The sequence below is a fragment of the Escherichia sp. SCLE84 genome (genome assembly GCF_012584495.1).
Classification (GTDB): Bacteria; Pseudomonadota; Gammaproteobacteria; order Enterobacterales; family Enterobacteriaceae; genus ECMA0423.
Genome location: NZ_CP051430.1, coordinates 3,858,732 through 3,916,402, shown reverse-complemented (window position 1 = coordinate 3,916,402; position 57,671 = coordinate 3,858,732). Strand labels below are relative to the sequence as shown.

The window sequence follows — 57,671 nt, the reverse complement described above, 5'->3', positions numbered from 1 at the left end:
AACAATCAGCAGCCTGAGTGGCGCAGTGGAGAGTATGATGAAAAAATTAGAAGATGTTGGTGTACTGGTAGCGCGCATTTTAATGCCGATTCTGTTTATTACCGCAGGCTGGGGAAAAATCACCGCTTACTCTGGTACCCAACAATATATGGAAGCAATGGGTGTCCCGGGTTTTATGCTGCCGCTGGTGATTCTGCTTGAGTTCGGTGGTGGTCTGGCAATCCTGTTCGGTTTCCTGACTCGCACCACAGCCCTGTTTACTGCGGGCTTTACGCTGCTGACGGCATTTTTATTTCACAGCAACTTTGCTGAAGGCGTCAACTCGCTGATGTTCATGAAAAACCTGACAATTTCTGGCGGATTCCTGCTGCTGGCAATTACCGGTCCGGGCGCGTATAGCATCGACCGCCTGCTGAATAAAAAGTGGTAAGCACGCGCTATACTTAACGATAAAAAACGAGGAGGAAGCTCCTCGTTTTTGCTATTGGAGGAGAGAAAAATGGGTCAACTGATTGACGGCGTCTGGCATGACACCTGGTACGATACCAAATCTACCGGCGGTAAATTTCAACGTTCAGCTTCCGCATTTCGTAACTGGCTCACTGCCGATGGCGCACCTGGCCCCACTGGCACAGGCGGTTTTATCGCAGAGAAAGATCGTTATCATCTCTATGTTTCACTCGCCTGCCCGTGGGCGCACCGCACGCTGATCATGCGCAAACTCAAAGGACTGGAACCGTTTATTTCCGTTTCCGTAGTGAACCCGCTGATGCTGGAAAACGGCTGGACCTTTGATGACAGTTTTCCGGGAGCAACCGGAGATACGCTCTATCAACATGAATTTCTGTATCAGCTTTATCTCCACGCCGATCCACACTACAGCGGACGAGTTACTGTTCCCGTGCTGTGGGACAAAAAGAACCACACCATCGTCAGCAACGAATCAGCAGAAATCATCCGCATGTTTAATACCGCGTTTGATGCGCTGGGCGCGAAAGCGGGTGATTACTACCCACCAGCCCTGCAAACGAAAATTGACGAACTTAACGGCTGGATTTATGACACCGTTAACAACGGCGTGTATAAAGCTGGTTTTGCCACCAGCCAGCAAGCCTACGACGAGGCGGTGGCGAAAGTGTTTGAATCGCTGGCGCGACTGGAGCAGATTTTAGGCCAGCATCGTTACCTGACCGGCAACCAGCTAACCGAAGCCGATATTCGCCTGTGGACCACGCTGGTCCGTTTTGATCCAGTGTATGTGACCCACTTCAAGTGTGATAAGCACCGCATCAGCGATTACCTTAATCTGTATGGCTTCCTGCGTGATATCTACCAGATGCCGGGAATTGCCGAAACAGTCAATTTCGATCACATCCGTAATCATTACTTCCGCAGCCATAAGACCATCAACCCTACGGGGATTATTTCAATTGGTCCATGGCAGGATCTCGATGAACCGCATGGACGAGATGTTCGCTTCGGTTAAAAAAAGGCACCTTACGAGGTGCCTCTGATAATTAGCTAAGTGCATGTTGTTCATGTCGGATGCGGCGTGAACGCCTTATCAAACCTACAAAACATTTATATTCAATATGTTGCAATGACCGCGCAGGCCAGATAAGCGTAGCGCATCTGGCGATTTTGCGCTTGTCATCAGTCTTAGCGCGCCTTCACAGCACTTTATTAATTCCTTGAACGAATATTTACTGCCATTTCATTCACGTCTATTCTTAATTTGCTGCTTTAAAAACAAGTGATTGAGCAAAATTGAGGCAAAAATGGACTGGTATCTGAAAGTACTAAAAAATTATGTCGGTTTCCGGGGTCGTGCGCGGCGCAAAGAGTACTGGATGTTTATTCTGGTCAACATCATCTTTACGTTCGTGCTGGGGCTGCTGGATAAAATGTTAGGCTGGCAACGCGCTGGTGGCGAAGGCATCCTGACGACAATCTACGGTATTCTGGTGTTTTTACCGTGGTGGGCAGTTCAGTTCCGCCGCCTGCACGACACCGACCGCTCGGCGTGGTGGGCACTGTTGTTCTTAATCCCGTTTATCGGCTGGCTTATTATCATCGTCTTTAACTGCCAGGCGGGTACGCCAGGCGAAAACCGCTTTGGACCAGATCCGAAACTGGAACCTTAAAACAAATCTGCTCGCCGGATGTCTGACTCATCCGGCTTTTATCATCATGTTGATGAATGAATAATTTACTAATGTTTATTTAAAATATTTCAATGTCGTTATATAAATTACCTATAAAAAACAACCATGTATTTATCTTAAATATCAAAACCTTTATAACATCCGAAAAAGAAAGATACGAATAGCATTTACACAATACCCGGAATAGACTTTCGTCACTTTTAATTAAAGGGATGTTTTTATGCAGTGGTATTTAGCCGTATTAAAAAATTATGTTGGTTTCTCTGGTCGCGCACGTCGTAAAGAGTACTGGATGTTTACTCTGATTAACGCCATCGTCGGCGCTATTATCAATGTCATTCAATTGATTTTAGGTTTAGAGTTTCCATTCCTTTCTCTCATTTACCTGGCAGCAACAATCATTCCGGTCATTGCTCTGTGTGTTCGTCGTCTGCACGATACTGACCGTTCAGGTGCGTGGGCGCTTCTCTATCTGGTACCGATCATTGGCTGGTTAGTTCTGTTTGTATTTGCCTGTTTAGAAGGCAATTCTGGCAGCAATCGTTACGGAAACGATCCTAAGTTTGGTTCAAATTAATCTTAGAATTGGGGCGACATTTCGCCCCTTTTTATTAATAATAACAAATATTATTTTCCGCTAAAAAGTTTGGGAATTTCCCGCAGACACCAGGATTTCGCTTCCCCCATACTGTCACGACGCCAGGCCATAATAATATCGATCTCGCTGGTCGATTCCGGGCTGACGACACGCAACCGCCCTTCCGCAATATCTTTTTCGACCATCGGATACGGCATCGTCGCCACGCCAAGCCCCGCCAGTAATGCCTGACGTTTATCTTCAATCGTGCTCACCGTTAAGCGCGGCTGTTTGTCCAGCAGCTGTACGGTCAACACCGGGCGCTCACGAGCGGTATCCGCTACCGCAATTCCACGATATTTCACGCGCGTCACTTCAGATAACGGTTCCGGCTCCTGATGAATCGGGTGATCAGGCGCGGCAACGTAGACGTTCATTAAGGTATAGAGCTTGCGCGAGTTGATCTCCGACGAGGAACGAAAATGCATATCCGGCGCGATAACAATATCCGCCCGCCCCTGCTCCAGTCGTTCCCACGCCCCCGCCAGCACTTCGGTGATGATTGCCAGTTGGGTATTGGCTTTTGCCGCCAGTTTGTCGATTAACGGGAAAAAGGCAGGTGTCGGTACCAGCGCCTCGGTCACAATGGTGAGATGCGTTTCCCAACCGCGCGCGAGGGCTTCCGCATCGGTAGTCAGTTTATCTGCGGCTTCCAGCAAAACGCGCCCTCGCTCCAGCAACATCCTCCCGACATTGGTGAATTTGGTGCGATGGCCCGAGCGGTCAAACAGCACCACATCCAGCTCTTCTTCCAGTTTTTGCATGGTGTAGCTAAGTGCGGAAGGCACGCGTCCCAGCTCATCCGCCGCCGCCGCAAAACTGCCCCGGCGATCGATCGCATCCATAACCCGTAGTGCTTCCAGCGTTAATGCCCTTTCTTTGGCCATTTCGTTCTCATTCAGGAAATTTGAACATACCGGGCAGAATATCTGGCTAACAATGTAGCGTCCAGCCCCTTACCATAAAAGGAAGTAAAGAGAGGTCAAGAATTATGATTACTACCCGAACTGCCAGACAGTGTGGACAAGCAGACTACGGATGGTTGCAGGCCCGGTATACTTTTTCCTTTGGACACTACTTCGACCCGAAATTGTTAGGCTATGCCTCCCTGCGTGTGCTTAACCAGGAAGTGCTGGCCCCAGGTGCCGCCTTTCAGCCGCGAACCTATCCCAAAGTCGATATTTTAAATGTGATTCTGGATGGAGAAGCAGAGTATCGCGACAGCGAAGGCAATCATGTTCAGGCCAGCGCCGGTGAGGCGTTGCTGCTCTCTACCCAGCCGGGTGTCAGCTACAGCGAACACAATCTCAGCAAAGACAAACCGTTAACACGAATGCAGCTTTGGCTGGACGCCTGCCCGCAGCGAGAGAATCCGCTGATTCAAAAACTGGCGCTTAATATGGGCAAGCAGCAATTAATCGCCTCGCCAGAGGGTACGATGGGAAGCCTGCAATTACGCCAGCAAGTGTGGCTGCACCATATCGTGCTCGACAAAGGCGAAAGTGCGAATTTCCAGTTGCATGGGCCACGCGCGTATTTGCAATCGATTCACGGGAAATTTCATGCGCTTACGCATCATGAAGAGAAAGCGGCGCTGACCTGCGGTGATGGGGCGTTTATTCGTGACGAGGCTAACATTACGCTGGTTGCCGATTCCCCACTGCGCGCTTTGCTGATAGATTTGCCTGTCTAGTTGTTTTTACAGGGAGATGATGATGAGTAAAAAATCGGCCAAAAAGCGCCAGCCAGTGAAGCCCGTGGTGGCGAAAGAACCTGCTCGCACCGCCAAAAATTTTGGCTATGAAGAGATGTTGAGCGAGCTGGAAGCCATCGTCGCGGATGCTGAAACGCGTTTAGCCGAGGATGAAGCTACCGCGTAAAGACAGGTTGCCGGATGCGGCGAAAACGCCTTATCCGGCCTACAAAATCCAACAACATTAACGAATTAAACAACCCGTAGGCCGGATAAGATGCGCCAGCATCGCATCCGGCATCAGGTACAAAACACAACAACATCAACAAGTTGAGCACCCCGTAGGCCGGATAAGGTGCGCCAGCATCGCATCCGGCACAATACTCAAAACCTGGCGTTTATCTGGCCTTGCTCGCCATAATCTCGATAATCTGCCGATCCGTTTGCTGCATCGAATGGCTTGCTAACGCACACAGGTTGGCAATCGACTGCTCAACATCATGCGCCACGATCCCTTCATTGCCGGTCACGGCGGTATCATCCAGCGCCATTAACACCGCTTTCCACGCAGCCGAAGCACTGGTCGAAACCTTCATCGCGCAGCTGTTCGACGCACCATCGCAAATCATGCCGCTGACATCGCCGATCATACTGCTGATCGCCATCGAGATGGTTTCATAACGCCCATCCACCAGCCATGCCATCCCGGCGGCGGCCCCCATTGCTGCGGTCGTTGCGGCACAAAGTGCAGACAAACGCGGTAACTGGTTATGGATGTAAATTGCGCTCAAATGAGAAAGCATCAGCGCACGCGCCAGCCGTTCATCATCCGCTCCGAAGTGTTCTGCTACCACCACCACAGGCATTGTTGCGGTGATCCCCTGGTTACCCGAGCCGGAGTTACTCATAGCCGGAAGCGTAGCGCCGCCCATACGCGCATCGGATGCCGCGCTGGTACGAATCACAATGGATGAAGAGAGATCTTTCGCCAGCAAACCGCGCTCGCACTGTTTTTCCAGCGTCGCGCCAATATGCAGCCCCCACTTACCGCTCAAACCTTCCTGCGATAACGCACAATTTAGCTTCGCGGAATCGAGAATAAAGCGGATCGCCGCAAACGGGACTTCATTGACGAACTTCAGGATCTCAGCCAGCGTCGTTCTGGAAAGCACCGTCAGCGGAGACTCTTGCTCGCCCTCTGCCACACACGCCTGCTGGGTAAACACCACACCATTGTGCGTCTCAATATGCACAATGTTGGTATGCCCGCCGACGATGGTGACACACGCCCACTTCTCACCGTTCCAGACTTTGGCGCGTGAGAAGAGGATTTCATTGCAAGGTTCCTGGATCTTAACGGAGACTTTCCCCGCCGCCAGCAGTGCTTTGGCATCGGCAATTGCCTGCGCAGTTGCGTCTTTCAGCACTTCCAGCCCGGCGTTGGCATTTCCACCTAACGCCCCCAGCGCCGCCGCAATCGGCAGCCCCACCATTCCCGTGCCGGGAACGGTGACGCCCAGACCGTTCTTCATCAGATTTGGCGAAACCCAGGCTTCTACACGTTCAACCGGACCTTCCAGTTCTGCCGCAGCAACCGCCGCCGCCAGCGCCAGTGAAATCGGTTCAGTACATCCCAGCGCCGGTTTTACTTCCTCCTGAACGGCGAGGATGTAACGCTGCCATAACGGATTTAAAGTCGAATCAAACATATTAAAAACCTTAAAATTTCAGGTAAATCAAGAAAATGCCAGGAACGGAGAAACACAAAGCAACAAACCAGTGACGATAATCAGGTACAGAGACATCCCTTTGTATTTGTGCAATGCCGGTACTTTGTAAACCAGCCACGCCGGGATCAGGCACCCTACCATGCCGAAAATCGGGCTACAGATAGAGGTGAAGCTCAACACCGGTGCGTTCAGTACGATGGCGCTCCAGGCCAGCAAAATGGCGAAAATCATGATGCCGCGCTGAACAAGATTTTCGTTAATCTTCTCGGCAGGCATCTTGCGACGCAGGATGTTCATTACGATCCCTTGCGTTGCTTCGCGAAAGCCTAAATAGACGCCAAAGAATGCAGTCATGACAGCAAAGATATTGAGAATGACGCTGACCACTTTCACCCACGCTGCGCCGTCACCGCTAATAAACTGTGCGGCAATCGCCAGCGCGGAAATATTCTGCTCATAGGCTTTTACCGCTTCGTCATGTCCCATCGCCAGCGTGAACGACACGGCGTAGAAAAAGACGGTGACAAACAAAATGCCAAACGCGATATTCATTGCCCGCAATGCTTTATGCCGCGCCACTTCAATTGATTTTTCCCGCGAGCGATAAGAGATCACCATCGGGCTTAACGTCTGGATAAACAGAATCGACGTCAGGGTAAACGGCAGCGTAATAATGGCGTTTTTCACCAGCAGCCCCAGCGGCGGTAGCGAACCGACGTTATACAGATGCCACATTCCCACCATCGACACGCCCAGCGCCGCGACCACCAGCAGCTTGGTCAGCACCATGCCGGTCGAAATTTTGAATAACAATTTCTCGCCGCGTGAAGAGATCGCCACCAGAATGCAAATCAGTACCAGACCATAAAAGGGACTGTCTGACAGCAACCCTTCCGTCACGCCGAAGGTATGCAGATAGGAAGCACTATCGTTGGTGATGGCGGTGGAATAGACGAACATCCAAATCACCAGCATTACGAAATAGAGCGCACCTAACAGGATGCCCCAGTTTTTACCTAAATAACCGCTAATGACACTCGGGTAATCTTTACATTCTGGTGATTCTGCCAGCGTATTAATAAACAACCGCTGAAACAGATACATTGCCGGGTAACCAATCACCGATGAGAGCAAAAATACCCACAATCCCATCAAACCGACCTGCACCGGGAGAAAAACAATCCCCGCGCCAATCGCCATCCCGATACTCATAATCACCCAGCCGGTGTCAGTACTGTCGAATTTGATCGCTTCTCGCCACTCGCTCTCACTCATTCCAGCACGACCCGCCGGGGTCGAAGCGTCTGCAATGACGCCTTTATTCGATGCAATTTCCATAATTTCTCGCTCAATATTTTGTAGGGCTTATTATTTTTTTCCGAGCCGCATCAAGGCGATATGCGGTCTACGTTTTTGCAGGCGAGTTATTAGAATAAAGAAATGATACGCGCGAGGTCAGAGAAAATCTTCACAATCAAGACTTTGAAATAACGGAGATGGATAAGAATTTTCTACTAAATTAATCGCAAGAGAATATTCATTCTCTATTTGCGGCAGATCACAAAAAAAAGGTGCACATTTGTGCACCCAAGGATGAAAGCTGACAGCAATGTCAGCCGCAGACCACTTTAATGGCCAGTCCTCCGCGTGATGTTTCGCGGTATTTATCGTTCATATCTTTGCCGGTTTCATACATCGTCTCGATCACTTTATCGAGTGAAACACGCGGTGCCGAGGTGCGGCGCATCGCCATCCGCGCGGCGTTTACTGCTTTCACGGCATTAATGGCATTACGTTCAATGCACGGGATTTGTACCTGTCCGGCAACCGGATCGCAGGTCAGCCCAAGGTTATGCTCCATCGCGATTTCCGCCGCATTGCATACCTGCGCCGGACTGCCGCCCAGTAGTTCAGTTAACCCTGCCGCCGCCATTGAACAGGCCACGCCAATCTCCCCCTGACAGCCGACCTCCGCGCCAGAGATGGAGGCGTTCATTTTATACAGCGCGCCAATAGCCCCCGCTGCCAGAAAATAGCGGGCAATTGACCGCTCGTTTACCGGACGACGGAACTTATCGTAATAAGCCAGCACTGCCGGAATAATGCCGCACGCACCGTTAGTCGGTGCCGTTACCACGCGCCCGCCAGCTGCGTTTTCTTCACTAACCGCCAGCGCGTACATGTTGATCCAGTCGATGACATTCATCGGATCGTTAGAGATGTTATCGCTGGAAACCAGCTGACGACGCAGCGCTACGGCACGACGCGGCACATTGAGCGGACCAGGCAGCACGCCTTCAGTGTTCATCCCGCGTTCAATACCGTCATGCATCACTTGCCAGATACGGGCAAACCCTGCGTCAATTTCCGCTTTGCTGCGCAGCGCCAGCTCGTTGTGCATCATCAGGCCAGATATAGACAGGCCGTTGTAATCACACATTTTCAGCAGTTCACCTGCTGAGTGGAAATCGTAAGGTACGGACGTTTCGACATCGTGCGACAGGCCGAAGTGTTCTTCTTCGACAATAAACCCGCCGCCGACAGAGTAATAGGTTTTACTTAATAGCGCTTCCTGTCCCTTCCAGGCAGTGATCCGCATTCCGTTCTCATGGCGAGGCAACATTTCGGGATGGAAGATAATGTTCTTTGCTACAGGAAAATCAACAATATGCGCACCAGATGCCACTGGCAGCCGCCCGCTGCGCGTTACTAACTCTATAAATGCAGGGATCTCATCAATGACAACATCCTGCGGACTGTTTCCTGCCAGTCCCATGATAATGGCGACATCCGTGGCATGGCCTTTGCCCGTCAGTGACAACGACCCATACAGATCGACCACAATATGGCTCGTCGCGGTTAATAAGCCGCTACTTTCCAGCCGATCAATAAAACTTTTTCCGGCATTCATTGGCCCCACGGTATGCGAACTGGAGGGACCAATCCCAATTTTGAAAATATCGAATGCACTAATCATATCCACACCCTCGGATTGCCGTTCAGTGAAGTGGAGCGGAACGACCTTGCGACCGTCCCGCTCACGAGGCTTTACGCACTACGTACTGCGATAGCTTCAATTTCCAGCTTCACATCTTTCGGCAAACGCGCAACCTGCACACAGCTCCGGGTCGGGTAGGTCGCCTGATGCTCATCGAAGAACTGCTTATAGACTTCATTGATGGTGGCAAAATCATTCAGATCGGTGATGAACACGGTCATCTTGATGATATCGCCCACGCTCAGCCCGGCAGCAACCACGATCGCTTTGACGTTTTCGAGGCTTAAACGCGCCTGATCTTGCACATCAGCCGGGATCTCACCGGTCTGCGGGCAAACCGGAATTTGCCCGGAGGTGAAGACCATGCTGCCTAAATCAACGCCCTGAACATAAGGGCCGATTGCGCCTGGGGCACGTTGCGTTTCGATAATCTTTTTCATACATCCTCCGGCGTCAGAGCGCCTGGGTAAAAGTACGTGAAATAACATCCTGTTGCTGTTCACGGGTCAGTGCGTTGAAGCGCACGGCGTAGCCAGAGACACGGATTGTCAGGTTAGGATATTTTTCCGGGTGCTCGATGGCATCCAGCAGCATTTCCCGATTCATTACGTTGACGTTGAGGTGTTGACCGCCTTCGACATCCGCTTCGTGGTGGAAATACCCATCCAGCAGGCCGACAAGGTTGGTTTTACGTACTGGATCTTCTTTGCCCAGCGCCGCAGGAACGATTGAGAAGGTGTACGAGATCCCATCTTTGGCGTAGGTGAACGGCAGTTTCGCCACCGACGTCAATGAGGCCACGGCACCTTTGCGGTCACGACCATGCATCGGGTTAGCGCCCGGCGCGAACGGTGTTCCGGCGCGACGACCGTCCGGCGTATTACCGGTTTTCTGGCCGTACACCACGTTAGAAGTGATAGTCAGAATCGACTGGGTAGGGACGGCGTTGCGATAGGTTGGCAGCGCTTTAATTTTCTTCATAAAGCGTTCAACCAGGTCGCAGGCAATGCTGTCTACGCGCTCGTCGTTGTTGCCGTACTGCGGATATTCACCGTCGATTTCAAAGTCCACCGCCAGGCCGTTTTCGTCACGGATTGGTTTCACGCGGGCATATTTGATGGCAGACAGGGAGTCCGTCGCCACCGACAGGCCCGCGATGCCGCATGCCATAGTGCGATAGACATCACGATCGTGCAGCGCCATCAGCGAAGCTTCGTAGCTGTACTTGTCGTGCATGTAGTGAATGATATTCAGCGCGCTGATGTACTGCACCGCCAGCCAGTCCATGAAGTGATCGAGGCTGTCCATCACTTTGTCGTAATCCAGCACGTCGTCCATCAGCGGTGCTGTTTTCGGCCCGACCTGAATCTTCAGCTTCTCGTCCACCCCGCCGTTAATTGCGTAGAGCAGCGTTTTCGCCAGGTTAGCGCGTGCACCAAAGAACTGCATTTGCTTACCAATCACCATTGGGCTGACGCAGCAGGCAATCGCGTAATCGTCGCTGTTGAAGTCAGTACGCATCAGATCGTCATTTTCATACTGCAAGGAAGAGGTGACGATCGACACCTGCGCGGCATATTTTTTGAAGGCAATCGGTAATTCTTCCGACCAAAGAATGGTCAGGTTAGGTTCCGGTGCCGGCCCCATAGTGTGCAGGGTGTGCAAATAGCGGAAGGAGTTTTTGGTCACCAGCGTACGACCGTCCAGCCCCATCCCGCCGATCACTTCCGTCGCCCAAATTGGGTCGCCGGAGAACAGCGAATCAAATTCCGGTGTACGCAGGAAGCGTACCATACGGATCTTCATGATGAAGTGATCGATCAGTTCCTGTGCCTGCTGCTCATTGAGTACGCCAGCTTTAAAGTCGCGCTCAATGTAGATATCGAGGAACGATGCCGTGCGGCCCAGCGACATCGCGCCGCCATTTTGCGATTTCACTGCCGCCAGATAAGCGAAGTAGAGCCACTGCACCGCTTCCTGCGCATTCTGCGCCGGGCGAGAGATATCAAAGCCATATTTCGCCGCCATTTCCTGAATCTGCAACAGCGCATGACGATGCTCTGCCAGCTCCTCACGCAGACGGATGGTGGCTTCCAGATCCTCGCCTTTTTCCAGACGAGACTGGAGATCGGCAAATTGCAGTTCGCGTTCACGTACCAGATAACTGATGCCATACAGCGCTACGCGGCGATAGTCACCGATAATGCGCCCACGGCCATAGCCATCTGGTAAACCGGTCAGCACGCCAGATTTACGGCAGCGCAGCATATCCGGTGAGTAAACATCAAATACGCCCTGGTTATGGGTTTTACGCAGATCGGTAAACAGATATTCAAATTCACTGTCCATTTCACGGCCATAGGCGTGGAATGAACTTTTAATCATATTAATGCCACCGAACGGGTGTAGCGCACGTTTCAACGGCGCATCCGTTTGCAGGCCAACAATTTTTTCCAGCGGCTGGTTAATATATCCCGCATCATGAGCGGTAATTGTGGTGGCAATATTGGTATCGAAATCAACCGGCGCGTGGGTTGCATTTTCGATACGGATGCCTTCCATTACTTTTTCCCACAATTCCGTGGTGGCAGGCGTCGCTTCGGCGAGGAAAGATTCATCGCCTTCATACGGTGTATAGTTATGTTGAATAAAATCGCGGACATTAATTTCGTTTTTCCAGTCCGTACCTTTAAAGCCAAGCCATGCGTCGGCGTACAGCTTATCGCTGGTATCAATATCTACCTTCATGAAAAATAATCTCTCTACAATACTTCAACTAAATTATGCAAATTCTGCGGGCGCGTTAACTTTGCCTAAATGAATGGCATCCAAAGCAATCATTTTTTCTTCGTTAGTCGGAATAACGGCACAAATGACACGCGCATTTTCACTGGAAACAATTCGCTCACCACAGGAGTTAGAGCGATTATTCATTTCTGTATCAATCTCTACGCCTAATACAGCCAAATGTTCCATGACCAGACGACGAATTAAGCTTGAATTCTCTCCTATTCCGCCGGTGAATATAATTCCATCCAGGCGACGTAATGAAGCTGCGTGTCCGGCAATATGACGGGCAATTCGGTGAACAAAGGTTTTAATTGCCAGTTGCGCGCGTTCGTGACCTTCATGCCAGGCTTTTTCCAGAACACGTAAATCCGAAGAAAGACCGGAAATACCTAATAATCCCGACTCTTTATTCACTACGCGTTCCAGGTCACCCAGGCTCTGGTTGGTTTGGCTGGCGACCCAGGACATCGCACCAAAGTCGACATCGCCACTGCGGGTACCCATCATCAAGCCTTCCAGCGGCGTCATTCCCATTGAAGTATCAACACTCTGACCGTTGCGAACCGCGCAGATTGACGCGCCATTGCCAAGATGCGCCACAACCAGGCCGGAGTCATCTTCCGCCAGATTCAGCAGCGAATGTGCGCGCTGGGAAACATAGCGGTGCGACGTGCCGTGGAAACCATAACGGCGTACACCTAACTCTTCATAATATTTCCACGGCAGGCCGTATAAATAAGCTTCCGGAGCCATCGTCTGGTGGAAACTGGTATCAAATACCGCCACCTGAGTTACGCCCGGAAATAATTGCTGCGCCGATTCAATACCACTTAAATTGGCGTAATTATGCAGGGGTGCCAGTGGAGAAACGCGACGGATATTATCAATGACTTCATCGGTAATAATGGCGGACTCGGTAAAAATACTGCCGCCGTGAGCGATGCGGTGGCCAATTAAGGCCACACTGTCATTTAAATTCCGTTTTTCCAGTTCAAATGCAATTGCCTTCAATGCACCTTCGTAGCTGTGGTGAGCCAGCGGTGCTGGCTCTCCCCCATTTACGGATAAGAATGCATTTTCCGAGTTAATACCGTCGGCAATACCTGACATTAATACTTCACAGTCGCTGGCATCGAGTACGGAAAACTTAATCGAAGACGAACCACAGTTAATAACCAAAACAACCGGAAATTCATTCATCTCTTTTCTCATCCTGAGTTACGGATTAAAACAGTTTGTATACGATGTTCAGGATGGTCAGCAGACCAATCACGGTAACAAACACGTTATCCAGACGACCACGGTATTTCGCCAGAGACGGCGCTTTACGGATGGCATACATCGGCAACAGGCACAGCAGGGATGCGATAATCGGTGCGCCCATGGCTTCAATAAGGTCGAGGATGTTCGGGTTGGCGTAGGCAACAACCCAGGTGGAGCCCATGATGAAGATCATGCTGATAGTGTTCAGTTTACCCAGCGACACTTTAGTTTTGTTGCCTTTATAACCGAACTTCAGAATCAGACCATTCAAGCCTTCCAGCGTCCCCAGATAGTGACCGAAGAAAGATTTGAAGATAGCCACGAGTGCGATGATGGAAGCCGCATATTCCAGTGTAATCGCGAACGTTGTTTTGGTACCGGTCATGGACGCAAAGTGGTTAGCCAGATAAGAAAGCACTGGAATATTCTGCGCTTTGGCTTCCGCCATGTTGGCCGGAGACAGCGTAAACAGGCAGCTAAAGGCAAAGAACATCACCACTGCAACCATCAGCATGCTGGCACGAGAAATGATTTGGGAACATTTACGTTCGGTGAAGTCGCGACCGAAGTCTTTCTCATACTCTTCACGTTTAGAAACCACGAAGGAAGAGACGATTGGCGAGAAGTTAAAGGAGAAAACCATGATGGAAATCCCCAGCCAGACAGTGATCAGGATACCGTCATGACCGGTTAACGACAGCGAACCGAGGTCAACCTGGTCGATAACTGCAGAGTTCCAGTAAGGGATCAGCGACAGAGAAATCAGCACCAGGCTGGCGATAAACGGCCATACCAGGTAGCTCATCACTTTAACCATCAGATCCTTACCAAACCAGATGACGAAAGCCATCAGCAGCAACAGGAACAGCGCCACAAAGCCGCGATTCAGCGGTGCAAATCCGAGCTGGTTTTCCCAGAACGTCATAAAGGTATTGGTAATAGTAACGCCATAAATCCACAGCAGTGGGCAAATCGCGAAGAAGTACAGGAACGTGATAACCACGCCGCCAGTTTTACCAAAATGCTCTTCCACCGTTTCCGTAATGTTGCCGGAAGGGTTAGAGCCAGAAAGACACAGACGCGCCAGCGCCCGGTGGCAATAAAATGCGATGGGGTATGCCAATACCAACATCAGAAGAATCGGGATCAGTCCGCCAAAACCTGCGCGGATAGGGAAGAACAGCACCCCGGCGCCGATTGCCGTACCAAACAAGCCTAACGTCCATGTGGTATCTGATTTACGCCAGGACGATTGTTTTGTCTGGCTGGATACAATGCTATCTGAAGTACTCATATCCTATCCTCAACGAATTAATTAAGCGTCAACGAAACCGGTGATTTGAGAGACGCGAGAAAGATCGATATTGCCGCCGGAAATAATACTGACGGTTTTTCTGTTTTGAATATATTGGTCTAATTTACCGCTTAATAATGCAGCACATGCCAGAGCGCCTGCGCCTTCGGTGACGACTTTATTGCGCTGAATTAAGGCAATCATACTGTTTCTGATTTCGTCTTCGCTGACCAGCACGATGTCATCGACTAATTCACGAACGATTTCGTAAGTTAAATTACCCGGGCGGGAGACATCACAACCATCCGCCAGGGTGCCGGTAGTTCGGTGCGTGGTTATTTCTCCGGAGTGGAAAGAAGCCGCCATGCCGTGAACGTTTTCTGACTGTACGCCAATAACACGAATGGTCGGGTTAATAGATTTAATTGCCACCGCAATACCAGCAATTAAACCACCACCACCAATTGGCACAATCACGTTATCGACATCATAGAGATCTTCCATAATTTCCAGACCAATCGTTCCCTGGCCAGCAATCACTTTCGGATCATCGTAAGGTGGGATAAAAATACGACCTTCCATTTCGACAATTTCGCTCACTTTAGCGATAGTGTCGTTGAAATTATCACCATGCAGAACGACTTCTGCGGAGTAGTCGCACGTTGCCGCTACTTTGGATTTTGGCGCACCTTTTGGCATCACCACTTTACCGTCGATACCCAGCATCGCGCAGGAGAGCGAAACCCCTTGCGCATGGTTGCCCGCAGAACAGGCCACTACACCTTTACGTTTTTCCGCATCAGTCAGTGAACTTAATTTATTAAATGCGCCACGAATTTTAAATGAACCCGTACGCTGCATATTTTCAAACTTCAGGAATATTTCACCTTTGCAACGTTCACTAAAATAGTTTGAGCGAGGCATGCCTGTTTTATAAATTCGCCCAGCCAGTCGTTGTTTCGCTTCAATAATGTCATCAATAGCAACCGGCAGATCGTATGTAATATGCATTATAAAACCTCTTCGCCTGAATTAAATATGTAGGTAACCGTAACCGACACCTGCAAAACAGACAGGTGGATTATTTATGTTTAAATAAAAACAAATAACTAACCAACTTCTATTAATTGCCTTCGTCTACACCCATTATAAGATGAATACTCTTTGGCTAATTCCACCAAAACCGATGCTGCTTTTTTAATACGATAATTTTTCGACCATACCGCGGCATATTGTGCCACAGGTAATGTTTCTTCAACCGGAATAGTAATAAATTGATTTGAACCAAAAGGTGACGTCATATCACAAGGAATTACAGTTAAGAAATCAGCATTGAGAACAAGATTATAAATTGTCACGACTGAGTCGGTTTTAACGATGTTTTCAATACTGATGCCATTTCTTTGTAACGTAGTAAGAAGCTCGCTGTAGTACCCCATATTGGTTTGTGGCAACACCCACTGTTCGTTCTTCAACGACTCCAGCGTGGTGGTGCCGGTGCATGTTCGGGACTTACTGGCTACCAGCACAAACTCGGACTCGAACAGCGGCTCAACATGTAAATCCTGAAGCTTCATTTCTGCACTTAACGTACCAATCGCAAAATCCAGTCGACCGTCGCGGATTGCCGGTAAGAACGAAGACAGTTGCGCTTCATACATAGAAACCTGCGCTTTCGGGAACACCTCTTTGAACTTGTTGATCATCCCTGACATAAAAGTAAAACCAATCAATGAAGGAAAACCAAATGAGACTTCCACCACCGCCTCAGAAGACATACCGCTTATCTCATTAACCATATTTTTCATTTCACGGGTAATGGATTCGGAACGGGAGAGTAACAATTGACCGGCAGGTGTTAATGTTACACCGGTATTTTTCCGCACCACTAATTCCACACCAAAATAATCTTCAATATCGTTAATGATTTTACTGACGGCTGGTTGAGTTAACCCTAATTCTTTTGCAGCCGAGCCGATAGAGCCACTTCTAATGACTTCCTGAAAGACTACCAGGTGCTGCGTTTTCGGAAGAAGAATAGTGCTCATAACGACCTACGTTAATTACCTCATTGACGGCATGAAGTGTATCAAAATGAAATGAACAGGATATGTGCGACCACTCACAAATTAACTTTCAATACTTTCCAGGGTATCGTTATTACAATTAAATACCTTTAAATATCAACAAGTTAAAGCATAAAAATCAGCATAAACCCTGATTTTTGTCAAAAAAAATGACGGGGATAACCATATTTTATGGCGATAACATCATTCGTTATGTGGTTAATACAAAAAAGGGGCTGAGACCATATTTCAAGCAATTACCGGATAATTACCAGGCAAAATTTGAGTTAAATTTAATGAGCAAGTTCTCAAATTTTATTATAAATAAACCATTTTCAGCGATAAATACTGCGGCACGTCACATTTTTTCACGCTATTTGTTGGAGAACAAACATTTATTTTATCAATATTTTAAAATTTCGAATACAGGTATTGATCATCTCGAACAATTGATTAACGTCAACTTTTTCTCTTCTGACAGGACGTCATTTTGTGAATGCAATCGTTTTCCATAAATTCTTCTCCCCTCATAGGCGACGAATAGCATTTTGTGTTGAGGATCACAAAACGAATAATTGCTGATCGCCGCGATAAGGTCAGACAAAGACAACAAGGGAAATTTTCACAGAGCTTTTGATCGGCGTAGGCCACAGAATGTTGCTTCGTTTACTGTAACGCCGGGTAAATGAGCGTTTTTTGATAGTGCGAAAGAACCCTGCGAGGAAAATAAGCATCTATTATTGTTTGTCATGATGACAAGGCAGGCATCAATGAAAGGCTTCCCAATTGCACATATTTTTCACCCTTCAATCCCACCAATGCACGCAGTGGTTAACAATCACAATAGAAATATTGATTATTGGACGGTAAAAAGAAAGTTTGCAGAAATTGTCTCCACCAATGACGTTAATAAAATTTACAGTATAAGTAATGAACTGCGGAGAGTATTATCTGCAATTACTGCATTGAATTTCTATCAAGGCGATGTTCCTTCTGTAATGATCCGAATCCAACCGGAAAATATGAGTCCATTCATCATAGATATTTCTACAGGGGAACATGATGATTATATCATACAAACATTAGATGTAGGCACTTTTGCACCTTTTGGCGAACAATGTACTTGCTCAGCCGTCAATAAAAAAGAGCTGGAATGTATTAAGGAGACGATTTCTAAGTATTGTGCAAAATTCACCCGAAAAGAAGCCATCTTAACACCCCTTGTGCACTTTAATAAAACCAGCATTACTTCAGATTGTTGGCAAATTCTCTTTTTTTCACCCGATCATTTTAATAATGATTTTTATTGATTATTTATAAAGGATAAAATAATGTTCCCTGTTTCATCAATTGGTAATGATATTAGTAGTGATTTAGTCCGTCGAAAAATGAATGACATTCCTGAAAGCCCAACAGGAAATAACCTCGAAGCACTAGCACCAGGTATAGAAAAACTAAAACAGACCTCTATTGAAATGGTCACTTTACTTAACACGTTACAACCTGGTGGAAAATGCATTATCACTGGTGATTTTCAAAAAGAATTAGCGTACTTACAAAATGTAATTCTTTATAATGACTCGTCTCTTCGTCTGGATTTTTTAGGTTATAACGCCCAAATTATTCAACGATCGGACAATACCTGCGAACTTACCATTAATGAACCATTAAAGAACCAGAAAATATCCACAGGCAGTATCAATGTTAATTGTCCATTGAAATATATTTACAATGAAATCAGGAGGTTGAACGCAATCTTTAGTTGTGGAACTGGAGATATCGTTGATCTATCCTCTCTGGACTTACGTAATGTCGATTTAGATTATTATGATTTCACAGATAAACATATGGCTAATACTATTTTAAATCCTTTTAAATTGAACTCAACAAATTTTACTAATGCCAACATGTTTCAGGTTAATTTTGTTAGTTCAACACAAAACGCCACAATCTCCTGGGATTATTTACTAAAAATAACGCCTGTTTTAACAAGCATTAGCGATATGTATTCTGAAGAAAAAATTAAGTTTGTCGAAAGTTGTTTAAATGAGCTTGGAGATATTACCGAAGAACAATTAAAAACTATGAGATTTGCAATTATAAAATCTATACCAAGAGCAACTCTTACAGATAAATTAGAAAATGAATTAACAAAAGAAATATATAAAAGCTCATCGAAAATCAATAATTGCTTGAACAGAATTAAATTACCAGAGATGATAGATTTCTCATCAGAAAAAATACATGATTATATCGACATAATCATTGAAGATTATGAAAATATAAAAGAAAATGCTTATCTGGTAATTCCCCAAATTAATTATACTATGGATTTAAACATAGAAGACTCTAGCTCAGAAGAGTTACTTTCAGATAACACCCTCGAGAAAGACGAAAATTCTCCGGACAATGGTTTTGAGGTCGGGGAATATAACACATATGAAGCATATAACTCAGAGAATCAATATTTTACCAGAGAGGACTATACGTATAATTACGACCTTTTAAATGCAATATAGACTTAATAACTTCTTACAAAGTCTATTATTAATACCGTAGATATTTATTCATCTTACCCTGTGCACCAAAAGCAAAAACTCACTGACGCGGGTTTGAAACTGATGGCAACCGCAAAAATGCCTGATGCGCTACGCTTATCAGGCCTTGTATTATCCCTCCAGTGCAGAGAAAATCGGCCAGTTTTCTCTGCCTGCAGTCCGCATGCCGTATCGGGCCTTGGGTTCTAACCTGTTGCGTAGATTTATGCAGCGGACTGCCTTTCTCCCAAAGTGATAAACCGGACAGTATCATGGACCGGTTTTCCCGGTAATCCGTATTTGCAAGGTTGGTTTCACTATGGAACATGAACTTCATTATATCGGTATCGACACCGCTAAAGAGAAACTGGATGTCGATGTGTTGCGTCCTGATGGTCGTCATCGCACCAAAAAATTCGCTAACACCACTAAAGGGCACGATGAGCTGGTGAGCTGGCTGAAAGGTCACAAGATTGACCATGCGCATATCTGCATCGAAGCGACCGGCACCTATATGGAACCTGTCGCTGAGTGCCTTTACGATGCTGGCTACATAGTGTCAGTCATTAATCCTGCGCTGGGTAAAGCTTTCGCTCAGAGTGAAGGACTGCGTAACAAGACTGATACCGTGGATGCGCGCATGCTGGCAGAGTTCTGTCGTCAGAAGCGCCCTGCAGCCTGGGAAGCGCCTCACCCGCTTGAACGCGCGTTGCGTGCCCTGGTAGTCCGCCACCAGGCGCTGACAGATATGCACACGCAGGAACTGAATCGCACTGAAACGGCGCGGGAAGTCCAGAGACCGAGCATTGATGCTCACCTTCTGTGGCTTGAAGCAGAGCTGAAGCGTCTTGAGAAGCAGATAAAAGACCTGACAGACGATGATCCGGATATGAAACACCGCAGGAAACTGCTGGAAAGCATCCCGGGTATCGGAGAGAAAACATCTGCGGTATTGCTGGCTTATATCGGTCTGAAGGACCGCTTCGCCCATGCCAGACAGTTCGCCGCTTTTGCGGGTCTGACACCACGGCGTTATGAATCAGGTAGCAGTGTGAGAGGGGCGAGCCGGATGAGTAAGGCCGGACATGTGTCGCTTCGCAGGGCGTTGTATATGCCCGCAATGGTAGCCACCAGTAAGACTGAGTGGGGACGGGCGTTCCGCGACCGTCTGGCGGCTAATGGCAAGAAAGGAAAGGTGATTCTCGGCGCGATGATGCGCAAGCTGGCACAGGTGGCGTATGGAGTGCTGAAGTCAGGCGTGCCGTTCGATGCGTCACGGCATAATCCGGTAGCGGCGTAAAAATCGCGGAAGGGATGAAAAAAACAGCGCCTGACGGCGCTGTGTCTGGCATGCCTGCAATCCGGGAAACCGGACCAGGAAAAAACTTGCAGGCCATAACAGTATCTACGCCATCTCTGCAATATATTGAATTTGCGTGCTTTTGTAGGCAGGATAAGGCGTTCACGCCGCATCCGGCATGAATAAAGCGCACTCAACAATCTGAAACCCGCCGGAACGGTTTATTACGTACATCAGGTGAAACTGACCGATAAGCCGCTTTCTTTTGGGTATAGCGTCGTGGACAGTCATTCATCTTTCTGCCCCTCCAAAAGCAAAAACCCGCCGGTTTACGCTGGCGGGTTTTCGTTAAATCAGGTGAAACTGACCGATAAGCCGGGTTCTGTCGTGGACAGTCATTCATCTAGGCCAGCAATCGCTCACTGGCTCAAGCAGCCTACCCGGGTTCAGTACGGGCCGTACCTTATGAACCCCTATTTGGCCTTGCTCCGGGTGGAGTTTACCGTGCCACGGACTGTTACCAGCCGCGCGGTGCGCTCTTACCGCACCCTTTCACCCTTACCTGATCCCGCTTGCGCGGGCCATCGGCGGTTTGCTCTCTGTTGCACTGGTCGTGGGTTTCCCCCCCAGGCGTTACCTGGCACCCTGCCCTATGGAGCCCGGACTTTCCTCCCCTCCGCCCGTCTCCCCCGAAGAGGACGACGACGAAGCGGCGACTGTCTGGTCAGCTTCGGCGCGCAGTATAGAGGGTTTGCGCGCCCTTGTCACCCCGCGTTGCGCATTCCAATCGCCAGTGTCGCGGCGATATTACGTGAAGCACGGCAGATATTGTCATAAGCCCCGCGGAATGCTTCGTCCAACGTACCAATGCTGGTCAGTACGCTGAAGACAGCATCAATGCCATGCTGATGTACAACGCCAACATCATCGGTCAGGCTACCCGCAATGCCAATCACCGGTTTATGGTACTTCTTCGCCACGTTTGCGACGCCAATCGGTACCTTGCCGTGAATACTCTGGCTGTCAATACGCCCTTCACCGGTGATCACCAGCGTACAATCGTGAATATGCTCCTCCAGATTCAGCGCCGTAGTGACGATTTCAATACCACTTTTCAGTTCCGCACCAAGAAACGCCATTAGCGCCGCGCCCATACCACCCGCAGCTCCTGCGCCGGGGACATCTTTCACATCAACATGCAGCGCTTTTTTAATGACCTCGGCATAGTGAGAGAGGTTATTGTCCAGCTCAACAATCATCGCTTCACTGGCTCCCTTTTGTGGGCCAAAGATGCGCGATGCGCCGTTATCGCCCACCAGCGGATTGGTGACATCACAAGCGACGCGAATGACGCAATCTTTTAAGCGCGGATCGAGGCCGGAAATATCAATATCATTCAGAGTATTAAGACTACCGCCGCCAAAACCAATTTCATTGCCGTTGGCGTCGCATAATTTCGCCCCCAGCGCCTGTACCATGCCTGCGCCGCCATCATTTGTAGCGCTACCGCCAATGCCGATAATAATGTTTGTCGCGCCGCTCTCCAGCGCCTGCAGGATTAACTCGCCTGTGCCGCGTGAAGTGGTCACGAGTGGATCGCGTTTTTCCGCAGGTACCAGCTCCAGCCCACTGGCCGCCGCCATTTCAATAAACGCGGTTTTGCCATCGCCGGAGATCCCCCAACTGGCATTCACTTTCTCGCCCAGCGGCCCTGTAACCCAGGCGTGACGTTCAGAACCCTGGGTGGCTGCAATCATCGCTTCCACCGTTCCTTCGCCACCGTCGGCAACCGGAATAGAAACGTACTGTGCATCAGGAAAAATTTCCCGAAATCCTTTTTCTATCGCCTGCGCAACCTCGCTGGCAGATAAACTTTCTTTATAAGAGTCTGGGGCGATTACGATTTTCATACCTATGCCTGTTACCACATGACGCCGGAGGGCGTTTCTCTTATTCGGCCTGGATTCCAGGCCCGGATTGCAATACGCCATCCGGGCACGACGTCATTAACGAGTAACTTCGACTTTCGCCAGTTTTTCGTAGTAGCACGCCAGGGCGCTATGATCCGCCGTTCCTAAACCATCTGCTCGCAGTGCCTGCATCATCTCCATAACCGCAGCTGTGAGCGGCAGTTGCGCGCCGACGCCGTGGGAAGTATCCAGCGCATTTGCCAGATCCTTAATATGCAGATCAATACGGAAGCCCGGCTTGAAGTTGCGGTCCATCACCATCGGCGCTTTGGCATCCAGCACGGTACTGCCCGCCAGTCCACCGCGAATTGCCTGATACACCAGGTCCGGGTTAACGCCCGCTTTGGTTGCCAGCGTTAGCGCTTCTGACATCGCGGCAATATTCAGCGCCACAATGACCTGATTTGCCAGTTTGGTGACGTTACCTGCACCGATTTCCCCGGTATGCACCACGGAACCCGCCATCGCTTTCATCAAATCATAGTATTTGTCGAAAATAGCCTTGTCGCCGCCCACCATCACTGACAGCGTACCGTCGATGGCTTTCGGTTCACCGCCGCTCACCGGAGCATCCAGCATATCAATGCCTTTCGCTTTCAGCGCTTCGCTGATTTCACGGCTTGCCAGCGGTGCGATAGAACTCATATCGATCAATACCGTACCTGGCTTCGCGCCTTCAATAATGCCATTCTCACCCAGCGCCACCTCTTTCACATGAGGGGAGTTTGGCAGCATGGTTATGATGACGTCGCACTGTTCAGCGATCGCTTTAGCCGTAGACGCTGTTTCTGCACCTGCAGCAATCACGTCAGCAATAGCTTCTGGGTTACGGTCAGCAACCACCAGCGAGTAACCTGCTTTCAGAAGGTTTTTACTCATTGGTTTACCCATAATCCCCAGGCCAATAAAACCAACTTTCATAGTCATATCAATCATCTCTCTTGTTGCGGTGGTGGTTATTTTTTAAAGGTATCAGCCAGTTTCTGAGTGGCAGAGCGGAAGACGCCAAGATCGCTGCCGACAGCCACAAACGTCGCGCCCCATTCCAGATAACGACGCGCATCGGCTTCGACCGGCGCGAGAATACCGCTGGGTTTGCCGTGCGCACTGGCACGGTTAAAAATGTGCTGAATTGCTTTTTGTACATCCGGGTGCGAGGCATTGCCGAGATGGCCTAATGCCGCAGCCAGATCGCTGGGGCCGACGAAGATACCGTCTACACCTTCGGTAGCGGCAATGGCATCGACGTTATCTACGCCCTGCTGACTTTCTATCTGGACCAGAATGGTGATGTTCTTGTTCGACTGAGCGAAATAATCCGCCACGGTGCCAAACATATTGGCGCGGTGAGAAACGGAGACGCCGCGAATGCCTTCCGGTGGGTAACGGGTTGATGCCACCGCCTGCTCTGCTTCCTCTTTTGTTTCTACAAAAGGAATCAGGAAGTTATAGAAACCGATATCCAGAAGACGCTTAATAATTACCGGCTCGTTGGTCGGCACTCGCACTACTGGCGCGCTGGCGCTGCCTTTCAGGGCCATTAACTGCGGAATAAACGTGGAGATATCGTTTGGCGCATGTTCGCCATCCAGCACCAGCCAGTCAAACCCAGCCAAACCAAGAACTTCAGTGCTAATCGGGTTAGAGAGTGCTGACCAGCAACCAATTTGTACCTGTTTCGCAGCCAGTGCGGCTTTGAATTTATTCGGGAAAACATCGTTATTCATCGCTTATACCTTTGCTTATTTCTGCAATTCCATACGTTTAATGTCGCCAACTACGAAGAGGTAGCAGACCATCGCCATCAGCGCTGAACATCCCACGAAAACCAGTGCTGCATTGAAGGAGTGCAGTTCACTTACCAGGTAGCCAATCACCAGTGGAGTGACAATGGAGGCAACATTGCCAAAGACGTTAAAGACGCCGCCACAGAGGCCAACAATCTCTTTCGGCGCGGTGTCAGAAATCACCGGCCAGCCCAGAGCACCAAATCCTTTGCCAAAAAAAGCCAGCGCCATCAGCATGACCACCAGCGTGGTGTTGTTGGTGTAGTTACATAAGATGATGGTGGAAGCCAGCAACATTCCCAGCACAATCGGTAGCTTACGTGCCAGGGTCAGGGATAAACCGCGTTTGATCAGATAATCCGAGAAGACACCTCCCAGCACGCCGCCCGCAAAACCACACAGTGCCGGAATCGAGGCGACCAGACCCACTTTCAGAATCGACATGCCTTTTTCCTGCACCAGATAAATCGGGAACCAGGTGAGGAAGAACCAGGTGATGGTGTTGATAAAATATTGTCCGAAAAATACGCCCAACATCATGCGGTTAGAGAGCAATTGCTTGATGTAATGCAGTTTGGGACCGCTTGCTGCCGCGCTGCCCGGCTTTTTGTGGTCCATATCGACCACCGCGCCATTTTCAGAGATAAACTTCAGCTCTTCCGCAGACATACGTGGGTGATCTGTCGGGTTATGAATCAATTTGATCCACAGCGCCGTCAGCACAAAACCAATCACCCCCATAACGGTAAAGACGTGCTCCCAGCCCCAGGCGAAAGTCAGCCAGCCAAGCAGAGGCGAAAAGAGCGCCAGCGAGAAATATTGCGCCGAGTTAAAGATGGCGGAGGCAGTACCACGTTCTTTCGTCGGGAACCAGGCGGCGACAATACGGGCGTTCGCCGGGAATGATGGCGCTTCCGAGAAGCCGAGCATAAAGCGCATAAAGAACATGGAGATCCCTGCCCAGGCCAGCGGGAACATATCAACAAAGCCTTGCAGGAAAGTGAATAGCGACCAGAAAAAGAGGCTATAGGTATAAACTTTTTTCGAGCCAAACTTATCAAGCAGCCAGCCGCCGGGGATTTGCATCAGCAAGTAGGCCCAGCCAAAAGCAGAAAAGATGTAACCCATCGAAACCGCACTTAACTGCAACTCTTTTGCCACTTCGGTACCAGCAATAGACAGCGTTGCACGATCGGCGTAGTTAACGGCGGTAACAATAAAAATAATCAGTAATATTAAATAGCGGGTATGCACGCCTTTCTTTTTTTCGTCAACGGTGTCCAGAATCATTTTATTTACCTCGGGTACTTATGCTGATTTTTATTATTATGGGGAAGGTGTTATTTATGAGTTTCATTTATGCCGTAACGGCAATGAACTCGGGAATTAGTATAAGCAGCGCGAGAATAATAATCATTGTGCAAATGCTAATTTAATTAATGCTATTTAAATATTATTTTGAGCATATGCACATAAGGTTGCGCGCTAAAGCACAGATTTGCGCTTTACCTTGCCGGGCGGCACTGCAATCCCTGAAATGATTGACATTGATCACATTTCTGCGTTTAAACTCCTGACATTCTTATTTCACCCAATGAAGTCATTTATTTTTAAATGAGACCAGGTCCTCATTTTAATAACCCCTGGCTGGAGAATATAGTACAATGGCCAACATCGAAATCAGACAAGAAACGCCAACTGCGTTTTATATAAAAGTTCACGACACAGATAATGTGGCAATTATTGTTAATGATAATGGCCTGAAAGCAGGAACGCGTTTTCCGGATGGACTGGAATTAATTGAACATATTCCCCAGGGGCATAAAGTCGCATTGCTGGACATTCCGGCTAATGGTGAAATTATTCGTTATGGTGAAGTGATTGGTTACGCCGTGCGTGCAATCCCACGCGGAAGCTGGATCGACGAATCAATGGTTGTACTACCGGAAGCGCCGCCGTTACACACGCTGCCACTGGCAACCAAAGTCCCGGCCCCCTTACCGCCGCTGGAAGGATACACCTTTGAGGGCTATCGCAATGCCGATGGCAGCGTGGGCACCAAAAACCTGCTCGGCATCACCACCAGCGTCCACTGTGTGGCAGGCGTGGTGGACTATGTAGTAAAAATCATTGAACGCGATCTGCTACCGAAATACCCGAACGTCGATGGCGTGGTGGGGCTGAATCATTTGTACGGCTGTGGCGTGGCGATTAACGCACCGGCGGCAGTTGTGCCTATTCGTACCATCCACAATATTTCGCTGAACCCTAACTTTGGCGGCGAAGTAATGGTGATTGGTCTGGGTTGTGAAAAGTTGCAGCCTGAGCGCCTGCTGGTCGGCACGGATGATGTGCAAGCTATTCCAGTAGAAAGCGCCAGCATTGTCAGTTTGCAGGATGAAAAGCATGTCGGTTTTCAGTCCATGGTCGAGGATATTTTGCAGGTCGCCGAACGCCATCTACAAAAACTGAATCAACGTCAGCGAGAAACCTGTCCGGCTTCAGAACTGGTTGTCGGCATGCAGTGCGGTGGCAGCGATGCCTTTTCTGGCGTAACGGCAAACCCGGCGGTTGGCTATGCGTCTGATCTACTGGTGCGCTGCGGCGCAACGGTGATGTTCTCAGAAGTCACGGAAGTGCGTGACGCGATCCATCTGCTGACACCACGCGCAGTGAACGAAGAGGTCGGCAAACGGCTGCTGGAGGAGATGGAGTGGTACGATAACTATCTCAATATGGGAAAAACCGACCGCAGCGCCAACCCTTCGCCGGGCAACAAGAAAGGCGGTCTGGCAAACGTGGTAGAGAAGGCACTCGGCTCCATTGCTAAATCGGGTAAAAGCGCAATTGTTGAAGTGCTGTCGCCCGGTCAACGCCCGACTCAACGCGGATTAATTTACGCCGCGACGCCAGCCAGCGATTTTGTCTGTGGCACGCAACAGGTGGCTTCGGGTATCACCGTGCAAGTGTTTACGACCGGTCGTGGTACGCCGTACGGCCTGATGGCGGTACCCGTCATTAAAATGGCGACCCGCACCGAGCTGGCGAACCGCTGGTTTGATTTAATGGATATTAACGCGGGCACTATCGCCACCGGCGAAGAAACCATTGAAGAGGTGGGCTGGAAGTTGTTCCACTTTATTCTCGACGTCGCCAGCGGGAAGAAGAAAACCTTCTCGGATCAATGGGGGCTGCATAACCAGCTGGCAGTGTTTAACCCGGCACCGGTGACCTGATTTCTTTTGGAACGTCCCTCGCAAAACATGGCCTTAGTGCCATGTTTTTATTGTTTAAAGCCCCCACGTCCATTAATAATGCATTTGCATTACCTTAGTTCAAGCTTATAATTTGAGCAGAAAACAGGCTGTAAAAGGACAGTGAATCATGCCCGCTAATGCTCGCTCTCACGCTGTACTGACCACTGAATCAAAGGTCACGATACGCGGACAAACAACTATCCCCGCGCCAGTGCGTGAGGCCTTAAAACTGAAGCCAGGCCAGGACAGCATTCATTACGAAATTCTGCCTGGTGGGCAAGTCTTTATGTGCCGACTGGGAGATGAACAGGAGGATCATACTATGAATGCATTTTTGCGTTTTCTGGATGCAGATATCCAGAACAACCCGCAAAAAACTCGTCCATTCAACATTCAACAAGGAAAGAAACTTGTCGCTGGCATGGACGTCAACATTGATGATGAGATTGGCGACGACGAATAATGGATTTTCCACAAAGGGTTAATGGTTGGGTGCTATATGCTCATCCCTGTTTTCAGGAAACCTACGACGCTTTAGTTGCCGAAGTCGAGACATTAAAGGGAAAAGATCCTGAAAATTATCAGAGAAAAGCCGCCACAAAGTTATTGGCGGTAGTCCATAAAGTGATTGAGGAGCATATCACGGTCAATCCATCATCACCGGCATTCCGTCATGGCAAGTCGTTAGGCTCTGGGAAAAATAAAGACTGGTCACGGGTAAAATTTGGTGCTGGTCGTTATCGTCTCTTCTTTCGTTATAGTGAAAAAGAGAAAGTCATCATTCTGGGATGGATGAACGATGAAAACACTCTGCGCACCTACGGTAAAAAAACAGATGCCTATACCGTATTCAGCAAAATGTTAAAAAGAGGACATCCTCCTGCCGACTGGGAAAGCTTCACCCAAGAGACAGAAGAAAACCATTGATGGTGTTCACAATGCCCGCCGAACGTATTCGTGTTGACCAGCGGGCACCCTTTCTCACTCCCCGACCAGAATCACTTCAACCCCAGCCTTTCGCAGTCCTTCCAGACTATCCGCAGGAATGCCTTCATCAACAATGATCATGTCGATACGTTGAGTATCAATGATCTTATGTAAACTGGAACGATTGAATTTACTGGAATCGGTGACCACGATGATCCGTTCCGCAACTTCGCACATCCGACGGTTTAAACGGGCTTCATCTTCATTATGTGTGCTGACGCCGCGCTCCAGATCGATCGCATCTACACCAAGAAACAGCATATCGAAGTGGTAATTTTGCAGCGATTGCTCAGCCTGATCGCCGTAAAAAGATTGCGACTGACGGCGCAAATGCCCGCCGGTCATCAGCAGCTCAACGCCTTCCGCTTCCAGCAACGCATTAGCCACGTTCATACCGTTGGTCATCGCAATTACGTCAGTGTGCTTACGCATCAGACGAGCAATCTCAAAAGTGGTAGTCCCGGAATCGAGGATCACCCGATGACCAGGCTGAATCAACTCAACGGCAGCTTTCGCAACGCTGCGTTTCATCGCGGTGTTCAGCGCGCTTTTATCTTCCACTGATGGCTCGACTGACGGCGTCGTGCTATCGCAGATCAACGCGCCACCATAGGCACGCACAGCGATCCCCTGCTTTTCCAGAAACGCCAGATCATTGCGGATCGTCACAGTAGATACGCCATACAATGCCGACAGATCGTTAACCTGCACACTCCCTTGCTGTCGCAGACGCTGAATGATCTGTTCTCGTCGCTCGCTGGTGCCAGTCACTCGCTTCTCACCTGAAGCGTCGGTATTACTCATAGTAAGTCCTTTCGTAAAACTTTCGTTTCATTTCGTTTTGCCTATTAACGCCTTTCTATTAAGCAAATGCAAGCCCACCTTGCCCATTGACGCAAGCTACTCTCGTTTCAGTGACTTTCATTATGTTTCTTTTGTGAATCAGATCAGAAAACTATTATCTTTCGTTTTATTTTTATCTCACCATGACGCAGTATCAACTGAAACAAAACGAAAGATTAATATCGCAGTAATCTGAACTGGAGAGGAAAGTGAAACATCTGACAGAAATGGTGAGACAGCACAAAGCGGGCAAAACAAATGGAATTTATGCCGTTTGTTCCGCACATCCGCTGGTGCTGGAGGCTGCAATCCGCTACGCCAGTGCAAACCAAACGCCGTTACTGATTGAAGCAACCTCCAATCAGGTAGACCAGTTCGGCGGTTATACCGGAATGACGCCCGCCGATTTTCGCGGCTTTGTTTGTCAGCTCGCCGACTCGTTGAATTTCCCGCAGGATGCGTTGATTCTGGGTGGTGACCATCTGGGGCCAAACCGCTGGCAAAACCTGCCGGCCGCTCAGGCAATGGCCAATGCCGATGATTTGATTAAAAGCTACGTTGCGGCAGGATTCAAAAAAATCCACCTTGATTGCAGCATGTCCTGTCAGGACGATCCGATTCCCTTAACTGATGACATCGTGGCTGAACGCGCCGCCCGTCTGGCGAAAGTGGCGGAAGAAACCTGTCTTGAACACTTTGGCGAAGCCGATCTGGAGTATGTCATTGGTACCGAAGTGCCGGTACCTGGCGGCGCGCATGAAACCTTAAGCGAGCTGGCGGTCACCACGCCGGATGCCGCCCGCGCCACGCTGGAAGCCCATCGTCACGCCTTTGAAAAGCAAGGTTTGAATGCCATCTGGCCACGCATCATTGCCCTGGTGGTTCAACCCGGCGTCGAATTCGATCACACCAACGTTATTGATTATCAGCCCGCCAAAGCGAGCGCCTTAAGCCAGATGGTCGAAAACTACGAAACGCTGATTTTCGAAGCGCACTCTACCGATTATCAAACGCCGCAATCGCTGCGCCAGCTGGTGATTGACCACTTTGCCATTCTGAAAGTTGGCCCAGCGCTGACCTTCGCCCTGCGTGAAGCTCTGTTCTCTCTGGCGGCGATTGAAGAAGAACTGGTGCCAGCGAAAGCCTGTTCTGGTCTGCGTCAGGTGCTGGAAGACGTGATGCTCGACCGCCCGGAATACTGGCAAAGCCACTACCACGGTGACGGCAACGCGCGTCGTCTGGCGCGTGGTTATAGCTACTCGGATCGCGTGCGCTATTACTGGCCGGACAGCCAGATTGATGACGCTTTCGCTCATCTGGTTCGTAATCTGGCGGATTCACCAATTCCGCTACCGCTCATCAGCCAGTATCTGCCGCTGCAATACGTGAAAGTTCGCTCCGGCGAGCTGCAACCGACGCCACGGGAACTCATTATCAACCATATTCAGGACATCCTGGCGCAGTACTACACAGCCTGTGAAGGCCAATAAGCAAAACAAAGAGGAACACGCTATGCCAAATATTGTTTTAAGCCGGATTGATGAACGCTTGATTCACGGTCAGGTCGGCGTTCAGTGGGTCGGATTTGCGGGGGCAAATCTGGTGCTGGTAGCCAACGATGAGGTTGCCGAAGATCCGGTACAACAAAACCTGATGGAAATGGTACTGGCAGAAGGGATCGCCGTACGTTTCTGGACGCTGCAAAAAGTTATCGACAACATTCATCGCGCCGCCGATCGACAGAAAATCCTGCTGGTTTGTAAAACACCCGCCGATTTCCTGACGCTGGTGAAAGGTGGCGTTCCGGTGAATCGCATTAACGTTGGCAATATGCACTACGCCAATGGCAAACAACAAATCGCCAAAACGGTTTCTGTGGATGCGGGCGATATCGCAGCATTTAACGACCTGAAAGCCGCTGGGGTGGAATGCTTCGTTCAGGGCGTCCCGACAGAGCCTGCTGTGGACCTCTTTAAATTACTTTGAGGGATTCATCATGGAAATCAGCCTGTTGCAGGCATTTGCGTTGGGCATTATCGCCTTTATCGCTGGCCTGGATATGTTTAACGGCCTAACACATATGCACCGCCCGGTGGTCCTCGGCCCGTTGGTCGGGCTGGTACTTGGCGATCTGCATACCGGAATTTTAACCGGCGGTACGCTGGAACTGGTGTGGATGGGGCTGGCCCCGCTGGCGGGCGCACAGCCGCCTAACGTGATTATCGGTACTATCGTCGGCACGGCGTTTGCCATTACTACTGGCGTGAAACCCGATGTCGCGGTCGGTGTCGCCGTACCTTTCGCTGTCGCAGTACAGATGGGGATTACCTTCCTGTTCTCGGTGATGTCTGGCGTGATGTCTCGCTGCGACCGGATGGCGGAGAACGCCGATACTCGCGGCATTGAACGCGTGAACTATCTGGCACTGCTGGCACTCGGCACTTTCTATTTTCTCTGCGCTTTCCTGCCTATCTACTTCGGCGCGGAACATGCAAAAACCATCATTGATGTCCTGCCGCAACGATTAATCGACGGCCTCGGCGTCGCGGGCGGCATCATGCCAGCAATCGGTTTTGCCGTGCTGCTGAAAATCATGATGAAAAACGTCTACATCCCCTACTTCATCCTGGGCTTTGTTGCCGCAGCCTGGCTCAAGTTACCGGTGCTGGCTATTGCTGCCGCTGCGCTGGCGATGGCGCTGATCGACCTGCTGCGTAAATCTCCTGAACCGACTCAACCTGCGGCACAGAAAGAGGAATTTGAAGATGGCATCTAATCAAACCACCCTGCCGAACGTCAGTGAAAACGAAGAAACATTGCTGACTGGCGTCAATGAAAACGTGTATGAAGATCAGAGCATTGGCGCGGAGCTGACGAAAAAAGATATCAACCGCGTCGCCTGGCGTTCCATGCTGTTACAAGCGTCTTTTAACTACGAACGTATGCAGGCTTCTGGCTGGTTGTACGGTCTGCTGCCTGCTCTGAAAAAGATCCACACTAATAAACGCGACCTGGCGCGCGCCATGAAGGGGCATATGGGTTTCTTCAATACCCATCCGTTTCTGGTGACATTTGTTATCGGCATTATCCTTGCGATGGAGCGTTCTAAGCAGGACGTTAACAGTATTCAGAGCACCAAAATTGCCGTCGGTGCGCCGCTCGGCGGGATTGGCGATGCAATGTTCTGGCTAACGCTACTGCCGATTTGTGGCGGGATAGGCGCAAGCCTTGCGCTACAAGGCTCTATTCTTGGCGCAGTCGTATTTATTGTGCTGTTCAACGTGGTACACCTGGGGCTGCGTTTTGGTCTGGCGCATTATGCTTACCGCATGGGCGTGGCGGCGATTCCACTCATTAAAGCGAATACCAAAAAAGTCGGCCATGCTGCGTCTATCGTTGGGATGACGGTAATCGGCGCGCTGGTGGCAACCTATGTTCGTTTAAGCACCACGCTGGAAATCACAGCGGGCGACGCAGTGGTTAAGTTACAGACTGATGTTATTGACAAACTGATGCCTGCCTTCTTACCGCTGGTCTACACCTTGACCATGTTCTGGCTGGTACGCCGCGGCTGGAGTCCGCTGCGTCTGATTGCAGTTACCGTGGTTCTCGGCATCGTCGGTAAATTCTGCCATTTCCTTTAAATACAATGAGGTATTAGATGTTAAGTATTATTTTGACAGGGCATGGCGGGTTTGCCAGCGGCATGGAAAAAGCAATGAAGCAAATTCTCGGTGAGCAATCGCAGTTTATCGCCATCGATTTTCCGGAAACCTCAAGCACCGCGCTGCTTACATCGCAGCTTGAAGAGGCCATCGCCCAACTGGATTGTGAAGACGGCATTGTTTTTCTGACGGATTTGCTGGGCGGCACGCCGTTTCGCGTAGCTTCAACGCTGGCGATGCAAAAACCGGGCTGTGAAGTGATCACCGGCACCAATTTGCAACTGCTACTGGAGATGGTGCTGGAGCGCGAAGGATTAAGCGGTGAAGAATTCCGTGTACAGGCGCTGGAGTGTGGACACCGAGGGCTGACCAGTCTGGTGGACGAGTTAGGCCGCTGCCATGAAGAATGTCCGGTCGAGGAAGGAATATGACACACGTTCTGCGCGCCAGAAGGCTGCTGACTGAAGAGGGATGGCTCGATGACCATCAGTTGCGTATTGCTGACGGTGTCATCGCAGCAATCGAACCGATTCCAGTGGGCGTGACTGAACGCGATGCGGAACTGCTCTGCCCCGCTTACATCGACACCCATGTACACGGTGGTGCGGGCGTTGATGTAATGGATGACGCGCCGGATGTACTCGACAAGCTGGCAATGCACAAGGCACGCGAAGGTGTCGGCAGTTGGTTGCCGACTACCGTAACCGCGCCGCTTAACAGCATTCATGCGGCGCTGAAACGTATTGCTCAACGTTGCCAACGCGGCGGACCTGGTGCGCAAGTGCTGGGGAGTTATCTCGAAGGACCGTACTTCACGCCGCAGAATAAAGGCGCGCATCCGCCGGAATTGTTTCGCGAGCTTGAAATTGCCGAGCTGGATCAATTGATTGCCGTTTCTCAGCACACCTTACGCGTGGTAGCGCTGGCACCGGAAAAAGAGGGGGCATTGCAGGCCATCCGCCATCTTAAACAGCAAAATGTACGAGTGATGCTGGGGCATAGCGCGGCGACCTGGCAACAAACTCGCGCCGCGTTTGATGCTGGTGCCGACGGCCTGGTGCATTGCTATAACGGGATGACAGGTTTACATCACCGCGAACCGGGAATGGTTGGCGCGGGATTAACGGACAAGCGCGCCTGGCTGGAACTGATAGCCGATGGTCATCATGTGCATCCGGCGGCGATGTCGCTGTGTTGTTGCTGTGCAAAAGAGAGAATCGTGCTGATCACCGACGCGATGCAGGCAGCCGGGATGCCGGATGGTCGCTATACGTTATGTGGCGAAGAAGTGCAGATGCACGGTGGCGTTGTCCGTACCGCGTCCGGTGGGCTGGCGGGCAGTACGCTGTCTGTTGATGCGGCAGTGCGCAACATGGTCGAGTTGACGGGCGTAACGCCTGCGGAAGCCATTCATATGGCATCGCTGCATCCGGCGCGAATGCTGGGTGTTGATGGTGTTCTGGGATCGCTTAAACCGGGCAAACGCGCCAGCGTCGTTGCGCTGGATAGCGGGCTACATGTGCAACAAATCTGGATTCAGGGTCAATTAGCTTCGTTTTGATGGTTTGCTCCATTATTGGGCCTTCACTTCCCCCGTAAGGCCTTTCTTTTTCTTTCTTTTTGATCTGTGCAGCGGTGTCGGATGCGACGCTAACGCGTCTTATGCGACCTACGGTACGCCGCATCCGGCAATCGGTGAACATAGCGACGTCATTACGCAATTCTTAATCTTCCCTTGTCTTTTCTTTCAACGATCACAGATTTCGTTTTATTTCCTTTTTCTCCATTGAACTTTCAGTTTCTTTTCTATAGATTTTAATCAACGAAAGACATCACCAAGTGAAATGAAACGAAAGGCAAGTGAAAGCGACAACGCCCGACGTCAAGTTCATCAGACTAAGGATTGAGTTATGCCAGAAAATTACACCCCTGCTGCCGCCGCAACCGGTACATGGACTGAAGAAGAGATCCGCCATCAGCCTCGCGCATGGATCCGTTCACTCACCAACATCGACGCGCTACGTTCCGCGCTCAATAACTTCCTTGAACCGTTACTGCGCAAAGAGAATCTGCGGATCATCCTGACCGGAGCCGGAACGTCGGCATTTATCGGTGACATCATCGCGCCGTGGCTCGCCAGCCATACCGGTAAAAACTTCAGCGCCGTACCGACCACCGATCTGGTCACCAATCCGATGGACTACCTGAATCCAGCTCATCCGCTGCTGTTGATCTCCTTCGGTCGATCCGGCAACAGCCCGGAAAGCGTCGCTGCCGTGGAACTGGCAAATCAATTTGTACCGGAATGCTATCACCTGCCGATCACCTGCAACGAAGCGGGCGCTCTTTACCAAAACGCGATCAACAGCGATAACGCATTTGCCCTGCTGATGCCCGCAGAAACGCACGATCGCGGCTTTGCGATGACCAGCAGCATTACCACCATGATGGCCAGCTGCCTCGCGGTTTTCGCACCTGAGACGATCAACAGCCAAACCTTCCGCGACGTGGCGGATCGTTGCCAGGCGATCCTGACCTCACTGGGCGATTTCAGCGAAGGTGTGTTTGGTTACGCACCGTGGAAACGGATCGTTTATCTCGGCAGCGGTGGCTTACAGGGCGCAGCACGCGAGTCGGCGCTGAAAGTGCTGGAACTGACGGCGGGTAAACTGGCGGCCTTTTATGATTCTCCAACCGGATTCCGTCATGGACCAAAATCGCTGGTCGATAACGAAACACTGGTGGTGGTATTTGTCTCCAGCCACCCTTACACCCGTCAGTATGATCTTGATCTGCTGGCTGAACTCCGCCGTGACAACCAGGCAATGCGCGTAATCGCCATCGCCGCGGAAAGCACCGACATCGTCGCTGCCGGTCCACATATTATCCTGCCGCCGTCACGTCACTTTATCGACGTTGAGCAGGCATTTTGCTTCCTGATGTACGCCCAGACGTTTGCACTGATGCAGTCGCTGCACATGGGCAATACGCCAGATACCCCATCAGCCAGCGGCACCGTTAACCGCGTGGTGCAAGGCGTAATCATTCATCCGTGGCAGGCATAAGAGGATCGCATTATGAGCATTATCTCCACTAAATATCTGTTGCAGGACGCCCAGGCCAATGGCTACGCGGTGCCTGCTTTTAACATTCATAACGCCGAGACGATCCAGGCGATCCTCGAAGTGTGCAGTGAAATGCGATCGCCGGTGATCCTCGCCGGAACGCCGGGGACCTTTAAACATATCGCGCTGGAAGAGATCTACGCCCTGTGCAGCGCCTATTCCACAACCTACAACATGCCACTGGCGCTGCATCTCGACCACCACGAATCGCTGGATGATATTCGCCGTAAAGTCCACGCAGGTGTGCGCAGTGCAATGATCGACGGCAGCCACTTCCCGTTTGCCGAGAACGTGAAGCTGGTGAAATCGGTTGTTGACTTCTGCCACTCACAGGATTGCAGCGTGGAAGCAGAACTGGGCCGCCTGGGCGGTGTTGAAGATGACATGAGCGTTGACGCCGAAAGTGCATTCCTGACCGATCCACAAGAAGCTAAACGCTTTGTCGAACTGACTGGCGTCGACAGCCTGGCGGTAGCGATTGGTACGGCGCACGGCTTATACAGCAAAACGCCGAAGATTGATTTCCAGCGGCTGGCGGAAATTCGTGAAGTGGTGGATGTTCCTCTGGTGCTACATGGTGCCAGCGATGTTCCGGATGAATTTGTCCGTCGCACTATTGAACTTGGCGTCACAAAAGTGAACGTTGCCACAGAATTAAAAATAGCCTTCGCTGGCGCGGTTAAAGCCTGGTTTGCGGAAAATCCGCAGGGTAATGATCCTCGTTATTATATGCGCGTCGGAATGGATGCGATGAAAGAAGTTGTCAGAAATAAAATTAATGTCTGTGGTTCAGCGAATCGAATTTCAGCATAATCATTAGTTTTTTATGATTTATCCCAATGTACTTCCCGATTAATATCGGGGAGTGCCTTAATGGAAAAGGAGATGACTAAACCTTAATAAATACATCAGTACAATATCGCAACAATAATATATTAAAAAAAATTATATTATTCAACTTTATGGTGAGGATTACACAATGAGCAGTCCAAATATTCTCTTAACCCGTATTGATAACCGTCTGGTTCACGGTCAGGTTGGCGTGACCTGGAAATCCACCATCGGTGCGAATCTGCTGGTAGTCGTGGATGATGTTGTCGCTAACGATGATATTCAACAGAAATTAATGGGTATTACCGCAGAAACCTACGGCTTTGGCATTCGTTTCTTTACTATCGAAAAAACCATTAACGTCATCGGCAAAGCTGCACCGCATCAGAAGATCTTCCTGATTTGCCGTACGCCACAAACGGTACGTAAATTGGTAGAAGGTGGCATTGACCTGAAAGATATCAACGTCGGCAATATGCATTTCTCGGAAGGGAAAAAGCAAATCAGCAGTAAAGTTTATGTCGATGACCAGGATCTCGCGGACTTACGTTTTATTAAACAACGTGGCGTGAATGTTTTCATTCAGGACGTCCCTGGCGATCAAAAAGAACAAATCCCTGACTAAATCTAAAATCGCCTTAATATTGGTTTGAGGTAATAAAAATGCATGAAATAACCCTACTTCAGGGATTATCCCTGGCGGCGTTAGTTTTCGTTCTGGGGATTGATTTTTGGCTGGAAGCCTTATTTTTATTCCGCCCGATAATCGTTTGTACCCTAACTGGCGCTATTCTCGGTGATATTCAGACTGGCTTAATTACCGGTGGTCTGACAGAGTTGGCTTTCGCCGGATTAACCCCTGCAGGTGGTGTTCAGCCGCCCAACCCGATTATGGCGGGTCTGATGACCACCGTCATTGCATGGTCTACGGGCGTTGATGCCAAAACAGCAATTGGTCTTGGTCTGCCGTTTAGTTTGTTAATGCAGTACGTCATTCTGTTCTTCTATTCCGCTTTCTCATTATTTATGACCAAAGCCGATAAATGCGCGAAAGAGGCGGATACGGCAGCGTTTTCCCGGCTTAACTGGACAACGATGCTCATCGTCGCTTCAGCGTATGCGGTGATTGCTTTCCTCTGTACTTACCTGGCACAAGGGGCGATGCAGGCGCTGGTGAAAGCGATGCCCGCCTGGTTGACCCACGGCTTTGAAGTGGCTGGCGGTATTCTGCCTGCCGTTGGTTTTGGCTTGCTGCTGCGCGTAATGTTCAAAGCGCAATATATCCCTTACCTGATCGCCGGTTTCCTGTTTGTTTGCTACATCCAGGTCAGCAACCTGTTGCCGGTTGCCGTACTGGGCGCAGGCTTTGCGGTGTATGAGTTTTTCAATGCGAAATCCCGGCAGCAAGCGCAACCGCAGCCCGTTGCCAGTAAAAATGAAGAAGAGGACTACAGCAATGGGATCTGAAATCAGTAAAAAAGATATCACCCGTCTGGGCTTTCGTTCGTCGCTGCTGCAAGCGAGCTTTAACTACGAAAGGATGCAGGCGGGCGGTTTTACCTGGGCGATGTTGCCGATCCTGAAAAAGATTTATAAGGACGACAAACCGGGCTTAAGCGCGGCGATGAAAGATAACCTCGAATTTATTAATACCCACCCGAATCTGGTCGGATTCCTGATGGGGTTATTAATTTCGATGGAAGAAAAAGGAGAAAACCGCGACACCATTAAAGGCCTCAAAGTGGCACTGTTTGGCCCAATCGCCGGGATTGGCGATGCGATTTTCTGGTTTACTTTGTTGCCGATTATGGCGGGAATTTGCTCATCATTTGCCAGCCAGGGAAACCTGCTGGGGCCGATTCTATTTTTCGCCGTTTACCTGCTTATCTTTTTCCTGCGCGTCGGCTGGACCCACGTCGGTTATTCAGTCGGCGTGAAGGCGATCGATAAAGTGCGAGAGAACTCGCAGATGATTGCTCGCTCGGCAACCATCCTCGGGATCACGGTAATCGGCGGGCTGATCGCTTCGTATGTGCATATTAACGTGGTGACATCGTTTGCCATCGACAGTACCCACAGCGTCGCGCTGCAACAGGATTTCTTCGATAAAGTCTTCCCGAACATTTTACCGATGGCCTACACCCTGCTGATGTATTACTTCCTGCGGGTGAAAAAAGCGCATCCGGTGCTGTTAATCGGCGTGACTTTTGTGCTCTCTATTGTTTGTTCCGCATTCGGCATTTTGTAAATGGAACGAGGCACTGCTTCTGGCGGTGCCTCTTTACTTAAGGAATTTCATCCTGTGCAAACCCTTCAGCAAGTTGAAAACTATACGGCGTTAAGTGAACGAGCCAGCGAATATTTATTGGCTGTGATCCGTAGCAAACCGGATGCCGTGATTTGCCTGGCGACCGGAGCCACGCCATTACTGACGTATCATTATCTGGTAGAAAAAATCCACCAGCAGCAGGTTGATATCAGCCAGCTCACCTTCGTGAAGCTCGACGAATGGGTGGATCTGCCATTAACGATGCCTGGCACCTGCGAAACTTTCCTACAACAGCATATCGTGCAGCCGCTGGGGCTGCGTGAAGACCAGCTCATCAGCTTTCGCTCCGAAGAGATAAATGAGACAGAGTGCGAACGGGTAACGAACCTGATTGCGCGCAAAGGCGGTCTGGATTTATGCGTTCTAGGATTGGGGAAAAACGGTCATCTTGGGCTGAACGAACCGGGAGAAAGCCTACAACCGGCCTGCCATATCAGTCAACTTGATGCCAGAACACAGCAACATGAGATGTTAAAAACCACGGGTCGCCCCGTGACTCGTGGGATCACCTTAGGCCTGAAGGATATTCTCAATGCCCGCGAGGTTTTGTTATTGGTGACTGGCGAAGGAAAGCAGGATGCGACAGAACGTTTTCTCACGGCTAAAGTCTCCACCGCTATCCCGGCTTCGTTTTTATGGCTGCACAGTAACTTTATTTGTTTAATTAATACCTAACCAGATGAAAATTTGCTCAAAATTTTTAAATTAACTTATTCAACAGTCACGCATTATATTAAATAACATTTGACTGGGTTGAACATAACGCCAATAGCAAAAGGAGTTATGTTCAACAATTTAATTTTAGATATACATATAACTTGTTCTATTAATAAATCACCTCGTATTCTGACTCGGCCCCTGGCGCAGCAAAGTCAGGCATTTATACTCTTTTTAACACATAGAAAATTCATATCAATATAATAAAAACATAAAATATTTGCATATAAATATAATCTTAAAGTTTAGTCTATTTAATGTTCAATGAAATGTTTCTACCTGTATAATCTTTAAAGATGTTGAACATATATTCACATTAAATATGATTATGTACTTGTTACAAGGATAAGGTTATAAATGAATAAAGTTACAAAAACAGCTATTGTGGGCTTACTTGCGCTTTTCGCAGGTAATGCCGCTGCAACCGATGGTGAAATAGTTTTTGATGGCGAGATTTTAAAATCCGCTTGTGAAATCAATGACTCTGATAAGAAAATTGAAGTTGCTCTTGGTCACTATAATGCCGAACAGTTTCGTTCTGTTGGCGATCGTAGCCCAAAAATTCCATTCACTATTCCTTTAGTTAACTGCCCAGTGACTGGGTGGGAGCACGATAACGGCAACGTTGAAGCGTCTTTCCGTTTATGGCTGGAAACGCGGGATAATGGCACCGTCCCTAACTTCCCTAATCTGGCAAAAGTGGGCTCTTTTGCTGGCACAGCGGCAACAGGTGTGGGTATCCGTATTGACGATGCGGAAAGCGGAAACCTTATGCCACTGAATGCTATGGGGAATGATAACACGGTTTATCAGATCCCAGCGGACTCCAATGGTATTGTCAATGTTGACCTCATCGCTTACTACGTATCAACCGTTGAAGCATCAGAAATCACCCCAGGGGAAGCAGACGCTGTCGTTAACGTAACGCTGGATTACCGTTAATACGTTACGGCGTTATCTGACCTTTCAGATAACGCCCTTTTCCTTCCTCTTTCTCGTTGTATCAGGTTGAAAAATAACTATGTCAAAACGAACATTCGCGGTGATAATAACCTTGTTGTGTAGCTTCTGTATCGGCCAGGCGCTTGCAGGGGGTATCGTTTTACAGCGAACGCGAGTGATCTATGATGCCAGCCGCAAAGAGGCTGCGTTACCTGTCGCAAACAAAGGCGCAGAAACGCCTTATTTACTGCAATCATGGGTAGATAATATAGATGGTACAAGCCGTGCCCCATTTATTATAACCCCACCGCTATTTCGTCTTGAAGCTGGCGATGACTCATCACTGCGAATTATTAAAACAGCTGATAACCTGCCTGAAAATAAAGAGTCGCTGTTCTACATTAATGTTCGTGCCATTCCAGCAAAGAAAAAATCAGATGATGTTAATGCTAACGAGTTGACGCTGGTATTTAAAACACGGATCAAAATGTTTTATCGCCCCGCACACCTGAAGGGACGGGTAAACGATGCGTGGACATCACTGGAATTTAAACGTAGTGACCATTCACTCAATATATATAACCCAACTGAATATTACGTCGTATTTGCCGGACTGGCAGTCGATAAAACCGATCTCACAAGCAAAATTGAATATATCGCGCCCGGAGAACATAAACAGTTACCACTTCCTGCATCTGGCGGAAAGAACGTGAAATGGGCTGCAATCAATGATTATGGCGGCAGTTCCGGGACAGAAACTCGTCCACTGCAATAACAAATATAAAAAACACAGGTCATCAGGGAATGCCACAACGACACCACCAGGGACATAAACGCACACCGAAACAGTTGGCGCTCATCATCAAACGCTGTTTGCCGATGGTGCTCACTGGCAGCGGCATGCTTTGCACTACCGCTAACGCCGAAGAGTATTATTTCGACCCCATTATGCTGGAAACTACAAAAAGTGGTATGCAAACAACTGATCTGTCACGTTTTTCAAAAAAATACGCACAACTACCAGGAACTTATCAGGTTGATATCTGGCTGAATAAAAAGAAGGTTTCACAGAAAAAAATTACATTTACCGCCAATGCAGAGCAACTTCTGCAGCCACAGTTTACGGTAGAACAACTACGTGAGCTGGGTATTAAGGTGGATGAAATCCCGGCGCTGGCTGAAAAAGATGACGATAGCGTGATCAACTCGCTTGAACAAATCATTCCCGGTACAGCTGCTGAATTTGATTTCAATCATCAGCGACTTAATTTGAGCATTCCCCAAATTGCACTGTACCGTGATGCAAGAGGTTACGTCTCCCCTTCTCGTTGGGACGATGGTATACCAACGCTGTTTACCAACTACTCGTTTACAGGTTCTGATAACCGTTACCGCCAGGGCAATCGTAGCCAACGACAGTACCTGAATATGCAAAATGGTGCTAATTTTGGCCCCTGGCGATTACGTAACTATTCTACGTGGACACGCAACGATCAGGCGTCAAGCTGGAACACTATCAGTAGTTATTTACAACGTGATATCAAGGCGTTGAAGTCTCAGTTGCTTCTGGGAGAAAGCGCCACCAGCGGCAGTATTTTTTCCAGCTACACCTTTACTGGCGTGCAACTCGCTTCCGACGATAATATGTTGCCAAACAGCCAGCGCGGATTTGCCCCAACGGTACGCGGTATCGCAAACAGTAGTGCAATCGTGACTATCAGGCAAAATGGTTATGTGATCTATCAAAGCAACGTGCCAGCGGGTGCCTTTGAAATTAACGATCTCTACCCCTCTTCCAACAGCGGCGATTTAGAAGTCACGATTGAAGAAAGTGACGGTACACAACGTCGCTTTATCCAGCCTTATTCTTCATTACCCATGATGCAGCGACCTGGGCATCTAAAATATAGCGCGACCGCTGGACGCTATCGCGCTGATGCAAACAGTGATAGCAAGGAACCAGAATTTGCTGAAGCCACGGCAATATATGGTTTGAATAATACTTTTACGCTGTATGGCGGCCTGCTCGGTTCTGAAGATTATTATGCGCTGGGGATCGGTATCGGCGGCACACTTGGCGCACTGGGCGCGTTGTCGATGGATATCAACAGAGCTGACACCCAATTCGATAACCAGCACTCTTTTCATGGCTATCAATGGCGTACGCAGTACATCAAAGATATCCCGGAAACCAACACCAATATCGCTGTTAGCTACTATCGCTATACCAACGATGGCTATTTTAGTTTTGATGAAGCCAATACCCGCAATTGGGACTATAACAGTCGCCAAAAAAGTGAAATTCAATTCAACATCAGCCAGACAATATTTGATGGGGTAAGTCTGTATGCCTCCGGTTCGCAGCAAGACTATTGGGGCAATAACGAGAAAAACAGGAATATCTCTGTTGGGGTTTCCGGCCAGCAATGGGGAATTGGTTACAGCCTGAATTATCAATACAGCCGCTACACTGATGAAAATAATGACCGTGCACTCTCTTTGAATCTCAGTATTCCGTTAGAACGCTGGTTACCGCGTAGCCGGGTTTCCTATCAGATGACCAGCCAGAAAGATCGCCCAACCCAACATGAAATGCGTCTTGATGGCTCACTGCTGGATGATGGTCGCCTGAGCTATAGCCTGGAACAAAGTCTGGATGACGATAACAACCATAACAGTAGCCTGAACGCCAGTTACCGTTCACCTTATGGAACCTTCAGTGCCGGATACAGTTACGGTAATGACAGCAGCCAATACAATTACGGCGTTACCGGCGGCGTGGTTATCCATCCTCATGGCGTGACGCTCTCGCAATATCTGGGCAACGCTTTTGCGCTTATCGATGCTAACGGGGCTTCTGGCGTGAGGATACAAAACTATCCGGGGATTGCTACTGATCCCTTTGGCTATGCAGTGGTTCCTTATCTCACGACTTACCAGGAAAACCGTCTCTCGGTAGATACTACGCAGCTGCCCGATAACGTCGATCTTGAGCAAACAACACAGTTTGTGGTGCCCAACAGAGGTGCAATGGTAGCGGCGCGTTTCAACGCCAATATCGGTTATCGCGTACTTGTTACAGTCAGCGATCGCAACGGTAAACCGTTGCCCTTTGGCGCTCTTGCCAGCAACGATGATACGGGGCAACAAAGTATCGTCGATGAGGGCGGCATACTATATCTCTCTGGGATATCGAGTAAATCACAAAGCTGGACTGTACGCTGGGGAAATCAGGCAGATCAACAATGTCAGTTTGCTTTTAGTACACCGGATTCAGAACCAACAACCTCTGTATTACAAGGCACAGCGCAGTGCCATTAAGGATAAAAAAATGAAAAGAGCGCCTCTTATAACAGGACTTTTGTTGATATCCACATCCTGCGCTTATGCCTCCTCAGGAGGGTGTGGAGCTGACAGCACTAGCGGTGCGACAAATTACAGCAGTGTGGTTGATGATGTTACGGTGAACCAGACAGATAACGTGACAGGACGGGAGTTTACCTCTGCCACGCTAAGTAGCACTAACTGGCAATACGCCTGTACCTGCTCTGCGGGTAAGGCAGTTAAACTTGTCTATATGGTCAGCCCCGTACTTACCACCACTGGACATCAGACAGGATATTACAAACTCAATGACAGCCTGGATATTAAAACCACATTACAGGCAAACGACATTCCAGGACTCACAACCGACCAGGTTGTCTCTGTTAACACCCGATTCACACAGATAAAAAGCAGCACCGTATATTCTGCTGCAACCCAAACGGGTGTTTGCCAGGGTGACACGTCTCGTTATGGACCCGTTAATATTGGTGCAAATACCACCTTTACCCTGTATGTCACCAAGCCATTTCTCGGCTCGATGACCATTCCGAAAACGGATATTGCCGTCATTAAAGGCGCGTGGGTCGATGGAATGGGAAGCCCGTCTACAGGTGACTTCCATGATTTAGTCAAGTTATCGATTCAGGGAAATCTCACCGCCCCACAGTCGTGCAAAATTAATCAGGGCGATGTTATTAAGGTTAATTTTGGATTCATCAATGGTCAGAAGTTTACCACCCGCAATGCCATGCCAGACGGTTTTACTCCAGTAGACTTTGATATCACTTATGACTGTGGTGATACTTCAAAGATTAAAAACTCGTTGCAAATGCGCATCGACGGTACAACTGGGGTAGTAGACCAGTACAACCTGGTCGCCAGGCGAAGAAGTTCAGACAATGTGCCCGATGTCGGTATTCGTATTGAAAATCTCGGCGGCGGAGTTGCAAATATTCCTTTTCAGAACGGTATCCTTCCCGTTGATCCTTCCGGGCATGGCACCGTCAATATGCGCGCCTGGCCAGTTAATCTGGTCGGTGGTGAGCTGGAAACAGGAAAATTTCAGGGCACAGCCACCATTACCGTCATGGTGCGGTAAAAGAAGACGTTGCGTTTTGATTAACGCAACGCTTCGGCACTGTTACCCCTGCTGCTCCAGCGCATACTTATACAGCGCATTTTTCTTCACGCCATGAATTTCTGCGACCAGCGCCGCCGCTTTTTTCAGCGGCAGTTCTGCCTGTAGCAGCGCCAGCGTGCGCAGGGCATCGGCGGGTAAGTCTTCTTCCTGTGCTTTATGACCTTCGACAATCAGCACCATTTCGCCTTTGCGACGGTTTTCATCTTCCTTTACCCACGCCAGCAGTTCGCCAACGGGCGCGCCGTGAATGGTTTCCCAGGTTTTGGTCAGCTCACGCGCCAGAACCACGTAGCGGGATTCGCCTAATACCGCAACGATATCTTCCAGGCTATCTAACAGACGGTGGGTAGATTCATAAAAAATCAGCGTGCGCGGCTCCGCTTCAATGGCTTTTAGCGCATCACGGCGGCCTTTTGATTTGGCAGGTAAAAAGCCTTCGTAACAGAAACGGTCAGAGGGTAAACCCGCTGCGCTTAACGCAGTGATAGCAGCACACGGCCCGGGTAGCGGCACCACACGAATCCCCGCTTCACGGCAGGTACGCACCAGATGGTAGCCAGGATCGTTAATTAGCGGCGTTCCGGCATCGGAAACCAGCGCAATGTTTTGCCCCTCTTGCAGCTTCGCCAGCAGCGTTTCGGCTTTTTGTTGTTCGTTATGGTCGTGCAGCGCAAACAACCGGGCATTAATCCCAAAATGTTGCAGCAATAAACCGGTGTGACGAGTATCCTCGGCGGCAATCAGATCAACGGCCTGTAATACCTCTAACGCTCGCTGGGTGATATCCGCCAGATTGCCGATTGGCGTCGGTACAATGTAAAGCTGGCCCTGAGAATTATCCGCCGATTGGTGTTGTTTCATTGTGTCGTCCGTATTGCCGATTTAATATTGAGCATTGCGTAAAAAAATATCACTGGATACATTATGGTACCCTCAACATTTTCTCGTTTGAAAGCCGCGCGTTGTCTGCCTGTTGTTCTGGCAGCCCTGATTTTCGCCGGTTGTGGCACCCATACTCCCGATCAGTCCACTGCTTATATGCAGGGCACGGCGCAGGCTGATTCTGCCTTTTATCTTCAGCAGATGCAGCAAAGCTCTGATGATACCAGGATCAACTGGCAATTACTCGCCATTCGTGCACTGGTGAAAGAAGGTAAAACCGGGCAGGCGGTTGAGTTGTTTAACCAACTACCGCAAGAACTGAACGATTCTCAGCGTCGCGAGAAAACACTGCTGGCGGTAGAGATTAAACTGGCACAGAAAGATTTTGCTGGCGCGCAAAACTTGCTGGCGAAAATTACACCCGCCGATTTAGAACAAAACCAGCAAGCCCGTTACTGGCAGGCAAAAATCGATGCCAGCCAGGGGCGTCCTTCCATTGATTTACTGCGCGCGTTAATTGCTCAGGAACCGCTGCTTGGCGCGAAAGAAAAACAGCAGAATATTGATGCCACCTGGCAGGCGCTCTCCTCCATGACTCAGGAACAGGCGAATACGCTGGTGATCAACGCCGACGAAAATATTCTGCAAGGCTGGCTGGATCTGCAGCGCGTCTGGTTTGATAACCGTAACGATCCCGACATGATGAAAGCCGGGATCGTCGACTGGCAGAAACGTTATCCGAACAACCCGGGCGCGAAAATGCTGCCAACGCAGTTGGTTAACGTAAAAGCGTTTAAACCAGCCTCGACCAACAAAATCGCCCTGCTGTTGCCACTGAATGGCCAGGCAGCGGTATTTGGTCGCACTATTCAGCAAGGCTTTGAAGCGGCGAAAAATATCGGCACTCAGCCAGTGGCAGCTCAGGTAGCTGCCGCACCTGCCGCAGACGTAGCAGAACAACCTCAACCGCAAACCGTGGATGGCGTTGCCAGCCCGGCACAAGCCTCGGTTAGCGATCTGACCGGTGAACAGCCTGCAGCCCAGCCGGTGCCTGTAAGCGCCCCGGCGACAAGCACCGCAGCGGTAAGCGCACCCGCAAATCCATCCGCAGAGCTGAAAATCTACGATACCTCATCACAACCACTTAGCCAGATCTTAAGCCAGGTTCAGCAGGATGGCGCGAGTATTGTGGTTGGTCCGTTGCTGAAAAATAACGTTGAAGAGTTGCTTAAGAGCAACACCCCGCTGAACGTGCTGGCACTGAACCAGCCGGAGAATATCGAAAACCGCGTCAATATTTGTTACTTCGCGCTTTCACCGGAAGACGAAGCGCGCGATGCAGCGCGTCATATTCGTGACCAGGGTAAACAAGCGCCGCTGGTGCTGATCCCACGCAGTTCATTGGGCGATCGCGTAGCCAATGCGTTTGCGCAAGAGTGGCAGAAACTGGGCGGCGGCACCGTTCTGCAACAAAAATTTGGTTCCACCAGCGAATTACGCGCGGGTGTTAACGGCGGTTCTGGTATCGCTTTAACGGGTACCCCGATTACTCCCAGAGCGACAACCGACTCCGGCATGACGACCAACAATCCAACGCTGCAAACCACGCCAACCGATGACCAGTTCACCAATAATGGCGGTCGTGTCGATGCGGTGTACATTGTGGCAACGCCGGGTGAAATCGCTTTTATCAAACCGATGATCGCCATGCGTAACGGTAGCCAGAGCGGTGCAACGCTGTACGCCAGCTCCCGCAGTGCGCAAGGGACCGCTGGCCCGGATTTCCGACTGGAGATGGAAGGCTTGCAGTACAGCGAAATCCCGATGCTGGCAGGCGGTAATCTACCGTTAATGCAGCAGGCACTCAGCGCGGTGAATAACGATTATTCACTGGCTCGCATGTATGCGATGGGCGTCGATGCCTGGTCGCTGGCAAATCATTTCTCACAAATGCGCCAGGTTCAGGGTTTTGAAATCAACGGTAATACCGGAAGCCTGACGGCAAACCCGGATTGCGTGATTAACAGGAAGTTATCATGGCTACAGTACCAACAAGGTCAGGTAGTCCCCGCCAGTTAACCACCAAACAGACCGGCGATGCGTGGGAAGTACAAGCGCGTCGCTGGCTGGAAGGCAAAGGACTGCGATTTGTCGCCGCTAACGTGAACGAGCGTGGCGGCGAGATCGATCTGATAATGCGTGAAGGCCGGACCACCGTTTTTGTCGAGGTACGCTATCGCCGCTCTGCGCTTTATGGCGGCGCGGCAGCCAGTGTGACCCGCAGCAAACAACACAAATTATTACAGACTGCCCGCTTGTGGCTCGCGCGTCATAATGGGAGTTTTGATACTGTGGATTGCCGGTTCGATGTGGTAGCCTTCACCGGGAATGAGGTTGAGTGGATTAAGGATGCCTTTAATGACCACTCATAATTAAGGTTTAAGGATTAGCGTGCAAGAAAGAATTAAAGCTTGCTTCACTGAAAGCATTCAAACTCAAATTGCGGCGGCAGAGGCGCTTCCGGATGCCATCTCCCGTGCAGCCATGACGCTGGTTCAGTCTCTGCTCAATGGCAACAAAATCCTCTGTTGTGGTAATGGAACTTCCGCTGCCAATGCACAGCATTTTGCTGCCAGCATGATCAACCGTTTCGAAACGGAGCGGCCCAGCTTACCTGCCATTGCACTAAATACTGATAATGTTGTCTTAACGGCGATTGCCAACGATCGCTTACATGATGAAGTGTATGCAAAACAGGTGCGGGCGCTGGGTCATGCGGGAGATGTATTGTTAGCCATTTCCACCCGTGGCAACAGCCGCGATATTGTAAAAGCGGTAGAAGCTGCCGTTACGCGTGATATGACCATTGTGGCATTGACCGGCTATGACGGCGGCGAACTTGCAGGTTTGTTAGGGCCACAAGATGTGGAGATCCGCATTCCTTCGCATCGTAGTGCTCGCATTCAGGAAATGCATATGCTGACGGTAAATTGCCTGTGCGATCTGATCGATAACACGCTTTTCCCTCACCAGGATGATTAAGGAGAATACATGAAGGCATTATCGCCAATCGCAGTCCTTATTTCCGCGCTGCTGTTGCAAGGTTGTGTTGCCGCTGCCGTAGTGGGTACCGCTGCTGTGGGTACCAAAGCCGCAACTGACCCACGCAGTGTCGGCACCCAGGTGGACGATGGTACCCTGGAAGTGCGCGTGAACAGCGCATTGTCGAAAGACGAACAGATTAAGAAAGAAGCGCGCATTAATGTAACGGCCTATCAGGGCAAAGTGCTGCTGGTTGGGCAGTCACCAAACGCTGAACTTTCGGCTCGCGCCAAACAGATTGCTATGGGCGTAGACGGTGCCAACGAAGTGTATAACGAGATTCGTCAGGGCCAGCCGATTGGTCTGGGCGAAGCGTCTAACGATACGTGGATCACCACCAAAGTGCGTTCGCAGCTCTTAACCAGCGACCTGGTGAAATCGTCCAACGTGAAAGTGACCACCGAAAACGGTGAAGTGTTCCTGATGGGGCTGGTGACTGAACGTGAAGCGAAAGCGGCGGCAGATATTGCCAGCCGGGTGAGCGGCGTGAAGCGGGTAACTACGGCGTTTACGTTTATTAAATAGCAGCCCCTTGTAATGCCTGATGCGACGCTTGCCGCGTCTTATCAGGCCTACAACGACACAAAACGTAGGTCAGATAAGGTGTTTACGCCGCATCCGACTGCTGTTGCCTGATGCGACGCTTGCCGCGTCTTATCAGGCCTACAACGATACAAACCGTAGGTCAGATAAGGCGTTTACGCCGCATCCGACATGTTTTCCCTCAAATCAGAACAACAGCGCCAGCCCGCCGACAATCACACCAGACACTGCCACCATCGCCCCCGTCAGCCATAAGGCTTTCGCCGGGAACGCTTTGCGCAGCATAATCAGTGACGGCAAACTCACCGCCGGGAGCGTCATCAACAATGCCAGCGCCGGAGCGGTTCCCATACCTGCCAGCATCATCGTTTGTACAATCGGAATTTCTGCTGCCGTGGGAATGACAAACAAGCATCCTGCTACCGCCATCGCCACCACCCACATCAGGCTGTTATCGACAGCACCATCGGCATGGGGGAATAACCAGACGCGAGCGGCACCCAACACCAGTACTGCAAGGATGTAAACCGGGATCGTACTCCAGAAAAGCGTCCATAGCGCCCTGCCCCAGCGGCTAAAAAACCCGCCCTGTGCTTCCGGTATGTCAATTTCGACCGGTGCCTGCGTTTGCGGTGTTTCACGCACCCATTTTTGCACCAGCGTCGCAATCAGCAACACCATCACCAGCCCCGCCACCAGACGAATCGCCGCAAAACCCCAGCCGAGGACGAACCCCATAAACACCAGCGTCGCCGGGTTTAACAACGGATTCCCCATCCAGAATGCCAGCGCACCGCCCATCGACACCTGTTGGCGACGCATTCCCGCCGCGACCGGAGCCGCACAGCAGGTACACATCATGCCCGGCAGCGAAAACAGCGTTCCCAGCAGCGTGCCGCGAAAGCGCGATTGCCCAAGCGTACGCAACAACCAGTCACGCGGGATCAGCACCTGAATCAACGAACCGAGGATCACCCCCAGCACCGCCGCTTTCCATACTGCGAGGAAATAGATCATCGCGTAATCCAACGCCGCTTGCCACGGATTAGCATCCGCCTGCGCAAGGATAGATTTACCGATACTGTGGGTTTCGGCTGCAGTAAACGCTTTGCCGTAGTAAGGTTGCCATTTCACATACCAGAGACCGGCAATGACAACGAGAAAGAAAAGCGCGGGTTTCCACCACTGAATGGGCGTTGCCGCCTGAGATGAAGACTGACCAGTCATAGCATTCCCCAGGAATAAGTTATGATAATTGAGCGCGTGAATATTACGCTCACTATCAATCCTTGGGAATAATTATTCAGCTCTTTTGCGTAATTCTGAAGAGCTTAAAATCGTCACGCCTTCATGCTCAGGCCGCATCGCCTCTGCCAGCATGACCCGCGCCACGTCTCTCGCATCAATGGATTTCCAGTTACCGGGTAACAAACGGAACAGCGGCGCAAAAAGCGTTTCGTTCATCCGCTGTTTGCTACGATCGCCCAGTAACATCGACGGGCGAGCAATGGTCAATTTCGGCCAGTTCTGGGCGATTAATGCTTCTTCCATCTCCCCTTTGACGCGGTTATAGAAAAACGGCGAGTGGGCATTGGCACCCATAGCACTGACCACCAGCATATGCTGCGCGCCCAGTCGCCGCCCGGTTAATGCGGTATCCACTACCAGCGTGTAATCGGCATGAATAAACGCCTCTTTGCTCCCCGCTTCTCGCCGCGTGGTACCGAGACAACAAAACACAATGTCGATGGGATCGGTGACCTGCGCCAGCGCGTCAGTCAGTTGCGGATCATGGGGATTAAACACCCCGGGCATATCGCCCAACGGACGTCGCGTCGGCGCGGCTATGGCGTTAACTTTCGGTTCGTTAATCAACATCCGCAGCAGGTGACCGCCCACCAGCCCCGTTGCGCCTGTAATCAGTACCTGACTCATCTTCGCTCCTTTACAGAATTGTCTGCCTTGCGCTCCACGGCTCATGCACCAGGCTTAATAGACCATGAGGTAATTATCCCCGATTGTGGGAAATTCGCCTCATCCAATGCAACAACGCGGAGGAAGCATGAGTAAGAAAATTGCCGTTTTAATCAGTGATGAATTTGAAGATTCAGAATTTACTTCACCCGCAGACGAGTTCCGTAAAGCCGGACACGAAGTGATTACCATTGAAAAACAAGCGGGTAAAACGGTGAAAGGCAAAAAAGGAGAAGCCAGCGTGACCATCGATAAATCCATCGATGAAGTGACGCCTGCGGAGTTTGATGCCCTGCTGCTACCGGGCGGCCATTCACCGGATTATCTGCGTGGGGACAACCGTTTTGTCACCTTTACCCGTGATTTTGTGAATAGTGGCAAACCGGTGTTTGCCATCTGTCACGGCCCGCAGTTGCTGATCAGCGCCGATGTGATTCGGGGGCGCAAACTGACCGCAGTTAAACCGATCATTATTGATGTTAAAAATGCGGGCGCGGAATTTTACGATCAGGAAGTCGTGGTTGATAAAGATCAGCTGGTTACCAGCCGGACACCGGACGATCTGCCAGCGTTTAACCGCGAGGCGTTACGCCTGCTCGGTGCCTGAGTCGCGTAGCCAAATCATTTTTTTACCAAAGCCCAGCGTGTTGTCGGTGAATTTGATTTCATCGAGCCGGATTTCCCACACCGGGGCCGACAGCATTCTGGCAACCGGAAAGCGACGATTGTACGCATTGCGCGCGAGGTCGCTTTCCTCACCTTCCAGCCTGCGGATCTCACCTTTAAACTGCACACCGCGAATTAACGCTACCGTTTTCGGCTGACCGTTTACCGTTCCGGCAACTGCCGCCTGCGGCCCGCTCATCTGCGCGTGGCGCGTTTTTTCTTCCGTCAAAATGTAGAAGGCGACTTTCTGCGCATCAAAAAGATAAAAGGCATTAGCGCACCAGAGTTCCCCTTCCTGCTGCACACACCAGGTGACAACATGTTGTTTTGCCAGCCAACGGCTGATGGCGATGAGTGTTTCCATTGCTGTTCTCTTTTATACTGTGGGCCTGACCTTAACATGCGATGCAGACGATGACACCCTGGTTTCTTTACTTGATCCGTACCGCCGACAATAAGCTTTATACCGGGATCACCACGGATGTCGAACGCCGCTATCAGCAGCACCAAAGCGGCAAAGGGGCGAAAGCACTGCGCGGGAAAGGAGAACTGACGCTGGCGTTTTCTGCTCCAGTGGGCGATCGTTCGCTGGCGTTACGGGCGGAATATCGCGTTAAGCAACTGACCAAACGGCAAAAAGAGCGTCTGGTAGCGGAAGGCGCAGGGTTTGCAGAGCTGTTAAGCAGTCTGCAAACCCCGGAGATTAAAAGCGATTGAAATGCTCGTGATACTCAACCAGGCCGGTAACGCCATTCAGCGCGTCATCCGCTAAACGATGTACCTGGAAGGCGCTTTCAGTGCCCGGCCAGCGGCAACGCAGATCGTGATGCGCCGCCAGTTCAAAGCCGAAACGACTGTACAGCGCCGGATCGCCCAGCGTCACCACTGCGGCATAGCCGAACTCATTAAGCGAATCGAGTCCTTCATAGACCAGTTGGCGTGCCAGCCCCTGTCCACGGTATTTTTCATCAACCGCCAACGGTGCCATGCCGACCCATTGCAGGTCTTCGCCCTGCACATCAACCGGACTAAATGCCACATAGCCAATGACCTGACCTTCGTCATCTGTCGCCACCAGCCCCAGCGTCAGAAAGCCATCTTCACGCAGATCGTGAACCAGCTTCGCTTCCGCATCACTTTCGAATGAGCGACGCAGCAGGGCATCAATACCCGGCGCATCAATGGGAATTTCTACTCGAATTAGCATGGTTCACCTACCGATGTCTGTTTGGTTTCAAGCGCGGTTTTCATTCCCGCCTCAACAAAATCCGCCAGTTGCAGCAGCATCATGCGTAAGGCTTTCGGCATTTGCTCCAGTTCAATGGCGTCCATCAGGTTTTTCACATACAGCCCCAGCTCCGTATCGCCTTCAATCACCAGCCGACGCTGGAAGAAGAGCGTATCCGGATCTTGTTTACGCGCCGCAATCATCAGCAGATCGCTGGCGTCGGCACTAAAACTCACATCAGCTTGCGCGTTCTGGCTGACCACCAGTTTGCCATTCACCACCGAGGTAAACCATTGCAGGTCAATATCACGCACATGAATACTTAACCAGCGGCCTTCAAGAAACTCCAGCTCGCCATCATCCAGCGCCTGACGGAATTGCCAGCTTAAGACCTGCTCAAGAACCTGGCGTTTTAGCGCAAATGGCGTCAGTTTTACCGGTACACTCAACAGAGATGGCCCCAAATGCACAATACGGGAACGCAGTTTATCCAACACGAGTTTTACTCCCTGTTTCAACAATCATCCTATTTTGCCATATCAGAAAAATAACATAGCGGTATAAATCAACAATTCCATATGAAATTGCTGCTACCACCAATACAACTTTAACTGCCTTAAATCAAAAATTGTCGCAGCAAGGTTAACTAAAATCCCAGTTCGTTAACATTTTTGCGTTTTGATAGCGCAACCTTCAGGAAAAATTATGGAGCTGCTCTGCCCTGCCGGAAATCTCCCGGCGCTTAAGGCGGCCATCGAAAACGGCGCAGATGCTGTTTATATCGGGCTAAAAGATGATACTAATGCCCGTCACTTCGCCGGCCTTAACTTTACCGAGAAAAAATTGCAGGAAGCGGTGAGTTTTGTCCATCAACATCGCCGCAAACTTCACATCGCGATTAACACTTTTGCGCATCCGGACGGTTACGCCCGTTGGCAGCGCGCCGTGGATATGGCGGCGCAGCTGGGTGCCGACGCGCTGATCCTCGCCGACCTCGCCATGCTGGAGTACGCCGCCGAGCGTTACCCGCATATTGAGCGTCATGTGTCAGTGCAGGCTTCGGCGACCAATGAAGAGGCGATTAACTTTTATCATCGCCATTTTGACGTTGCTCGCGTGGTGCTGCCGCGCGTGTTGTCGATTCATCAGGTGAAACAGCTGGCACGGGTTACTCCTGTCCCGCTGGAAGTGTTTGCTTTCGGCAGCCTGTGCATTATGTCGGAAGGTCGTTGCTATCTGTCGTCGTATCTGACGGGTGAGTCGCCCAACACCGTGGGAGCGTGTTCTCCGGCCCGTTTCGTGCGCTGGCAACAAACGCCGCAGGGGCTGGAATCCCGCCTGAACGAAGTGCTGATCGACCGTTATCAGGACGGCGAAAACGCAGGTTATCCGACGCTGTGTAAAGGGCGTTATCTGGTGGACGGCGAGCGCTATCACGCGCTGGAAGAACCAACCAGTCTCAATACCCTGGAACTGCTGCCGGAGTTAATGGCTGCGAATATTGCTTCGGTGAAAATTGAAGGCCGCCAGCGTAGCCCGGCGTATGTCAGCCAGGTGGCGAAAGTCTGGCGTCAGGCTATCGACCGTTGTAAGGCCGATCCGCAAAACTTTGTACCGCAAAGCGCGTGGATGGAGACGCTCGGGTCGATGTCCGAAGGCACGCAAACCACTCTTGGCGCATATCACCGTAAATGGCAGTGAGAAAAGCAATGAAATATTCCTTAGGGCCAGTGCTGTGGTACTGGCCAAAAGAGACGCTGGAAGAATTTTATCAGCAGGCCGCCACCAGCAGCGCCGACGTGATTTATCTTGGTGAAGCGGTATGCAGCAAGCGTCGGGCAACCAAAGTTGGCGACTGGCTGGAGATGGCAAAATCGCTCGCCGGGAGTGGTAAGCAGATTGTGCTCTCCACGCTGGCGCTGGTGCAGGCATCATCTGAACTGGGCGAACTGAAACGCTATGTTGAGAACGGTGAGTTTCTGATTGAAGCCAGCGATCTCGGCGTGGTGAATATGTGCGCTGAACGCAAACTGCCGTTCGTCGCCGGGCACGCGCTGAACTGCTACAACGCGGTGACACTGAAAATATTGCTCAAACAGGGCATGATGCGCTGGTGTATGCCAGTGGAGCTTTCCCGCGACTGGCTGGTGAATCTGCTTAATCAGTGCGATGAGCTGGGCATTCGTAACCAGTTTGAAGTGGAAGTCCTGAGCTACGGTCATCTGCCGCTGGCCTACTCCGCCCGCTGCTTTACCGCGCGTTCGGAAGACCGCCCGAAAGATGAGTGTGAAACCTGCTGCATTAAGTATCCGAACGGGCGCAACGTGCTGTCGCAGGAAAACCAACAAGTGTTTGTACTCAATGGCATTCAGACCATGAGCGGCTACGTTTACAACCTCGGTAACGAGCTGGCATCCATGCAGGGCCTGGTTGATGTGGTCCGCCTGTCACCGCAGGGTACTGACACTTTCGCGATGCTCGACGCCTTCCGCGCTAATGAAAATGGCGCTGCGCCACTACCGTTGACGGCAAACAGCGACTGTAACGGCTACTGGCGGCGGCTGGCAGGACTGGAGCTGCAAGCCTAAGTAAATATGCTCGTCATACTTCAAGTTGCATGTGCTGCATCTGCATTCGTTCACCCCAGTCACTTACTTATGTAAGCTCCTGGGGATTCACTCTCTTGTCGCCTTCCTGCAACTCGAATTATTTAGAGCACAGCTCACTTTGTTAACAACTTTAACTACTCTTTAATGCAGTATTAAAGATTAATCGGTAACAAAGTGAGCTGTTATGACTGATAAAACCATTGCGTTTTCGCTACTCGATCTGGCCCCCATTCCCGAAGGTTCTTCAGCGCGAGAAGCATTCTCCCACTCTCTCGATCTCGCCCGTCTGGCTGAAAAGCGCGGCTATCATCGCTACTGGCTGGCAGAACACCACAATATGACTGGCATTGCCAGTGCTGCCACGTCGGTATTGATTGGCTATCTGGCGGCGAATACCACCACGCTGCATCTGGGGTCTGGCGGCGTGATGTTGCCTAACCACTCACCGTTGGTCATTGCCGAACAGTTCGGCACGCTCAATACACTCTATCCGGGGCGAATCGATTTGGGGCTGGGTCGTGCGCCAGGTAGTGACCAACGGACAATGATGGCGCTGCGTCGCCATATGAGCGGCGATATTGATAATTTCCCCCGCGATGTCGCGGAGCTGGTGGACTGGTTTGACGCCCGCGATCCCAATCCGCATGTGCGCCCGGTACCAGGCTATGGCGAGAAAATCCCCGTGTGGTTGTTAGGCTCCAGCCTTTACAGCGCGCAACTGGCGGCGCAGCTTGGTCTGCCGTTCGCGTTTGCCTCACACTTCGCGCCGGATATGTTGTTCCAGGCGCTGCATCTTTATCGCAGCAACTTCAAACCGTCGGCACGACTGGAAAAACCATACGCGATGGTGTGCATCAATATTATCGCCGCCGATAGCAACCGCGACGCTGAGTTTCTGTTTACCTCAATGCAGCAAGCCTTTGTGAAGTTGCGCCGTGGCGAAACCGGGCAACTGCCGCCACCGATTCAAAATATGGATCAGTTCTGGTCGCCGTCCGAACAGTATGGTGTGCAGCAGGCGCTGAGTATGTCGTTGGTAGGTGATAAAGCGAAAGTGCGTCATGGCTTGCAGTCGATCCTGCGCGAAACCGACGCCGATGAGATTATGGTCAACGGGCAGATTTTCGACCACCAGGCGCGGCTGCATTCGTTTGAGCTGGCGATGGATGTTAAGGAAGAGTTGTTGGGATAGTGTGTCTTAACGCGGGAAGCCTTATCCGAGCTGGCAACGCTGTCCTACGTAGACCTGATAAGCGAAGCGCATCAGGCATTGTGT

The 57,671-nt window shown here is 50.2% G+C and carries 59 protein-coding genes and 1 other RNA gene; 38 read left to right on the top strand and 22 right to left on the bottom strand.

What is annotated here, in order from left to right; genetic code table 11:
* The first annotated feature begins 37 nt into the window (after positions 1–37).
* From HGD79_RS19010 to HGD79_RS18995, 4 genes are all read left to right on the top strand, one after another.
* A complete protein-coding gene (locus HGD79_RS19010; protein WP_000732233.1) occupies positions 38–430 on the top strand; it encodes a DoxX family protein in 393 nt (130 codons plus the stop codon).
* Between the two features lie 69 nt (positions 431–499).
* The gene (gene yqjG / locus HGD79_RS19005) at positions 500–1,486 is read left to right on the top strand and encodes a glutathionyl-hydroquinone reductase YqjG (RefSeq protein WP_000531201.1); all 987 of its coding nucleotides are present in this window, start codon (positions 500–502) and stop codon (positions 1,484–1,486) included.
* Positions 1,487–1,778: 292 nt separating this feature from the next.
* The gene (locus tag HGD79_RS19000; protein WP_000384145.1) at positions 1,779–2,144 is read left to right on the top strand and encodes a DUF805 domain-containing protein; all 366 of its coding nucleotides are present in this window, start codon (positions 1,779–1,781) and stop codon (positions 2,142–2,144) included.
* Between the two features lie 241 nt (positions 2,145–2,385).
* Positions 2,386–2,742 carry a DUF805 domain-containing protein gene (locus HGD79_RS18995; RefSeq protein WP_001198780.1) on the top strand — a complete coding sequence of 119 codons (357 nt, stop codon included), beginning with the start codon at positions 2,386–2,388 and terminating at the stop codon, positions 2,740–2,742.
* A gap of 50 nt (positions 2,743–2,792) precedes the next feature.
* Here the strand turns inward: HGD79_RS18995 and yhaJ are convergent, their stop codons facing one another.
* Positions 2,793–3,689, bottom strand: coding sequence for a DNA-binding transcriptional regulator YhaJ (gene yhaJ / locus HGD79_RS18990; protein ID WP_001041010.1), 897 nt, complete (start codon positions 3,687–3,689; stop codon positions 2,793–2,795).
* A 104-nt stretch (positions 3,690–3,793) separates the two neighbouring features.
* Here yhaJ and HGD79_RS18985 point away from each other — a divergent pair, with 104 nt between their 5' ends.
* Both HGD79_RS18985 and yhaL read left to right on the top strand, forming a co-directional pair.
* A complete protein-coding gene (locus HGD79_RS18985) occupies positions 3,794–4,495 on the top strand; it encodes a pirin family protein (protein WP_000633577.1) in 702 nt (233 codons plus the stop codon).
* Between the two features lie 22 nt (positions 4,496–4,517).
* Positions 4,518–4,682: a protein YhaL gene (yhaL, locus tag HGD79_RS18980; protein WP_001295544.1), complete on the top strand. Its 165-nt coding sequence runs from the start codon at positions 4,518–4,520 to the stop codon at positions 4,680–4,682.
* Between the two features lie 211 nt (positions 4,683–4,893).
* Here yhaL and cyuA read toward each other — a convergent pair whose 3' ends face one another.
* The 9 genes from cyuA to tdcA form a co-directional block, all read right to left on the bottom strand.
* Positions 4,894–6,204 (bottom strand): cysteine desulfidase, encoded by a 1,311-nt coding sequence (gene cyuA / locus HGD79_RS18975; RefSeq protein ID WP_000460519.1) that lies wholly within the window; start codon positions 6,202–6,204, stop codon positions 4,894–4,896.
* Between the two features lie 27 nt (positions 6,205–6,231).
* On the bottom strand, positions 6,232–7,563 hold the full coding sequence (locus tag HGD79_RS18970; RefSeq protein ID WP_000401598.1) for an amino acid permease: 1,332 nt from the start codon (positions 7,561–7,563) through the stop codon (positions 6,232–6,234).
* A 274-nt stretch (positions 7,564–7,837) separates the two neighbouring features.
* Positions 7,838–9,202, bottom strand: a complete 1,365-nt coding sequence (gene tdcG / locus HGD79_RS18965) for an L-serine ammonia-lyase (RefSeq protein WP_000622115.1) — start codon at positions 9,200–9,202, stop codon at positions 7,838–7,840.
* 71 nt (positions 9,203–9,273) lie between these two features.
* Positions 9,274–9,663: an enamine/imine deaminase gene (locus tag HGD79_RS18960; RefSeq protein WP_000719990.1), complete on the bottom strand. Its 390-nt coding sequence runs from the start codon at positions 9,661–9,663 to the stop codon at positions 9,274–9,276.
* Positions 9,664–9,676: 13 nt separating this feature from the next.
* A complete protein-coding gene (tdcE, locus tag HGD79_RS18955) occupies positions 9,677–11,971 on the bottom strand; it encodes a 2-ketobutyrate formate-lyase/pyruvate formate-lyase (RefSeq protein WP_000861734.1) in 2,295 nt (764 codons plus the stop codon).
* Positions 11,972–12,004: 33 nt separating this feature from the next.
* Positions 12,005–13,213 carry a propionate kinase gene (gene tdcD, locus HGD79_RS18950; protein ID WP_001297162.1) on the bottom strand — a complete coding sequence of 403 codons (1,209 nt, stop codon included), beginning with the start codon at positions 13,211–13,213 and terminating at the stop codon, positions 12,005–12,007.
* Positions 13,214–13,238: 25 nt separating this feature from the next.
* Positions 13,239–14,570, bottom strand: coding sequence for a threonine/serine transporter TdcC (gene tdcC / locus HGD79_RS18945; RefSeq protein ID WP_168848472.1), 1,332 nt, complete (start codon positions 14,568–14,570; stop codon positions 13,239–13,241).
* 21 nt (positions 14,571–14,591) lie between these two features.
* A complete protein-coding gene (gene tdcB, locus HGD79_RS18940) occupies positions 14,592–15,581 on the bottom strand; it encodes a bifunctional threonine ammonia-lyase/L-serine ammonia-lyase TdcB (protein ID WP_000548347.1) in 990 nt (329 codons plus the stop codon).
* A 98-nt stretch (positions 15,582–15,679) separates the two neighbouring features.
* Positions 15,680–16,618 (bottom strand): transcriptional regulator TdcA, encoded by a 939-nt coding sequence (gene tdcA, locus HGD79_RS18935; protein ID WP_000104211.1) that lies wholly within the window; start codon positions 16,616–16,618, stop codon positions 15,680–15,682.
* Between the two features lie 314 nt (positions 16,619–16,932).
* Here tdcA and tdcR point away from each other — a divergent pair, with 314 nt between their 5' ends.
* The 4 genes from tdcR (at position 16,933) to HGD79_RS18915 (ending at position 20,473) form a co-directional block, all read left to right on the top strand.
* Complete coding sequence (gene tdcR / locus HGD79_RS26725; RefSeq protein ID WP_001390702.1) at positions 16,933–17,151, top strand: transcriptional activator TdcR; 219 nt, start codon at positions 16,933–16,935, stop codon at positions 17,149–17,151.
* Between the two features lie 255 nt (positions 17,152–17,406).
* Entirely contained in the window at positions 17,407–17,946 is a 540-nt protein-coding gene (gene yhaB, locus HGD79_RS18925; protein WP_000675745.1) for a protein YhaB, read from the top strand.
* Between the two features lie 21 nt (positions 17,947–17,967).
* On the top strand, positions 17,968–19,155 hold the full coding sequence (locus HGD79_RS18920) for a YhaC family protein (protein ID WP_000484546.1): 1,188 nt from the start codon (positions 17,968–17,970) through the stop codon (positions 19,153–19,155).
* Between the two features lie 337 nt (positions 19,156–19,492).
* Complete coding sequence (locus HGD79_RS18915) at positions 19,493–20,473, top strand: IS110-like element IS621 family transposase (protein ID WP_000399648.1); 981 nt, start codon at positions 19,493–19,495, stop codon at positions 20,471–20,473.
* Between the two features lie 355 nt (positions 20,474–20,828).
* On the opposite strand, the gene rnpB is transcribed toward HGD79_RS18915, so the two are convergent.
* From rnpB to garP, 5 genes are all read right to left on the bottom strand, one after another.
* Positions 20,829–21,205, bottom strand: an RNA gene (rnpB, locus tag HGD79_RS18910) — RNase P RNA component class A.
* A 32-nt stretch (positions 21,206–21,237) separates the two neighbouring features.
* Complete coding sequence (gene garK / locus HGD79_RS18905) at positions 21,238–22,383, bottom strand: glycerate 2-kinase (RefSeq protein WP_001297158.1); 1,146 nt, start codon at positions 22,381–22,383, stop codon at positions 21,238–21,240.
* A gap of 96 nt (positions 22,384–22,479) precedes the next feature.
* Complete coding sequence (gene garR / locus HGD79_RS18900) at positions 22,480–23,370, bottom strand: 2-hydroxy-3-oxopropionate reductase (RefSeq protein WP_001303675.1); 891 nt, start codon at positions 23,368–23,370, stop codon at positions 22,480–22,482.
* A 29-nt stretch (positions 23,371–23,399) separates the two neighbouring features.
* Entirely contained in the window at positions 23,400–24,170 is a 771-nt protein-coding gene (gene garL, locus HGD79_RS18895; protein ID WP_001058227.1) for a 2-dehydro-3-deoxyglucarate aldolase, read from the bottom strand.
* 15 nt (positions 24,171–24,185) lie between these two features.
* The gene (gene garP / locus HGD79_RS18890) at positions 24,186–25,520 is read right to left on the bottom strand and encodes a galactarate/glucarate/glycerate transporter GarP (RefSeq protein ID WP_000599636.1); all 1,335 of its coding nucleotides are present in this window, start codon (positions 25,518–25,520) and stop codon (positions 24,186–24,188) included.
* Between the two features lie 374 nt (positions 25,521–25,894).
* Between garP and garD the strand changes: the two genes are divergently transcribed.
* The 3 genes from garD to yhaV all read left to right on the top strand — a co-directional run bounded on the left by garD (position 25,895) and on the right by yhaV (position 28,414).
* The gene (gene garD / locus HGD79_RS18885; protein ID WP_024243610.1) at positions 25,895–27,466 is read left to right on the top strand and encodes a galactarate dehydratase; all 1,572 of its coding nucleotides are present in this window, start codon (positions 25,895–25,897) and stop codon (positions 27,464–27,466) included.
* 148 nt (positions 27,467–27,614) lie between these two features.
* Positions 27,615–27,950, top strand: coding sequence for a type II toxin-antitoxin system antitoxin PrlF (prlF, locus tag HGD79_RS18880; protein ID WP_001307405.1), 336 nt, complete (start codon positions 27,615–27,617; stop codon positions 27,948–27,950).
* Positions 27,950–28,414, top strand: coding sequence for a type II toxin-antitoxin system ribonuclease toxin YhaV (gene yhaV / locus HGD79_RS18875; RefSeq protein ID WP_000347279.1), 465 nt, complete (start codon positions 27,950–27,952; stop codon positions 28,412–28,414). Before prlF ends, yhaV begins: the two co-directional genes overlap by 1 nt.
* 54 nt (positions 28,415–28,468) lie before the next feature.
* On the opposite strand, the gene agaR is transcribed toward yhaV, so the two are convergent.
* Entirely contained in the window at positions 28,469–29,278 is an 810-nt protein-coding gene (gene agaR / locus HGD79_RS18870; protein WP_000072187.1) for an aga operon transcriptional regulator AgaR, read from the bottom strand.
* Between the two features lie 248 nt (positions 29,279–29,526).
* Between agaR and kbaZ the strand changes: the two genes are divergently transcribed.
* From kbaZ to HGD79_RS18790, 16 genes are all read left to right on the top strand, one after another.
* Entirely contained in the window at positions 29,527–30,807 is a 1,281-nt protein-coding gene (gene kbaZ, locus HGD79_RS18865; RefSeq protein WP_000681921.1) for a tagatose-bisphosphate aldolase subunit KbaZ, read from the top strand.
* A 22-nt stretch (positions 30,808–30,829) separates the two neighbouring features.
* A complete protein-coding gene (gene agaV / locus HGD79_RS18860; protein WP_001295547.1) occupies positions 30,830–31,303 on the top strand; it encodes a PTS N-acetylgalactosamine transporter subunit IIB in 474 nt (157 codons plus the stop codon).
* 10 nt (positions 31,304–31,313) lie between these two features.
* Entirely contained in the window at positions 31,314–32,093 is a 780-nt protein-coding gene (gene agaW / locus HGD79_RS18855) for a PTS N-acetylgalactosamine transporter subunit IIC (protein ID WP_000406214.1), read from the top strand.
* Positions 32,083–32,961, top strand: a complete 879-nt coding sequence (gene agaE, locus HGD79_RS18850; RefSeq protein ID WP_001298758.1) for a PTS N-acetylgalactosamine transporter subunit IID — start codon at positions 32,083–32,085, stop codon at positions 32,959–32,961. The genes agaW and agaE overlap by 11 nt, the downstream gene beginning before the upstream one ends.
* Positions 32,962–32,978: 17 nt before the next feature.
* Entirely contained in the window at positions 32,979–33,413 is a 435-nt protein-coding gene (agaF, locus tag HGD79_RS18845; RefSeq protein WP_000948824.1) for a PTS galactosamine/N-acetylgalactosamine transporter subunit IIA, read from the top strand.
* Entirely contained in the window at positions 33,410–34,543 is a 1,134-nt protein-coding gene (gene nagA, locus HGD79_RS18840; RefSeq protein WP_001349995.1) for an N-acetylglucosamine-6-phosphate deacetylase, read from the top strand. The genes agaF and nagA overlap by 4 nt, the downstream gene beginning before the upstream one ends.
* A 349-nt stretch (positions 34,544–34,892) precedes the next feature.
* On the top strand, positions 34,893–36,047 hold the full coding sequence (locus HGD79_RS18835) for an AgaS family sugar isomerase (RefSeq protein WP_001114873.1): 1,155 nt from the start codon (positions 34,893–34,895) through the stop codon (positions 36,045–36,047).
* Positions 36,048–36,059: 12 nt separating this feature from the next.
* Positions 36,060–36,920, top strand: a complete 861-nt coding sequence (gene kbaY, locus HGD79_RS18830; protein ID WP_000022766.1) for a tagatose-bisphosphate aldolase subunit KbaY — start codon at positions 36,060–36,062, stop codon at positions 36,918–36,920.
* A 166-nt stretch (positions 36,921–37,086) separates the two neighbouring features.
* The gene (gene agaB / locus HGD79_RS18825; RefSeq protein WP_139496492.1) at positions 37,087–37,563 is read left to right on the top strand and encodes a PTS galactosamine transporter subunit IIB; all 477 of its coding nucleotides are present in this window, start codon (positions 37,087–37,089) and stop codon (positions 37,561–37,563) included.
* Positions 37,564–37,601: 38 nt separating this feature from the next.
* Positions 37,602–38,405 (top strand): PTS galactosamine transporter subunit IIC, encoded by an 804-nt coding sequence (agaC, locus tag HGD79_RS18820; protein ID WP_000544489.1) that lies wholly within the window; start codon positions 37,602–37,604, stop codon positions 38,403–38,405.
* Positions 38,395–39,186 carry a PTS galactosamine transporter subunit IID gene (gene agaD, locus HGD79_RS18815; protein ID WP_000534351.1) on the top strand — a complete coding sequence of 264 codons (792 nt, stop codon included), beginning with the start codon at positions 38,395–38,397 and terminating at the stop codon, positions 39,184–39,186. Before agaC ends, agaD begins: the two co-directional genes overlap by 11 nt.
* Positions 39,187–39,942 (top strand): galactosamine-6-phosphate isomerase, encoded by a 756-nt coding sequence (locus HGD79_RS18810; RefSeq protein ID WP_001307409.1) that lies wholly within the window; start codon positions 39,187–39,189, stop codon positions 39,940–39,942.
* Positions 39,943–40,341: 399 nt separating this feature from the next.
* Complete coding sequence (locus tag HGD79_RS18805; protein WP_001045442.1) at positions 40,342–40,926, top strand: fimbrial protein; 585 nt, start codon at positions 40,342–40,344, stop codon at positions 40,924–40,926.
* Positions 40,927–41,005: 79 nt separating this feature from the next.
* A complete protein-coding gene (locus HGD79_RS18800; RefSeq protein WP_000044768.1) occupies positions 41,006–41,701 on the top strand; it encodes a molecular chaperone in 696 nt (231 codons plus the stop codon).
* A gap of 29 nt (positions 41,702–41,730) precedes the next feature.
* On the top strand, positions 41,731–44,247 hold the full coding sequence (locus HGD79_RS18795) for a fimbria/pilus outer membrane usher protein (protein ID WP_001136465.1): 2,517 nt from the start codon (positions 41,731–41,733) through the stop codon (positions 44,245–44,247).
* 10 nt (positions 44,248–44,257) lie between these two features.
* Positions 44,258–45,349 (top strand): fimbrial protein, encoded by a 1,092-nt coding sequence (locus HGD79_RS18790; protein ID WP_001461612.1) that lies wholly within the window; start codon positions 44,258–44,260, stop codon positions 45,347–45,349.
* Between the two features lie 42 nt (positions 45,350–45,391).
* On the opposite strand, the gene rsmI is transcribed toward HGD79_RS18790, so the two are convergent.
* Positions 45,392–46,252 (bottom strand): 16S rRNA (cytidine(1402)-2'-O)-methyltransferase, encoded by an 861-nt coding sequence (gene rsmI / locus HGD79_RS18785; RefSeq protein WP_000809264.1) that lies wholly within the window; start codon positions 46,250–46,252, stop codon positions 45,392–45,394.
* Positions 46,253–46,315: 63 nt separating this feature from the next.
* On the opposite strand from rsmI, the gene lpoA reads away from it, so the two are divergent.
* Genes lpoA through dolP form a run of 4 tightly spaced genes read left to right on the top strand, consistent with a single transcriptional unit; the run spans position 46,316 to position 49,900 of the window.
* Positions 46,316–48,352 (top strand): penicillin-binding protein activator LpoA, encoded by a 2,037-nt coding sequence (gene lpoA, locus HGD79_RS18780; RefSeq protein WP_096147528.1) that lies wholly within the window; start codon positions 46,316–46,318, stop codon positions 48,350–48,352.
* Positions 48,310–48,705, top strand: coding sequence for a YraN family protein (locus HGD79_RS18775; RefSeq protein WP_000246855.1), 396 nt, complete (start codon positions 48,310–48,312; stop codon positions 48,703–48,705). The genes lpoA and HGD79_RS18775 overlap by 43 nt, the downstream gene beginning before the upstream one ends.
* 19 nt (positions 48,706–48,724) lie before the next feature.
* On the top strand, positions 48,725–49,315 hold the full coding sequence (diaA, locus tag HGD79_RS18770) for a DnaA initiator-associating protein DiaA (RefSeq protein WP_001158034.1): 591 nt from the start codon (positions 48,725–48,727) through the stop codon (positions 49,313–49,315).
* A 9-nt stretch (positions 49,316–49,324) separates the two neighbouring features.
* Positions 49,325–49,900 carry a division/outer membrane stress-associated lipid-binding lipoprotein gene (gene dolP / locus HGD79_RS18765; protein WP_000646033.1) on the top strand — a complete coding sequence of 192 codons (576 nt, stop codon included), beginning with the start codon at positions 49,325–49,327 and terminating at the stop codon, positions 49,898–49,900.
* 204 nt (positions 49,901–50,104) lie between these two features.
* Here the strand turns inward: dolP and HGD79_RS18760 are convergent, their stop codons facing one another.
* Positions 50,105–51,145 (bottom strand): permease, encoded by a 1,041-nt coding sequence (locus HGD79_RS18760; RefSeq protein WP_032222356.1) that lies wholly within the window; start codon positions 51,143–51,145, stop codon positions 50,105–50,107.
* Positions 51,146–51,217: 72 nt separating this feature from the next.
* The gene (locus HGD79_RS18755) at positions 51,218–51,853 is read right to left on the bottom strand and encodes an NAD(P)H-binding protein (protein ID WP_000084526.1); all 636 of its coding nucleotides are present in this window, start codon (positions 51,851–51,853) and stop codon (positions 51,218–51,220) included.
* A gap of 127 nt (positions 51,854–51,980) precedes the next feature.
* On the opposite strand from HGD79_RS18755, the gene yhbO reads away from it, so the two are divergent.
* On the top strand, positions 51,981–52,499 hold the full coding sequence (gene yhbO / locus HGD79_RS18750) for a protein/nucleic acid deglycase (RefSeq protein WP_000037593.1): 519 nt from the start codon (positions 51,981–51,983) through the stop codon (positions 52,497–52,499).
* Here yhbO and HGD79_RS18745 read toward each other — a convergent pair.
* Complete coding sequence (locus tag HGD79_RS18745) at positions 52,479–52,922, bottom strand: YhbP family protein (RefSeq protein WP_050938906.1); 444 nt, start codon at positions 52,920–52,922, stop codon at positions 52,479–52,481. The genes yhbO and HGD79_RS18745 overlap by 21 nt on opposite strands.
* Positions 52,923–52,972: 50 nt before the next feature.
* Between HGD79_RS18745 and yhbQ the strand changes: the two genes are divergently transcribed.
* Positions 52,973–53,275: a DNA damage response exodeoxyribonuclease YhbQ gene (gene yhbQ / locus HGD79_RS18740; RefSeq protein WP_000189314.1), complete on the top strand. Its 303-nt coding sequence runs from the start codon at positions 52,973–52,975 to the stop codon at positions 53,273–53,275.
* Here the strand turns inward: yhbQ and HGD79_RS18735 are convergent.
* Entirely contained in the window at positions 53,262–53,765 is a 504-nt protein-coding gene (locus HGD79_RS18735) for an N-acetyltransferase (RefSeq protein WP_000908554.1), read from the bottom strand. The genes yhbQ and HGD79_RS18735 overlap by 14 nt on opposite strands.
* Complete coding sequence (locus HGD79_RS18730) at positions 53,759–54,283, bottom strand: SCP2 domain-containing protein (protein WP_112921149.1); 525 nt, start codon at positions 54,281–54,283, stop codon at positions 53,759–53,761. Before HGD79_RS18730 ends, HGD79_RS18735 begins: the two co-directional genes overlap by 7 nt.
* A gap of 208 nt (positions 54,284–54,491) precedes the next feature.
* Between HGD79_RS18730 and HGD79_RS18725 the strand changes: the two genes are divergently transcribed.
* The 3 genes from HGD79_RS18725 to HGD79_RS18715 all read left to right on the top strand — a co-directional run bounded on the left by HGD79_RS18725 (position 54,492) and on the right by HGD79_RS18715 (position 57,587).
* On the top strand, positions 54,492–55,487 hold the full coding sequence (locus HGD79_RS18725) for a peptidase U32 family protein (RefSeq protein WP_000421305.1): 996 nt from the start codon (positions 54,492–54,494) through the stop codon (positions 55,485–55,487).
* A gap of 8 nt (positions 55,488–55,495) precedes the next feature.
* Positions 55,496–56,374, top strand: coding sequence for a U32 family peptidase (locus HGD79_RS18720; protein WP_001301318.1), 879 nt, complete (start codon positions 55,496–55,498; stop codon positions 56,372–56,374).
* A gap of 205 nt (positions 56,375–56,579) precedes the next feature.
* Positions 56,580–57,587, top strand: a complete 1,008-nt coding sequence (locus HGD79_RS18715) for a luciferase-like monooxygenase (protein WP_000130380.1) — start codon at positions 56,580–56,582, stop codon at positions 57,585–57,587.
* Positions 57,588–57,671 lie beyond the last annotated feature (84 nt).

Bases quoted from the DNA above. Each gene is read 5' to 3' on its own strand.
- HGD79_RS19010 (WP_000732233.1), top strand. From the start codon at position 38: ATGAAAAAATTAGAAGATGTTGGTGTACTGGTAGCGCGCATTTTAATG.
- yqjG (WP_000531201.1), top strand. From the start codon at position 500: ATGGGTCAACTGATTGACGGCGTCTGGCATGACACCTGGTACGATACC.
- HGD79_RS19000 (WP_000384145.1), top strand. From the start codon at position 1,779: ATGGACTGGTATCTGAAAGTACTAAAAAATTATGTCGGTTTCCGGGGT.
- HGD79_RS18995 (WP_001198780.1), top strand. From the start codon at position 2,386: ATGCAGTGGTATTTAGCCGTATTAAAAAATTATGTTGGTTTCTCTGGT.
- yhaJ (WP_001041010.1), bottom strand. From the start codon at position 3,689: ATGGCCAAAGAAAGGGCATTAACGCTGGAAGCACTACGGGTTATGGAT.
- HGD79_RS18985 (WP_000633577.1), top strand. From the start codon at position 3,794: ATGATTACTACCCGAACTGCCAGACAGTGTGGACAAGCAGACTACGGA.
- yhaL (WP_001295544.1), top strand. From the start codon at position 4,518: ATGAGTAAAAAATCGGCCAAAAAGCGCCAGCCAGTGAAGCCCGTGGTG.
- cyuA (WP_000460519.1), bottom strand. From the start codon at position 6,204: ATGTTTGATTCGACTTTAAATCCGTTATGGCAGCGTTACATCCTCGCC.
- HGD79_RS18970 (WP_000401598.1), bottom strand. From the start codon at position 7,563: ATGGAAATTGCATCGAATAAAGGCGTCATTGCAGACGCTTCGACCCCG.
- tdcG (WP_000622115.1), bottom strand. From the start codon at position 9,202: ATGATTAGTGCATTCGATATTTTCAAAATTGGGATTGGTCCCTCCAGT.
- HGD79_RS18960 (WP_000719990.1), bottom strand. From the start codon at position 9,663: ATGAAAAAGATTATCGAAACGCAACGTGCCCCAGGCGCAATCGGCCCT.
- tdcE (WP_000861734.1), bottom strand. From the start codon at position 11,971: ATGAAGGTAGATATTGATACCAGCGATAAGCTGTACGCCGACGCATGG.
- tdcD (WP_001297162.1), bottom strand. From the start codon at position 13,213: ATGAATGAATTTCCGGTTGTTTTGGTTATTAACTGTGGTTCGTCTTCG.
- tdcC (WP_168848472.1), bottom strand. From the start codon at position 14,570: ATGAGTACTTCAGATAGCATTGTATCCAGCCAGACAAAACAATCGTCC.
- tdcB (WP_000548347.1), bottom strand. From the start codon at position 15,581: ATGCATATTACATACGATCTGCCGGTTGCTATTGATGACATTATTGAA.
- tdcA (WP_000104211.1), bottom strand. From the start codon at position 16,618: ATGAGCACTATTCTTCTTCCGAAAACGCAGCACCTGGTAGTCTTTCAG.
- tdcR (WP_001390702.1), top strand. From the start codon at position 16,933: ATGAGCAAGTTCTCAAATTTTATTATAAATAAACCATTTTCAGCGATA.
- yhaB (WP_000675745.1), top strand. From the start codon at position 17,407: ATGAAAGGCTTCCCAATTGCACATATTTTTCACCCTTCAATCCCACCA.
- HGD79_RS18920 (WP_000484546.1), top strand. From the start codon at position 17,968: ATGTTCCCTGTTTCATCAATTGGTAATGATATTAGTAGTGATTTAGTC.
- HGD79_RS18915 (WP_000399648.1), top strand. From the start codon at position 19,493: ATGGAACATGAACTTCATTATATCGGTATCGACACCGCTAAAGAGAAA.
- garK (WP_001297158.1), bottom strand. From the start codon at position 22,383: ATGAAAATCGTAATCGCCCCAGACTCTTATAAAGAAAGTTTATCTGCC.
- garR (WP_001303675.1), bottom strand. From the start codon at position 23,370: ATGACTATGAAAGTTGGTTTTATTGGCCTGGGGATTATGGGTAAACCA.
- garL (WP_001058227.1), bottom strand. From the start codon at position 24,170: ATGAATAACGATGTTTTCCCGAATAAATTCAAAGCCGCACTGGCTGCG.
- garP (WP_000599636.1), bottom strand. From the start codon at position 25,520: ATGATTCTGGACACCGTTGACGAAAAAAAGAAAGGCGTGCATACCCGC.
- garD (WP_024243610.1), top strand. From the start codon at position 25,895: ATGGCCAACATCGAAATCAGACAAGAAACGCCAACTGCGTTTTATATA.
- prlF (WP_001307405.1), top strand. From the start codon at position 27,615: ATGCCCGCTAATGCTCGCTCTCACGCTGTACTGACCACTGAATCAAAG.
- yhaV (WP_000347279.1), top strand. From the start codon at position 27,950: ATGGATTTTCCACAAAGGGTTAATGGTTGGGTGCTATATGCTCATCCC.
- agaR (WP_000072187.1), bottom strand. From the start codon at position 29,278: ATGAGTAATACCGACGCTTCAGGTGAGAAGCGAGTGACTGGCACCAGC.
- agaV (WP_001295547.1), top strand. From the start codon at position 30,830: ATGCCAAATATTGTTTTAAGCCGGATTGATGAACGCTTGATTCACGGT.
- agaW (WP_000406214.1), top strand. From the start codon at position 31,314: ATGGAAATCAGCCTGTTGCAGGCATTTGCGTTGGGCATTATCGCCTTT.
- agaE (WP_001298758.1), top strand. From the start codon at position 32,083: ATGGCATCTAATCAAACCACCCTGCCGAACGTCAGTGAAAACGAAGAA.
- agaF (WP_000948824.1), top strand. From the start codon at position 32,979: ATGTTAAGTATTATTTTGACAGGGCATGGCGGGTTTGCCAGCGGCATG.
- nagA (WP_001349995.1), top strand. From the start codon at position 33,410: ATGACACACGTTCTGCGCGCCAGAAGGCTGCTGACTGAAGAGGGATGG.
- HGD79_RS18835 (WP_001114873.1), top strand. From the start codon at position 34,893: ATGCCAGAAAATTACACCCCTGCTGCCGCCGCAACCGGTACATGGACT.
- kbaY (WP_000022766.1), top strand. From the start codon at position 36,060: ATGAGCATTATCTCCACTAAATATCTGTTGCAGGACGCCCAGGCCAAT.
- agaB (WP_139496492.1), top strand. From the start codon at position 37,087: ATGAGCAGTCCAAATATTCTCTTAACCCGTATTGATAACCGTCTGGTT.
- agaC (WP_000544489.1), top strand. From the start codon at position 37,602: ATGCATGAAATAACCCTACTTCAGGGATTATCCCTGGCGGCGTTAGTT.
- agaD (WP_000534351.1), top strand. From the start codon at position 38,395: ATGGGATCTGAAATCAGTAAAAAAGATATCACCCGTCTGGGCTTTCGT.
- HGD79_RS18810 (WP_001307409.1), top strand. From the start codon at position 39,187: ATGGAACGAGGCACTGCTTCTGGCGGTGCCTCTTTACTTAAGGAATTT.
- HGD79_RS18805 (WP_001045442.1), top strand. From the start codon at position 40,342: ATGAATAAAGTTACAAAAACAGCTATTGTGGGCTTACTTGCGCTTTTC.
- HGD79_RS18800 (WP_000044768.1), top strand. From the start codon at position 41,006: ATGTCAAAACGAACATTCGCGGTGATAATAACCTTGTTGTGTAGCTTC.
- HGD79_RS18795 (WP_001136465.1), top strand. From the start codon at position 41,731: ATGCCACAACGACACCACCAGGGACATAAACGCACACCGAAACAGTTG.
- HGD79_RS18790 (WP_001461612.1), top strand. From the start codon at position 44,258: ATGAAAAGAGCGCCTCTTATAACAGGACTTTTGTTGATATCCACATCC.
- rsmI (WP_000809264.1), bottom strand. From the start codon at position 46,252: ATGAAACAACACCAATCGGCGGATAATTCTCAGGGCCAGCTTTACATT.
- lpoA (WP_096147528.1), top strand. From the start codon at position 46,316: ATGGTACCCTCAACATTTTCTCGTTTGAAAGCCGCGCGTTGTCTGCCT.
- HGD79_RS18775 (WP_000246855.1), top strand. From the start codon at position 48,310: ATGGCTACAGTACCAACAAGGTCAGGTAGTCCCCGCCAGTTAACCACC.
- dolP (WP_000646033.1), top strand. From the start codon at position 49,325: ATGAAGGCATTATCGCCAATCGCAGTCCTTATTTCCGCGCTGCTGTTG.
- HGD79_RS18760 (WP_032222356.1), bottom strand. From the start codon at position 51,145: ATGACTGGTCAGTCTTCATCTCAGGCGGCAACGCCCATTCAGTGGTGG.
- HGD79_RS18755 (WP_000084526.1), bottom strand. From the start codon at position 51,853: ATGAGTCAGGTACTGATTACAGGCGCAACGGGGCTGGTGGGCGGTCAC.
- yhbO (WP_000037593.1), top strand. From the start codon at position 51,981: ATGAGTAAGAAAATTGCCGTTTTAATCAGTGATGAATTTGAAGATTCA.
- HGD79_RS18745 (WP_050938906.1), bottom strand. From the start codon at position 52,922: ATGGAAACACTCATCGCCATCAGCCGTTGGCTGGCAAAACAACATGTT.
- yhbQ (WP_000189314.1), top strand. From the start codon at position 52,973: ATGACACCCTGGTTTCTTTACTTGATCCGTACCGCCGACAATAAGCTT.
- HGD79_RS18735 (WP_000908554.1), bottom strand. From the start codon at position 53,765: ATGCTAATTCGAGTAGAAATTCCCATTGATGCGCCGGGTATTGATGCC.
- HGD79_RS18725 (WP_000421305.1), top strand. From the start codon at position 54,492: ATGGAGCTGCTCTGCCCTGCCGGAAATCTCCCGGCGCTTAAGGCGGCC.
- HGD79_RS18720 (WP_001301318.1), top strand. From the start codon at position 55,496: ATGAAATATTCCTTAGGGCCAGTGCTGTGGTACTGGCCAAAAGAGACG.
- HGD79_RS18715 (WP_000130380.1), top strand. From the start codon at position 56,580: ATGACTGATAAAACCATTGCGTTTTCGCTACTCGATCTGGCCCCCATT.